Raw genomic sequence first — 55085 nt, forward strand, 5'->3', positions numbered from 1 at the left:
GTTTTTTTTTTATATTACCCCGGTCCCGGGCCCCGGCACGCCCGCCGGGGGGGCCCGGGTATGGGGCCCGCCCGCCCCGGCTACCCCGGCCCCGGCCTCTCCCGGTGGGCGATACTGGGATCGAACCAGTGACCCCTTCGGTGTGAACGAAGTGCTCTCCCGCTGAGCTAATCGCCCGGGAACGCACTGAACAATACAAGAGCCATGGGGTCCGGTTCAAACCGCGTCCGGACCGGCTGCCAGCCGGGCGGCCAGGGCGTGCCGCCCGGACCGCATCATCAGTGCGTGGTTGAGCCGGAACAGGGGTCGCGCGGGCAGCGACAGGCGGCGCAGCAGCGGCCGCCGCACCTCGACCTCCTGCTCGTACAGGACGCGCGTGCCGCCGCCGCCCGGGCGGGGGTGGAGGGTCCACCGCGCCCAGCCCTCGACGTCCCCGTGGAGGGCGGCCTCCAGGATCCGGCGCGCCGGGTCGCGCAACAGTTCGGCGCTCGTGATCCGGATCTCGTACGGGAGGACGGAGCGGATGCGCAGGGCGCTGCTGTGCGCGTCGATCCGCTCGATCCCCCGGACCTGCGGCCACCAGCGCCAGTAGTCGTCGGCCTGCTCCAGTACGGAGTAGACGCGTTCGGGCGGGGCGTCGAGGTCCCACACGCTGCGGAAGCGGTAACGGCTCCACCGGCCACGGCTGCTGCGGTCCATGGTCCCAGTCTGGCCCTGCGGGACGTGACCGGTGGCGTACTCAGCGCGGATCTGAGTACGCACACCCATGTCCTCGGGGGGTGACCGGCGCCACACTCCGAGCATGAACATGCCTCTGCCGCCCGCTGAGGAGCTGGCGCTGATCGACCGTGAACTGGCAGGACTCGATGCCAGGCGCGGGTACTTGCTGGCCCGCAGGGCCTGGTTGCTGCAGTTCGTGGCGGCGTCGGGGACGGCTGCGGGCGGGGCGCCGGGGCTGCAGCCCGTGAGGACGGCGGAGGCCTCGGGGCCGAGTGCGCAGAACGTGCTGCTGACGCTGGGCGCGGTGCTGCTGGCCGTGGCGGCGCTCGCGTTCACCTTGGTCAGCTGGGGTTCGCTGGGGATCGGGGGGCGGTCGGCGGTGCTGGCCGCGGTGACGGCGGCGGCCCTGGTCGCGCCGGCGCTGTTGCTGCGGCGCGGGCTGCGGTCGACGGCCGAGTCGGTGGCTGCGGTCGGGCTGCTGCTGACGGTGCTGGACGCGTACGCGGTGCACGCGGTGGCCCTCCCGGGGACCGGTGGGACGGCGTACGCGGCCGGGGCCTCGGCCGTGCTGGCGGCGGTGTGGGCGGGGTACGGCGCACTGCTGCCGAGGCTGGTGGTCCCGGCTGTGGGGGCGGTGCTCGCGGTGCAGCTCCCGCTGCCGTTGACGGCCCTGGCAGGGGCCGAGGGTCCCGTGGGGCTCGGGTGGGCGCTGCTGGTGACGGCGGCCCTGGACTGCGTCCCGGCGGTGTCCGGGCGCTTCGCGGCGGGGCTGCGGGCGCGGGCGGCTCGGACGGCGCCCGTGGTGTGGGTCCTGGCGGTGGTGTGCGGGGCGGGGGCGCTGCTGTGCGGTGTTCCGGGGCTGGCGGCGGCGCAGTCGGGGGCCGCCGCGGTGGATCCGGCGCTGCTGGTGGCGGGCTGCGCCGTGCTGGGCGTGGCGGTGGCCTGGCGGGTGCCGGCCGCGTCGGGCGCCGCGCTGGCGGGCGGCCTGGCGGCGGTGGCGGCGCTCGCCGGTCCGGTCCGGCCGGATCTGGCTGCGGGCTGGCCGGTGGTGGTGTGCCTGCTGCTCGCGCTGCCGCTGCTGGGGGCGGCTGCGGTGGCCGCGCTGCCGGGGGCGGTGCGGCGCGGCCTGGGTGGGGCGGGGGCCGTGGTGGCGGCTGGGGCCGCGCTGTGGGGGCTGGTTTCGGCCGTGGCGCCGCTCGCGTCGCGGGCCGAGGTGCCGCGGGAGGTGTGGACGTCCGCTTCTCCGGCGGGGGTCGCGGCTTACGGGCAGGGCGCGCCGGCGGTCGCGGTCCTGCTGATCGCGGCGGGGGCCGCGTGGTGGGCGGCCCGTCTGCTTCCGCCGTCGTGGGCGGGCGCGCCGGACTCGGGTGCGGCGGACACGGGCACGGCAGGTGGGGAAGTGCCGGCTGCGGCCGCGGCGGGCACGGGCGTGCCCGGTGCGGGCGTCGCGGCTGGTGCGCGGGGGGTCGCGGTGGTGTGCGGCTGGGCCGCGCTCTTCCCGGCGCCGATGGGCCAGGGACTGCCGGTGGCGGTGGTGCTGGGGGCGCAGCTGGCGGTGACGGTGGCTGCCGCGGCGGTGGCGCTGCGGGCGGCGGCCGGGGACGTGGCCGGTGCGGGCCGGGCGGCCGCGGTGTGTGCGGCGCTCGGGGCCCTGGACGTGTCCCTGGCGGCGCTGGACGGCCGGACCGCCACGTTCGCGGTGTTCGGGCTGCTGGGTGCGGCCTGCGCGATGGTGACGGCACGGCGGACCGCCCCGGCGGCCGTGCGGGCGGGCGCGGCGGTGCTCGCCGTCGGGTACGCGGCGGCCACGGTGGCGGCGCTGTGTGCGCTGGCGGGGCTCGCGGTGGCCTGGTGGGCCCTGCCCCTGCTGGCGGTGGCCGCCGCGCCGGTGGCCGCGGGACCGCGGCTGGGCCGGGTGCGTGCGGCGGCGGAGGCGGCCGGGGCCGGGGTGGGTGCGGTGGCGCTCACGGTGGCGGGCCGCGAGCCGGGGGTGCTGTCCCTGGCGTGCGCGCTCGCCGCGGTGGTCTGCGCGGGCGCGGCCGCCCGCCCGGAGCGGCGTCGGCTGGGCTGGGCGGCCGCGGTGCTGGGGGTCACGGCGGCGTGGCTGCGGCTGTGGGTGTCCGGGGTGACGGTGACGGAGGCGTACACCCTGCCGGTGACGGCGGCGGCCCTCGCGGTGGGCCTGCTGCGCCGCCGCAAGGACCCGCTGTGCTCTTCCTGGGCGGCGTACGGCCCGGGGCTGGCGGCGACGCTGCTGCCCGGCCTGGCGGAGGCCTGGCGGGACCCGCACTGGCTGCGGCCACTGCTGCTGGGCGGGGCGGCGCTGGCGGTGACCCTGGTGGGGGCGCACCGCCGGCTCCAGGCCCCGCTGCTGCTCGGCGGCGGCGTCCTGGCCGCGGTGGCCCTGCACGAGCTGGCTCCGTACGTGGTCCAGGTGGTCGGCGTGCTGCCGCGCTGGCTGCCGCCGGCGCTGGCGGGGCTGCTGCTCCTGGCGGTGGGGGCGACGTACGAGAAGCGGCTGCGGGACGCGCGCCGGCTGCGGGCGGCGCTCGGCCGCTTCCGATGAGGCCGCTGAGGCCGCTTCCGCGGTGAGGCCGGTTCGGGGGGAGGGCCGGCTCCGGGCTGGCCGCGTCGGCGGGCGGGTGCCCACGCAAAACCCCGAGGGCCCGGTGACGTTTTCCGTCTCCGGCCCCTCGGTCCGGGTGGGCGATACTGGGTTCGAACCAGTGACCTCTTCGGTGTGAACGAAGCGCTCTCCCACTGAGCTAATCGCCCGGGCACACGGCAAACATTACCCCATGTCAGCGGTGCCCTTTGACCATCACTGGTCCTTGAGGTCCCACGGCAGGGTGAGGCCGTACTTCCAGAGGTAGAAGCCGATCAGCGCGCCGGCGATCACGAGCCCCACCGTGGTGAGGATGATGTTGCGGCGGCGGACCTTCGGGTCGAGGGCCTTCTGGGCGGCTTCGGTGACCTTGCGCTTCGTCCAGCGCAGGACGAGGTGCGCCCAGGCGAACTCGGTGGCCCAGATGGCCAGGCCCGCGAAGATCGCCACCCACCCGGGACCGGGCAGGACGAGCATCGCGGCGCCCGCGACGATCACGGCGAGGCCGACGACGAAGACGCCGACCTGCCAGCTCAGGTGCAGCGAGCGGCTGCGCTTGATGAACGCCGGTGCCTTCGACACGTGGGGCGCTGCGTCGGTGGTGGTCGCGGCGCTCTCGGCGCCGGCTTCGTTGCCGGTCTGCCCGGCTGCGGACCCGTGGGCCTCGCGGTCACTCCCCGTATTCATAATCCCGAATCTACCGGAGCCGGAAGCACACGGGTACGGCGGTGGGGATCCGCCGTCCGAGGGACCCAGAGGTCCGCAAAACGGTCAGAGGGGTTTACAACGGCACCGTAGGTGGCATGTCGATTTCGCCGACGTGCGAATCCCCGAGCGCACACTGAGCGAAAGGCCCTGGCGCTTATGAACACCACGGTCAGCTGCGAGCTGCACCTGCGCCTCGTTGTGTCGAGCGAGTCCTCACTGCCTGTTCCCGCGGGCCTGCGGTATGACACGGCCGATCCCTACGCCGTGCACGCCACCTTCCACACCGGCGCCGAGGAGACGGTCGAATGGGTGTTCGCCCGCGACCTCCTCGCGGAGGGTCTCCACCGGCCCACCGGAACCGGGGACGTCCGCGTCTGGCCGTCCCGCAGCCACGGTCAGGGCGTCGTCTGCATCGCCCTGAGCTCACCGGAGGGAGAAGCACTGCTCGAAGCACCCGCCCGGGCGCTCGAGTCGTTCCTCAAGCGCACGGACGCCGCGGTCCCGCCCGGGACCGAACACCGGCACTTCGACCTGGACAAGGAGCTCTCGCACATCCTGGCGGAGAGCTGAGCCAGCCCCCGCGGGGAGCGCCCCCGGTAGCAGCCGGGGACCACTGCGCACCGTCCGACTCGGGGCGACGGTGCGGGCTGGGGAAAAACCACATACGGCAGTGCCGGCGCTGTTCTCGCGGAAGCCGCCCGCGAGAGCGGCGCCGGTGCGCTTGTCGGCGCCGGCCGTCCGCGCGGGTGCACCTCCCGGCGGTGGCCGGGGGCGGCTAGAGTCGGCCCCCAGCGGCGGCATCGGCCCGTCGCCGCAGGCCCGGCCACAGGGAGCGAGTTCCGTGCAGATCCCCCACGACACCCGTGGCGCGCTCGACGTCGTCGTCGCGCTGGTGAACACCGCGGCCGAGGCGGACGAGCCCGACGGCCTCGCGGACGTCGGCTCGCTGCGCGAATTCGTCCGCGAGTACAAGATCAGCGATGTCGGTGAGCTGGGGGCCCGTGACCTGGCGGGCGTCCGGGCGGTCCGCAACAAGTTCGCCCAGATCTTCGCGGCACAGGGCACCCGCGCCGCGGCCGGACTGATCAACGAGCTCGTCGCCACGGCCGGCACCACGCCGCAGCTGACCAACCACGACGACTACGACTGGCACGTGCACTACTTCGCCCCGGGCGCCTCACTGGGCGACCACCTCGCGGCGGACGGCGGCATGGCGCTGGCCTTCATCGTGGTGTCGGGCGAGCAGGAGCGCCTGCGCCGCTGCGAGGCCCCCGACTGCCGCCGGGCCTTCGTGGACCTGTCCCGCAACCGCTCGCGCCGCTACTGCGACAGCCGGACCTGCGGGAACCGGCTGCACGTGGCGGCGTACCGGGCGCGGCGCAAGGAAGCCGACGCGGGGCCCTCAGAGCAGGAAGAGATCGTGCACCGCGGCGAGCAGCAGCAGGGTGCCGATCACCCCTAAGAAGATCATCAGGGGTGGCTGGGAGAGCGCGAAGAGGCAGCCTCGGGGCTCCTCGATGACGGGGGCGGGAGCCGCGGCCGGCGCGGGAACCGTCGGCTCACCCTGCGATGTTTCGAGCATGTCGGGGCGATGATGGCGCAGGACAGCCGGCCCGCGCCCCCAACACGCCAGTGTTCGCGCGGGAGTTCACCCCTTCTCGTCATCCGCGCGGCGAACCGGGGGCGGCGGATCAGATTCCGTGCTTCTTCAGGATCGCCTCGATGTCGGAGAAGTCGTCGTCCGCGGCGGGCTTCGGCCGGGCAGCCGACCGGCCGAGGGAGGGTGCGGACGCGGCGGGCGCCACGGCGTCCTGCGCGGCGCTCCCCCGCGCCGCCCTGGGCGCCCTCCCGGCCTTCCCGGCCTTCCCCGCCTTGCCGGACGCGCCGGCCCCGTCGGCCTGACCCGTCCTGCCGATGGCGCGGCGCTCGACCGCGCGGGTGGTGGCGAACAGGACCCAGGCGAGGGCGAGCACGCCGAAGCCCGCCCACACGGTCGGCTTGAAGACGATGTCGGCGGCCCACGCCACCACACCCGTCAGGACGAGCCCGGCCGGCACCAGTGCGTACGCCGCGATCCGCGCGGCGGTGAGGAAGCGCTTGCGGTAGGCGGTCACCGCGGCGATGCCCAGGCCTGCCGCGGCCAGCGCGGAACATATGGTCTCGGCGAGCATGCGGTCCTCCAGGGCAGTGCCGTCGGGGCGGTTTTCCGTTCCTTCCATCCTGCACCGGGCGCCGCCGCCGGGGCCATGTCCTGGAGGGCCCCGCGGCGGATCTCCGGGAGATCTCGGGGTCCGCCTCCTCCTCAGGGGGTGTGCGACGCTGCCGCAGCCCGGGGGCTGGGAGACTGTCCGCATGACCGATTCCGTGATCCTCGACGTCTGGTGCGAGCTCCAGTGCTCGGACTGCCACAGCGCTCTGGACGACGTACGCGCCCTGCGGGCCCGCTACGGCGACCGGCTGGACATCCGGCTGCGCCACTTCCCGCTGGAGAAGCACAAGCACGCCTTCGCTGCGGCCCAGGCCGCGGAGGAGGCGGCGGAGCAGGGCCAGGGCTGGCCCTACGCAGAGGCCGTCCTGGCCCGCACCGCGGAGCTGGGCGAGCGCGGCGAGGCCGTGCTGGTGGAGGTGGCACGGGAACTCGGCCTCGACGCCGAGGAGTTCGACACCGCCCTGATCGACGGCCGGCACATCCTGATCGTCGACGCCGACCACGCCGAGGGCAAGGCGATCGGAGTCACGGGCACGCCGACGTACGTCATCGGCGGCGAGCGCCTGGACGGGGGCAAGAGCCAGGAGGGCCTGCGCGCCCGCATCGAGGAGATCGCGGACCGGCTGCTGGCCGCCGGCACCGACTGAGCGGCCTAGAGCAGGTCCTTCGCGAAGTGGACGTCGGTCGGCCGGTAGCCGAGGGATTCGTACAGCCTCAGGGCCGGGGTGTTGCCGGCGAAGACGTGCAGGCCGAGCACGCGGTGGCCGCCGGCCAGGGCCGTACGCTCGGCCAGCAGCATCAGGTCCCGCCCGTGGCCCCGGCCGCGGTACGGCTCGGCGACCGCCACGTCGTAGACGTACGCGCCCCGCCCGGCGCGCGAGGGCGCCACCCACAGATGGCCGACGGGGACGCCCGTCGCTTCCAGCACGCACAGGCTGACCTCCGGGGTGTCCAGGCCCCGGGGCAGGTCGCGGGCGTGGTCGGCCTCCGACTTGGCCCGCGCCGCCTCCGGCGGCATGCCCCGGCCGGCCCAGTCGGCGGCGTAGCCCTCCAGCGCTTCGGCGAGCCAGACCTCGTACTCGTCCGGCGTCATGGGCCGGCCCGTCACCCCGCCGGAGAGTGCGGGCGGCTCGGCCGGGAGGTCCTTGGCCATGGTGCGGCCGGTTTCGGCGTAGCCGAGGGCGGCGGCCATGCGCAGGCCCGCCTGCGATGTCGTCGGGACCTTTGCGATGACCCGGCGGCATCCCCAGCCGCGCATCACCTCCTCCGCGGCGAGCGCCGCGACGGTGGCGCGGCCTCGCCCCCGGTCGGGCGGGTCGACCGTCAGGTCGCGGATCTCGCCGACCGTCGGGCCGAAGGGACTGTCGCAGGCGATCAGCAGCGCACCCACGCGCCTGCTGTTGACCCGGATCTCGTAAGGGCGCGACCGGGCGCCGCCGGCGCCCTGCTGGAGCGGCCCGCCGGGCCGCAGGGTGGTGGTCATCCTTGTGGTTCTACCCACCCCGCGGCCGCGTGCACAGCGAATTCCTGGCCGCTCGGCCGTGCGCGCGCCCCTACGGGTCGAGGTCGTCGGCAGCGCGCACGTCGAAGATCCTCATGGCCTCGGCGGTGACGGGGCCGGGGGCGGCCGCGGCGAAGGAGCGGCCGTCGATGCGGCGGACGCCCTGCACGTCGCGCAGGGTGGAGGTCAGGAAGACCTCCTCGGCCTGTTCCAGGACCTCGAAGGGCAGGTCGGTCTCCTTGGCGCCGGCCCATTCCACGACGAGGGCGCGGGTGATGCCGGCGAGGCAGCCGGAAGAGAGGGGCGGGGTGTGCAGCTCCCCGTCCATGACGACGAACACGTTGGAGCCGGTGCCCTCGCAGAGCCGCCCGAGGGTGTTGGCGAACAGCGCCTCGGAGGCGGCGGCCTTGTGGGCGGCGGCGAGCGCCACGACGTTCTCGGCGTAGGAGGTGCTCTTCAGCCCGGACACGGCCGACCTCTCGTTGCGCACCCACGGCACGGTGATCACCGACGTGGTGTCCGGCCTGCGGGTGGTCTCACCGACGGCGACGACCAGGGTGGGACCGGAGTCTCCGCGGTCGGAGCCGAGGGGTGACAGCCCGCCGGTGTAGGTGATGCGCAGTCGACCCAGGGGCATGGGATTGGCCCCGAGGACGGCCTCGCAGGCCCGGCGGACCTCGTCCGGATCCGGGTCGGGCAGGCCGAGGCCGCGGGCGGAGCGGGTCAGCCGCTCCACGTGGCGGGTGAGCGCGAAGACGCGGCCCCCTTCCGCCTTCAGCGTCTCGAACACGCCGTCGCCGACGGTCAGCCCGTGGTCGAACACGGACACCCGCGCGCTTTCGGCGTCCCGCAGCGCGCCGTCGAGCCAGATCATCACCGTACGATCCCTCCGCTCAGCCAGGGGTGCCAGTCACCGCATGCTGCCCCGACGCTACCCGCAGCAACCGGGCGGCCTTCAGCTCGGTCTCGGCCCATTCCCGGTCCGGGTCGGAGCCCCAGGTGATGCCGGCGCCGGTGCCGAAGAGCAGGCGCGGGCCGCCGGGGGCCTGCCGGTCGATCCAGAAGGTGCGTATGCCGACGGCGAGCTCGGCGGTGCCGCGGTCGGCGTCGACCCAACCGATGCCGCCGCAGTAGGGGCCGCGCGGGGCGGTCTCCAGGGCCTCGATGATCCGCAGGGCGGAGGACTTGGGCGCGCCGGTGACCGAGCCGGGCGGGAAGGTCGCGGCGAGCAGTTCCGGCCAGCCGGCACCCTCGGCCAGCTCGCCGCTGACGGTGGAGACGAGGTGGACCAGGCCCGGGTGCTCCTCGACGGCGCACAGCTCGGGGACGGTCACGGAGCCGGTGGCGCAGACCCGGCCGAGGTCGTTGCGGACCAGGTCCACGATCATCACGTTTTCGGCGTGGTCCTTGGGCAACAGGTCGGCGGCGGTGCGGCCGGTGCCCTTGATCGGCCCGGACTCGACGTGGTGGCCGGCCCGGCGCAGGAACAGCTCGGGCGAGGCGGTGGCGATCTCGACGCCGTGCGCCGGGAGGCGGATCGTTCCCGCGTACGGGGCCGGGTTGCCACGGGCGAGCAGTGCGGTGAGGGCGTCCACGTCGGCGCGGTCCGGCTCGGGCAGCGGTGCGGACATCACGCGGCAGAGGTTGGCCTGGTAGACCTCGCCGGCGGCTATGTGCTCGCGGATGCGGCGGACGCCGGCCGTGTACGCGGCCCGGTCCAGGGAGGAGGACCACGCGTCGGCGGCGGGGCCGAGCCAGGCGCCGGGGACGGGCTCCGGCACGGACGCGGCACGTACGTCGCCGAACCGGGCGCAGACCAGGCGCCCCTCGAAGTCTGCGGCGACCGCCCAGAAGCCGGAGGAGTCGAGGGCCGCGGGGTCGCTGGTGACGTCGCGGAGATCGGTCGCGAGGAGGCCGCCGAAGCGGGCCAGAGGAAGCAGGTCGTGCACGGCTGCGAGTCTATGACCGGTGGCGCAAAGCCGCCGTAGAGGTGACCGGCGGGTGACCGGTGGTGATCGGGTGGCAGCACGCTGCGGAAACGCGTTTTTGAGCTGGCCCGGGAATCCGCTACAGTTCAACACGTCGCCAGGGAGCGAAGGGGAAGAACCCCGGAGCGAACAGGATGACGGTGCGGACGTAGCTCAGTTGGTAGAGCACCACCTTGCCAAGGTGGATGTCGCGAGTTCGAGTCTCGTCGTCCGCTCTGAGTGGGGGATCTTCCCGAACCCCTGCAACTCCGAGGTGGAGTGGCCGAGAGGCGAGGCAACGGCCTGCAAAGCCGTCTACACGGGTTCAAATCCCGTCTCCACCTCCAAGGACGATTAGCTCAGCGGGAGAGCGCTTCCCTGACACGGAAGAGGTCACTGGTTCAATCCCAGTATCGTCCACTGGATCTTCGGATCCCCCGCGCGATTAGCTCAGCGGGAGAGCGCTTCCCTGACACGGAAGAGGTCACTGGTTCAATCCCAGTATCGCGCACGCAACACCCGGCACCACCTGTTCGACCTGCGGCTTTCGAGCCGTGGATCCCGCGCGATTAGCTCAGCGGGAGAGCGCTTCCCTGACACGGAAGAGGTCACTGGTTCAATCCCAGTATCGCGCACCGCCCGGAAGCCCCGGCCGTCTCCACGGTCGGGGCTTCCGCGTTGTCGATCACGGTGGGACCGGCCTCAGGACGGGGCGCGCGCCGCCAAGTCGGGCGGGAGCGTGGCCATTCGGGCGCAGGACTCCACCATCAGCCGTTCCACGCCGTCGAGTCGGCGGCGGTTCTCGGCCGATCTCGCCAGGGCGAGGGCGGCGGTCTGCACGGTCAGGGCCCGGGCGGCGAGGTCCAGGGCCGGCCAGGGGTCGCGGCCGGGCGGTCCCGCGGCAGGTCCGCCCGCGGCCCGGTAGGCGTCGAGGAACCGCCCCCAGGCGTCGGCGCCGAGGACCCCGGCCGCGTGCCAGGCGGCGGGCCGGGCCAGGTCCCAGGCCGGCGTCCCGACACCGAGGTCGTCGACGTCGATGAGCCGCCAGCCCCCGTCGGCGGCGCTCCCCCGCACCAGCTGGCCCAGGTGCAGGTCGCCGTGGCACAGGACCCCGCCGGGCGGCGCCGGGGCCGCCCCCCGCACCCAGGCGGGTAGGGACCGAGCGGCTTCCCGCACCACCCCGGGGCCGAGGTCCGGCTCGAAGCGGTGGCCGGTGTGCTCCGCGGACGCGGCGCGGGAGAGGCGGCCGAGGGCGCGGGAGAGCTTGAGGGGGCCGCGCATCGGCGGGAGCGGGCCGGGAAGGGCGTCGAGCGGCACCTGGTGCAGAGCGGCCAGCAGCCGCGCGGCCGCCTCCCAGGGGGCGGCGTCGGGCCGCTCGGGGTCGACCGGGACTCCGTACGGCCACAGGGACACCGGGCGGCCCCGCAACAAACCCGCGCCGGGGCGGAGCGGGGGCAGCAGGACGCCCGCCAGGGCCCGGTCGGCGGCGATCCGCATCCGGACGGCGAGGTCGTCGCAGTCGCTGTCGACGGCGTGCGCCTTGACCACGATCCCGCCGCAGCGGACGACCGTCCCGTCCTCCCGGTCGGCGAGGAGCTCGTACGGCGCTGCGGGCTCGCCGGTGGCGTACGCGGCCAGCGCGGCGGGCAGCGGCGCCGCGGGGGCGGGCACGGAGCCCTTCCTCAGGCGCCGGGCGTCGTGCTCCTGGTTCATCGCGGCTCCCGGACTGTCGTCACTCGCCCTCTCGCAAGCAGGTTACGAAAAGGCGGCCGGGCATGACGTGGGCGAGCGCGGGCGAGCACCCGCGGCGGCGGGCGCGCGTGAGCGTGCTGCCCCTGCGACTCCCCAGTCGCACGGGCAGCACCCTTCACCTGCCGTCCGCCGATCCCCCGTCCCCACGGGGTTCGACGGGCCGATGTCCCGGCCCGGGCCGCTCTCCCGGACCGGGGGCGCCGCTCAGCGCCCCAGCATCACGCCCACGGACGACGCCTGTGCCGCCACCTGGTCGAAACCTCCGAAGAGGAAGAGCAGGAGGGCGGCCAGGGGGAGCACCATGGCCGCGGCCACCAGCGGGTGGCGCGTACCGGACTCGTGGGCGTGGAACGCGAAGGCCTTGCGTCCGTGCCGTGCCGTGTCCGCCATGGTCCTCTCCCCTGTCGTCTGGCTGCGGCGGGCCCGGGACCTCGGGGGACGAGAACGCCGCCCGCCGCATGTCCTCAACACTAGGCGGGCGGGGGTGGCGCGGCGTCCTGCCCTCGTACCCATTGGAGGGCCTCCATGAGGATGACGGGGGGCCTCCGGCGTACTCCGCTGGTTGGAGACCCCGCCCCCGGGATGGGGGATGTCCCGGAGGGGACCGGGAAGGCGGGCGAGCTTGCGGGCCATCTCGACCAGTGCCGCCTTCGTCGCGCCGATCGCGGCGTCGGCCGCCTTGCGGGCCATCGTGGTCTTCGCGAGGAACCTCGGTCGGAAGTCCTCCACGGCGAGCTGGTCGACATCGCGCACGACCTGCTTGGCCCACTTGCGGCCGGTGTCGGTCCGCTGCCGGGCGATCTTCCTCGACACCTTCGCCGCCGCCTTGCGGGCTGTGCGGTATCCGGCGGTGTCGGGCCGGTTCTTCGGGGTCCGGCGCCGGGCCGTCATCCGCTGGTAGCGGGCGAGCGCCGGTCCACGCCGATCACCGCGCCGGTCTCCGGCAGGTTCTCGATCACCGTGGCGACGACGAACGACGCGTACCGGTCCCCGAGGCCGTCCCGGTGCACGCGGACGCTCGTCGGGTCGCAAGGCAGGTCACGCGACCATACGACCCGCACCACCATCCGCCCGACAGGTGCAGCAGCCCGCCCTTGAGCGAGAACCCGCGCCGCGTGTAGTTCGCTGCCACGCCGTCGACCGGCGGGACCCGGTCAGCATCCTGTCGAGCTGCGCCGGACCACACGTGATCTTCTCGGCGGTGGTCTTGTCCAAGCGACGGACCTTGCGGGACATCGCCACGCGCCCGTTCCACACCCACCGACAGCGCGCCCACTCGGCTTCGCGCCGGGCCAACGCGATGGACGACACCCGCAGCCGGAACGTGCACCGGGCATGCCCCCGGCCACGCCTTCGGCTATCGGTCGTCACCATGAGCCGAAGCCAACCGCCCCCGCCGACAACGGAAGAGAGTGCAGGTCAGAACAGATGCGAAGAGAACTCCGGCGCTCCGCGCCCACGCGCCGAGGATCCGTTCCTCCCCCGCCCGAAGGCGGGGGCCTCCCGGAAGAAGTCCGGTGAGTTCGCTCACTTCCGTCACTCCCCGCACACGCGTGTCGTCGTAGGGGCACACCTACGGCCGCCCGGCTCGCACGCCCCGCGCACGCGCCCGCCGCCCGCCGGACACCGCCCCCCTCCGGACCCCGGCATCCCCAACGTCCTTCTCCCGTCGGCGGTTTGGCGACCGACCCACCGGTGCTGTTGAGTCCTCGCGCGGGGCTGAGGCACCCTCAAGTGGGCGCCCGTGCACTGACGATCGATTGCCGGGGCGAGGGCGCGGCCTCTGAGCGCTCGTGCCGGATCCTCCGTAAGCTGTGCCACGTCAACAGGGCGACCGGCAGCGGGGTGGACATGGCGATGATGCGGCTCCGGCGCGAGGACCCGCGTGTCGTCGGCTCGTTCAGGCTGCACCGGCGGCTCGGTGCCGGCGGGATGGGTGTGGTCTACCTGGGGTCCGACCGGCGCGGGCAGCGCGTCGCGCTCAAGGTGATCCGGCCGGACCTGGCGGAAGACCAGGAGTTCCGATCCCGGTTCGCACGGGAGGTGTCCGCCGCCCGGCGGATCCGCGGCGGGTGCACGGCGCGCCTGGTGGCCGCGGACCTGGAGGCGGAGCGGCCGTGGTTCGCCACCCAGTACGTGCCCGGACCGTCCCTGCACGACAAGGTGGCGGAGGACGGTCCCCTGACGGCCGCACAGATCGCGGCGATCGGCGCGGCCCTGTCCGAGGGCCTCGTCGCCGTCCACGAAGCCGGCGTAGTGCACCGGGACCTCAAGCCGTCGAACATCCTGCTGTCGCCCAAGGGACCACGGATCATCGACTTCGGCATCGCCTGGGCCACCGGCGCCAGCACCCTCACCCACGTCGGCACCGCCGTGGGATCTCCGGGGTTCCTCGCGCCCGAGCAGGTGCGCGGCGCGGTCGTCACCCCAGCCACCGACGTCTTCGCACTGGGCGCCACCCTGGCCTACGCGGCCACCGCCGACTCGCCCTTCGGGCACGGCAGTTCCGAAGTGATGCTGTACCGGGTGGTGCACGAGGAGCCGCATCTGGTCGGGGTCCCCGACGCACTCGCGCCCCTCGTACGGGCCTGCCTGGCCAAGGATCCGGAGGACCGGCCCACGACGCTCCAACTGTCGATGCGGCTGAAGGAGATCGCGGCCCGCGAGGCGCAGGGCCTGTCCGACGGGCGTCCGCCGGCACAGCGGGGACCGCGGACCGACCGGCCGACGGGCCGGCTGCCGCAGCCGTACCCGGACGACCGCCCGGAGCGGCGGGAGCGGCGCACGGGCGGCACGCCGGCACCGCTGGCGGCGGGCAAGGCCGCCGGCCGGGCTCCGGCGGGTGGCGGCCCGTCCTCGCGACCCTCCTCGCCGCGGAACCCGGGCGGCCCGTCGTCACGGCCGACGGCGGGCCGTACGGGCGGCCGCCCGGCGCCCCGTACGACGGGAGCGGGGCGGCGGCCCTCCCGGCCGGACCCGCGGCTGATGCGGCAGCGGCTGATCGTCTTCGTCGTGGTGACGCTGATCGTGGCCCTGGGGATCGCCGCCGCCCAGAAGCTCTGAGGCGGCTACGCCTCGCGGCCGTGCGGGGGACGGGTCGCGTAGAACGCCACCGCGGAGGCCGCGGCCACGTTGAGGGAGTCGATGCCCTCGGCCATCGGGATCCGGACCCATTCGTCGGCGGCCCGCAGCGCGTGGGTCGACAGGCCGTGCCCCTCCGAGCCCAGCATGATCGCGCAGCGTTCGAAGCGCTCCGGCGGGACCTGGTCCAGGGGGGTGGCCTTGGGGCTCGGCGTCATGGCCAGGATGCGGTAGCCCGCCTCCCGGACCTTCTCCAAGTCGGCGGGCCAGGAGTCGAGGCGGGCGTACGGCACCGAGAACACCGAGCCCATGGACACCTTGATGGCCCGCCGGTACAGCGGGTCGGCGCAGTCCGGGGACAGGAGTATCGCGCTGATGCCGAGGGCGGCCGCGCTGCGGAACGCGGCGCCCAGGTTGGCGTGGTCGACGAAGCCCTCGAAGACCGCGATGCGCTGGCCGGCACCCTCCCCCGCCAGCAGCTCGGAGGCCTCGGGCAGCGGCTTGCGCTGCATCGAGGCGAGGGCGCCCCGGTGCACGTGGTAGCCGGTGACGCGTTCGGCGAGCTCCGGGCTGACGGCGTAGACGGGTGCGGGGAGTTCGTCGATGACGTCGCGCATGACGTCGACCCACTTGGCGGACAGCAGCATCGAGCGCATCTCGAACCCGGCGTCCTTGGCCCGTCTGATGACCTTCTCGCCCTCGGCGATGAACAGGCCCTCCTCGGGTTCGCGGCGGCGCCGCAGCTCCACGTCGGTCAGGCCGGTGTAGTCCCGCAGGCGCGGGTCGTCGGGGTCTTCGACGGTGATGAGATCAGCCACAGGGTGATACTGCCTTGTCCTGGGTGTGGTGCCAACGTCCCTGTCGGGCGCCGGGAGTTCAGTGGGTCGGGGGTGTGGGGGCGGCTTCCGCGACCCGTACGACGTCGCCGATGACGATGACGGCGGGCGGACGGACGTCCTCGGCGCGGACCCGCTCGCCGACGGTGGCGAGGGTGGCGTCGACGCGGCGCTGGGCGGCGGTGGTGCCCTCCTGGACGACGGCGACCGGGGTGTCGGCCGGGCGTCCGTGGCGGACCAGGGCCTCGGCGATCAGGCCGATCTTGTCGACGCCCATCAGGACCACCAGCGTGCCGGTGAGCTTGGCGAGGGAGGCCCAGTCCACGAGCGATCGCGGGTCGTCAGGACCGACGTGCCCGCTGACCACGGTGAACTCGTGGGCCACGCCCCGGTGGGTGACCGGGATGCCGACGGCGGCGGGCACCGAGATGGAACTGGAGATGCCGGGGACCACGGTGCAGGGGATCCCCTCCTCGGCGAGCGCCTGGAGCTCCTCCATCCCCCGTCCGAAGACGTACGGGTCCCCGCCCTTGAGCCGGACGACGGCCTTGCCCGCCTTGGCGTGCTCGACCAGGGCGTTGTTGATGGCCTCCTGGGCCATGTAGCGGCCGTACGGGATCTTCGCGGCGTCGATGACCTCGACGTGCGGCGGGAGTTCGTCGAGCAGGTCGCGGGGGCCCAGCCGGTCGGCGATGACGACGTCGGCCTCGGCGAGCAGGCGGCGGCCGCGGACGGTGATCAGGTCCGGGTCACCGGGGCCGCCGCCGACGAGGGCGACACCGGGCGTGCCCTGGGGACGGCCGCGGTGGGCGGGGGCGGTGAGGGTGCCGTCGCGCAGCCCCTCGACGACGGCGTCGCGGACGGCGGCGGAGCGGCGCGGGTCGTTGCCGGTGAGCACCGCAACGGTCACGCCCTCCACGCGGCCGGTGGCCGGGGTCCAGGCGGTGGCGGCGGAGGCGTCGTCCGCGCGGACGCACCAGACCCGCTCGCGTTCGGCCTCGGCGGAGGCCTGCTCGTTGACCTCGCGGTGCTGGGTGGCGATCAGCGCGTACCAGGCGCCGGCGAGGTCGCCGTCCCGGTAGCGGCGACGCTCCCAGCGGATCTCTCCGGTCTCGGCCATGGCGTCGACGGAGGGGGTGGCGGAGGGAGAGATGAGGAGGACGTCGGCACCGGCCGCGACGAGCGCCGGCAGCCGGCGCTGGGCGACCTGGCCGCCGCCGATGACGACGACGCGCCGGCCGGCGAGGCGGAGTCCTACGGGGTAGGCGGGGTGTGCCGGGATTGCCATGGCGGTTGCGGCTCCTGGTGCGGCGGGTCTGCGGGCCGCTGCTGCGCTGGAGCGGCTTGTCTTGTGGTGCGGTTGAGTCGGGGCGTGACGTGCGCCTTTGCTGTCCGGGTCCACGATAAGGCCCCGGGCCCGCCTGCCGGGCCCGGGGCCCGGTGACGCACGCCGCACCGGTCGGCCGCCCCCGGCCGGCTCCGGGCTCCGCCCGCGCCCGCGCCCCACACACCGCCGATGCCGGACGGCCGTCGGCCCCCAGAAGGCCCGGCCGCCACCGTCAAGCCCCGGGAAACGCTCCCGAGAGCCCCTTCCGCCCGTCCCGCAGAACCCCTGACGGCCGGCTGCTGACCCGCCCCCGTCCCGGGCTCCGCCCGGCCGGCCCGCACGAAAACGCCGCGTGCCGGAACGGGCCCGGCACCTCTGACGGTGCCCTCACCGAAACCGCCCCTCGGCAACCGGCCCCGCATCTCTGACGGGCCCGTGGCGCAATGGGCCCCCTGGCCGTTCCTCCGGGGCTTCCCGGCTGTCTGTTGGCATTCCGGGGCGGGTCGGTAGGTCAAGGGTGGCCGAAGGCCATCGCATCGCGACGCGACGACGAAGGAGGAGCGCCCTTGAGGCCCCGGAAGGACAACGGGCGGCAGGGAAACCCCTGCCACGCACCCGCCCCCGGTCCACCACGCCGGGCCCCTCGGACCGCGGCCGCACAGCGCGGCTCGCCGTTGCCGAGCACAGCGGTTGGACGCCCGCCGGGAGCAGCGAGGCTGAACTCGCCGGGAAACGGCGCCTGGCCCCGCCCGGCGCTCGGGCGGCGTCGGCGGGGCCGGACCGGGCAGGTCGGTCCGACCCGAACCAGGTCAAGCCGGACCAAAACAAGCCGACCCGAGGACACCCGAGGACACCCGAGCCGACCCGACCCGACCCGAGGACACCCGAGCCGACCCGACCCGACCCGAGGACACCCGAGCCGACCCGACCCGACCCGAGGACACCCGAGTCGACCCGGGTTACTTCTCCGTGACGCCGGCCGAGTCGAACGTGGCGACCTCGTGCATCGCCCGGGCCGCGCTCTGGACCAGCGGGAGGGCCAGCAGGGCGCCCGTGCCCTCGCCGAGGCGGAGGTCCAGGTCGACCAGGGGGCGCAGCCCCAGCTTGTTCAGGGCGGCGACGTGCCCCGGCTCCGCGCTCCGGTGGCCGGCGATGCACGCCGAGAGGGCCTCCGGGGCGATGGCCCGGGCCACCAGGGCGGCCGCACCGGCGCTGACGCCGTCGAGGACCACCGGCGTGCGCAGGGAGGCGCCGCCGAGGATCATGCCGACGATCGCCGCGTGCTCCAGGCCGCCGATGGCCGCGAGGACGCCGATCGGGTCGGCCGGGTCGGGCTGGTGGAGTTCCAGGGCGCGCCGGACGACGTCGACCTTGCGGGCGTGTGTCTCGTCGTTGATGCCGGTGCCGCGGCCGGTGACCTCCGACGGGTCGGCGCCCGTGAACACCGAGATGAGGGCCGCGGACACCGTGGTGTTGGCGATGCCCATCTCACCGGTCAGCAGTGCCTTGTTGCCGGCGGCGACGAGGTCGCGGGCGGTCTCGATGCCGACCTCGATGGCCGCGACGGCCTCCTCGCGGGTCATCGCCGGCCCGGCCGTGAGGTCGGCCGTGCCCGGCCGGACCTTGCGGGGCAGGAGGCCGGGGGTGGCGGGGAGCTCGCCGGCGACGCCGACGTCGATCACGCAGACCTCGGCGCCGACCTGGTTGGCGAAGGCGTTGCAGACCGCGCCGCCGCCGAGGAAGTTGGCGACCATCTGCGTGGTGACCTCCTGGGGCCACGGGGTGACGCCCTGGGCGTGCACACCGTGGTCGCCCGCGAAGATAGCGACCGCCGCGGGCTCCGGGATGGGCGGCGGGCAGACCCGGGACAGGCCGGCCAGCTGCGCCGAGATGATCTCCAGCATGCCGAGCGCGCCGGCGGGCTTCGTCATCCGCTTCTGACGCTCCCACGCCTCGCCCAGCGCCTTCGCGTCGAGCGGGCGGATGCTGGCGACGGTCTCGGAGAGCAGGTCGTGCGGCTCCTCCCCGGGCAGCGCGCGGCGCCCGTACGTCTCCTCGTGGACGACCCATGCCAGCGGCCGGCGCTGCGACCAGCCGGCCTGCGCGAGCTCGGGCTCGTCGGGGAACTCGTCGACGTAGCCGACGCACAGGTAGGCGACGACCTCCAGGTGTTCGGGGAGGCCGAGTTCGCGCACCATTTCGCGCTCGTCGAAGAAGCTGACCCAGCCGACGCCGAGGCCTTCGGCGCGCGCGGCGAGCCAGAGGTTCTCGACGGCGAGGGCGGAGGAATAGGGGGCCATCTGCGGCTGGGTGTGCCGGCCGAGGGTGTGGCGGCCGCCGCGCGTGGGGTCGGCGGTGACGACGATGTTGACCGGGGTGTCGAGGATGGCCTCGATCTTCAGTTCCTTGAACTGCTTCGCCCGGCCCTTGGGCAGCGACTTGGCGTAGGCCTCGCGCTGGCGCTGGGCGAGTTCGTGCATCGCCCGGCGGGTCTCGGCGGAGCGGATGACGACGAAGTCCCAGGGCTGGGAGTGGCCGACGCTGGGCGCGTGGTGGGCGGCTTCCAGGACGCGCAGCAGCACCTCGTGCGGGATCGGGTCGGTGCGGAAGCCGTTGCGGATGTCGCGGCGCTCGCGCATGACGCGCAGCACGGCCTCGCGCTCGGCGTCGGCGTAGCCGGGGGCGGGCTCGCCCGGGGACGGCTCCACCGGCGCGTCGGCGGCCGGTTCCTCGTCGGCGGGCTCGTCGGCGGCGGCCTGCTCGGCCGGCACGGCCCCGTCGGCCGGGGCCCCGGCCGCGGCGGCGGGGACCGGCTCGGGCCCTGCCGCGGGGGCTCCGGCGGCAGCGGCCGGCTCCTCGGCCGCTGCGACCACGGCGACGGCCTCATCAGCCGCGGCAGGCTGGACGGCGGCTTCCGCGGGCTGCGGCTGGGGCTCGGGCTGCGCCTCCGGCTCGGCGGCGACGGGGGCGGCGGGATCCGCCACGGCGGCAGCGGCGGCCACGGCTTCGGCGGCCAAGGGCTCCACGGGCTCCGCAGCCTCTGCGGGGGCGGCGTCGGCGGGCTCTGCCGGGGCAGGGGCGACGCCCACGTGCTGCTCGGGGGCTGCAGCGACCGGATCGGGTTGCGGCTGCGGCTCCTGCGGGGTCACCACGCCCTCGGGGGCCTCGGCGGCCACCACCGGGGCCTCGACGGCCTCGGGCGCGGCGGCGGGCTCCTCCGGCACGGCAACGGCCCCGAGCGCGGGCGCGGGCACGGCAACGGCCTCGGGGGCTGCGGCCTGCTCCGGCGCGGCCACGACGTCCGGGGCGGGCGCGGCTTCGGCCTCGGGGGCGGGCTGCGGCTGCTCCGGCTGGGCCGCAGCGGCCTCGGCGGTGGCCGGCTGCTCGGGCCCGACGGCCACGACGGGCTGGACGGCCTCGGCCGGCTGAGCGGCGTCGGCCGGCTGAGCTGCCTGGGCGGGGACGGCCCCACCGGCCTGGGCGGGGACGGGCCCACCGACCTCGGCGGGGACGGCCCCACCGGCCTGGGCGGGAACGGGCCCACCGACCTCGGCGGGCTGACCGGCCTGGGCCGGGACGACGGCCTCGGCCACGGCCACGGCCACGGCCGGAACGACCGTCTCGGCGACAGCCACGGGCTGCTCGGCGGTAGCCACCGGCTGTGCCACCGCGGGGGCCTGCTCCGCCGCCCACGGCGCGCCGGCCTGCGGCGGGAGCTCGCCGAGCTGCGGCCCGGCGGGTACGCCGCCTTCCGCGCGCGGCACGTCGAGGTACTCGGGGCCGATGGTCGGCGGTCCGGCCTGGGCCACCGGCGCCGGGGGCACCGGCGTACCGGCCGGCGGCGTGGCGGTGGCGACCGGCGCGGGGGCGGGGGCCGTCGGCATCGGGGCCGTCGGGGCGGCGGGGGCCGTCGGCGCCATCGGGGCGGCCGGGCCGCGGTCGGCGAGCGAGCGGACGATACCGGCGCCGTTGGTGGCCTCCGGGACGGGCGGGCCCATGTGCAGCGGCCGGCGGGCGGGGCCCCCCGGCGGGACCGGGCCGATCGGGGAGGCCGGGGCGCCCGTGGGCGGCGGCACCACGAGGCCGCCGAGGTCGAGGGCACCGGAGTCGCGGCCGCCGGCCTCGTGCGCGCCGAGGGTGTACGCGGCCTCGCCTGCGGCGGGGTCGGGGAAGGCGGGCGCGGCGTGGCCGGGGTCCGTGTAGCCGGCCTGGGCCTGTGCCATCGCCTGGGCCTGTGCCATGGCCTGCGCCTGGGCGTCGGCGTAGTCGGTGTAGTCGGCGTAGGGCGCGTCGCCGTAGGAGGTCTCGACGGGGAAGACGGGCGCCGGCGGGACGATCTGCGGGTCGCTCCAGGCGCCGCCCTGGCCGTGCCCGCTCGGCATCAACAGCAGTTCTTCGTCCTCCGGCTCGGCCGGGTTGTCCACGAGGTCCTGGAAGGCGTAGCCCCCCGGGACGGGAGCGGGGACGGAGCCCGGATGCGGGACCGGAGCCGGAATGCCCTGCTGATCCACCATGCCCGCGTTGTCCGGGAGCCCCTCGCCCGGTACCTGGCCGGCGTCAGTCATGCGTACCCCTCGCCCATCGTGTTGCCTCTTCGATCGCCCGGCGCCCACATGACCCAACGAGCGGGGTCGCCGTGGGACGCGTGCGTCGTGCCTACGCGTACGTCCCGTGCGACAACCAGTAAGCATTGTCGCGCCCGTTCGCCACCATGGCGGCCAGAACCGCCACGGTCCGCTGTGGACTGCGCCACGTCGCGCGTCTTGTCCTGCCGCCTCCCCCGGGCATACCAGGGCAGTACGACGATCGGCCAGCCTACCGCGGGCTCAGGCCTGGCGGATCACCGGGCGTTCGGCTGCCAGGAGGAACACCACGGAACGGTCCTGTTCCGTCCAGGTGCGGGTGTCCAGGCCGACGGCCTGGAGCAGGGCGCATTCGACGGTGTACCCGCCTTCGGCCAGGGCGCGTCCGATGGCTTCGGCTTCGTCGCGGGTGGAGGCGTGGCTGACGATCCGCTCGGGGCGCCGGTCCGCGACGGCCGCGACGACCGCGGCTCCCCCGCCGCCGACGCGGACGACGTCCGGTTCGGGGAGGTCCTCCAGGACGTGCGGGGCGCGCCCCGGGACGACTTGGAGCTGTACGCCGCGCGCGCGGGCGGCCGTGGCGGCGCGTTCGCAGGCGCGCGGGTCGGCGTCGACGGCGATGACGGCGGCGCCGAAGGCGGCGGCTTCCACGGCGAAGGCCCCGGAGCCGGATCCGATGTCCCAGACGAGGTCGCCGGTGCGCGGGCCGAGCCGGGCGAGCTGGGCGGCGCGCAGCGGGGCCGATTCCCCTTCCGCGCTGTGGGGCAGGGGGTGGGCCCAGCCGCGTTCTCCGGTACGAGCCGGGTTCTGGCCGAGCAGCCAGGGCGGGTCGGCGGCCACGGCCCGACCGCCGATGACGATGACGACGTTGGGGTTGCGCCAGCCGTGGTCGGGGGCCTTGTCGGAGGTGACGACGGTGACCTGCTCGCGCTCGGTGCCGAGTTCCTCGCAGATGACGAAGGTGCGGTGGACCGGGCCCAGCAGCAGGGCGAGTTCGGCGGGGCCGGCGCCGGGCGAGGTGAGGACGGCGACCTTGCCGTGGGCGCGGCAGACGTTGACGGCGCGGCGCAGGGTGCGGGGGGTGGCGACGACGACCTGGGCGTCGTCCCAGGGCATGCCGGCGCGGGCGAAGGCGGCGGCGACCGAGGAGACGGCGGGGACGACTTCGACTTCGAGGCCGTATTCGGGGGCGCGCAGGGTGCGGACGGCGCCGAAGAAGCCGGGGTCGCCGTCGGCGAAGACGACCGCGCTGCCGCGGTGGCCGGCGATGCGGCGGGCGGCGAGGCCGAGGCTGCCGAGGCGGATGCGTTCGGCTGCGGGCGGAACCTCGGGCAGTGCGAGGTGGTGGGCGGCGCCGGCCACGAGGGTGGCGGCCGAGAGCGCGGAACGGGCGGCCGCGGTCAGGGGCGAACCGTCCCAGCCGATCACCGTGACCCGGTCGGCCATCGTCGTCTGTCTCCTGGGGTGGGGGCGGGCGAGGTGTCATGGGGGCCGGGCAGGTCGAGACTACCCGGCCGCCGGTCAGTTCCAGTCGGCGCAGACGCGGTGGCCGCCCGCGTCGGCCCGGTGGACGACGGCGTTTCCGTAGCCTTCATGGCCGCCGTACTCGTCCGCGTCCTCCAGGTCTTCGGGGAGGAGGCTCCAGACGATGAGGTCGGTTCGGGTGTCGGTCCAGGAGCCGTCGGCGCTCTGGGCGCGCGCTATCCATGCGTTGCGCAGGACGCCTTCGCTGATGCAGCCGATCTTCTGGGCGACCTGCTGGGAAGCCGTGTTGTCGGCGGCGGTGCGGACCTCCAGGCGTTCGAAGCGCTGGTCCCGGAAGAGCCATTGGGCGACGGCGAGTACGGATTCACTGGCGTAGCCCTCGCCCCGGGCCCAGGGGGCCGTCACGTAGCCGGCCTCGGTACTGCGGGTGCGCCAGTCGGTGTTCTTGAGGTGCACGGTGCCGACGAGGCGCTGGGTGAGGAACTCGGAGACGGCGAAGACGATGCCGCGGCCCTCGGCGCGTTCCGCGTGGGAGTAGCGGGTGGCCCAGGCGTGGGCGTCGGCGTGCGTGTAGGGGTGCGGCAGGGAGGTCCAGGCGGTGACCTGCTCGTCGTTCATCATGTCGGCGAGCGCGGTGACGTCTTCCAGGTCGAAGGGGCGCAGCACCAGCCGGTCCGTGCTGATGGTGACGTCCGGGAAGGTGGTAGTCATGCGCAGCTCCATGCCTGAGAGGTGGGGCGACCGTGGTGCGGGACCGAGTGTGCGGGGGCGCCGTCGTGCGGGCCGTCCAGCCACAGCATGCAGCATCGCCGGGCTGATGTGCATGGCCGCCCCTGCCCGGAAGCGGGCAGGCCGCGGCCCCGCGCGCCGTCGGTGGCGTGCGGGGCCGTGTGCACTGGTGGCGCGGGGTGCGCCGGGTGCGGTGGGTACCGCGGGTCAGGAGACCGGGGTGGCGGCGGCGGGGACGACCGACCCCTGGTACTTCTCCTCGATGAACTTCTTGACCTCATCGGAGCCGAGGAGCCGGGCGAGCTTCTCGATCCGCGGGTCCTTCTCGTTGCCGGCCTTGACCGCGAGGAAGTTGGCGTACGGGTTGCCCTCGGCCTTCTCCAGGGCCAGGGCTTCCTTGGCGGGCGAGAGCTTGGCCTCCAGGGCGTAGTTGCCGTTGATGACGGCGGCGTCGACGTCGTTGAGGGCGCGCGGCACGGTGGCGGCTTCCAGCTCCTTGAACTCCAGGCCCTTCTTGTCGGTGATGTCGGACAGCTTGGCGCTGGTGCCGACGCCTTCCTTGAGGGTGATCAGGTTGTTCGCGGCGAGGAGCTGGAGGGCGCGGCCCTCGTTGGTGGTGTCGTTGGGGACGGCGATGGTCTGGCCCGGCTTGATGTCGGCGAGGGTCTTGACCTTCTTGGAGTACAGGCCGAGGGGCTCCAGGTGCACGTTCGCGACGGGCACGATGTGGGTGCCGTTCTTCTTGTTGAAGTCGTCGAGGTACGGCTTGTGCTGGAAGTAGTTGGCGCCGACCTGGCCCTGCTCGGTGGCGGTGTTGGGCAGGACGTAGTCCGTGAACTCCTTGACCTCCAGCTTGAGGCCTTCCTTGGCCGCGAGCTCGTCCTTGACGAAGTTCAGGATGTCGGCGTGCGGGCTCGGGGAGGCCGCGACGACGAGGGGCTTGGTCTCGTCGGCCTTGCCGTCGGCCTTCGCGGAGGACGGGTCCGAGGCGCTGCCGCAGGCGGTGAGGCCCAGGGCGAGCGCGGCGGAGGCGGCGGCGATGGCGGTGAGCTTGATGTTCTTACGCACGAAGAGTGCCTTTCATGTGGTGCAAGTGCGCAGGTCGTGCGCGGGACTTGCGGGTGGTGGCCCAAGCACGACAAGTGCGGGCTCTGTGGGGGGTGGGGTTCGTGGGGTGGGGGCTGCGGGGGTGGTGCGCAGGTCCGGGTGGCGGTCAGGCCGTGCGGCCCCGGCGCGCGAGGAGGCGGACCACGCCGTCGCCGATGAGCTGGATGACCGTGACGATGGCGATCAGGATGACCACGGTGGCGATCATGAATCCGGTCTCGAAGCGCTGGAAACCGTAGGTGACGGCCTTGGAGCCGAGGCCTTCGCCGCCGACCGCGCCGGCCATGGCGGAGTAGCCGACGAGGGTGATCAGGGTGGTCGTGACGCCGGCGACCAGCGAGGGCAGGGCCTGCGGGAGCAGCACCTTGCCGACGATGGTGGGGATGCCGCCGCCCATGGACTCGACGGCCTCGACGAGGCCGTGGTCCACCTCGCGGACGGCCGTCTCGACGAGGCGGGCGAAGAAGGGGACGGCGCCGATGGCGAGCGGGACGATCATCGCGGTGGGGCCGATGAAGGTGCCGACGACGGCGGTGGTGACCGGGATCAGGGCGATCAGCAGGATGATGAACGGCAGCGAGCGGCCGATGTTCACGATGACGCCGATGACCTTGTTGAGCGGCCGGTTCTGCAGGAGGCCGCCCTTGTCGGTGAGGACGAGGAGGATCCCGAGGGGCAGTCCGCCGAGGACCGTGACCAGGGTGGACCACAGGACCATGTAGAGGGTGTCGTACGTGCCCTGGGTGAGCAGGGGCTGCATCTCGGACCAGGTCACTGGGCACCATCCTTGACGAGCTGGGCGAGCTCGGCGTCTGCGTCTTCGGCTGCGGCCGCGGCATCGACCGCGGCTGCGGGGGTGTCGGCGTCGTCGACGATCTCGACCTGGAGGCCCTGCTCGCGCAGGAAGCCCACCGGGACGACGTTGTCCTCGTACCGGCCGGGGAGTTCGATGCGCATGCGGCCGATCTGGCGGCCGGCGACGGTGTCCATCGCGGCGCCGAGGATCGAGATGTCGATGTTGTACGTGCGCGACAGCTGGGAGATGACCGGCTGGGTGGCGGATTCGCCGTGGAAGGTGACGTCGACGACGGTGCGGTCGGGGCCGCTGGCGTCCCCGCTGACGGGGAAGAGTTCGGCGGCGAGTTCGGAGCCGGGGGTGGCGAGCAGTCCGGCGACGGTGCCGGTCTCGACGATCCGGCCCTTCCTCATCAGGGCGGCGGAGTCACAGATCGTCTTGACGACGTCCATCTCGTGCGTGATGAGCAGGACGGTCAGGCCGAGCTGGCGGTTGAGGTCGCGCAGCAGCTGGAGGATGGAGCGGGTGGTCTCGGGGTCCAGGGCGCTGGTGGCTTCGTCGGAGAGGAGCACCTTGGGGTCGCCCGCCAGGGCGCGGGCGATGCCGACGCGCTGCTTCTGGCCGCCGGAGAGCTGGCCGGGGTAGGCCCCGGCCTTGTCCGCGAGGCCGACGAGGTCGAGGAGTTCGAGGGCCCTGCGGGAGCGCTCGCGGCCGGGGACGCCGAGGATCTCCAGGGGGAGCTCGATGTTGGCCCGGACGGTCCGCGAGGACAGCAGGTTGAAGTGCTGGAAGACCATGCCGATGCGGCTGCGGGCCTCGCGGAGCTCGCGGCCGGCGCGGCGGCCGCGGCCCGCGAGGGCGGTCAGGTCGACGCCGTCGACGGTCACGGTGCCGGAGGTGGGGCGCTCCAGCAGGTTGACGCAGCGGATGAGGGAGGACTTGCCGGCGCCGCTCTGGCCGATGACTCCGAAGACCTCGCCCTCGCGGACGTGGAGGTCGACGCCGTCCAGGGCGGTGACCTCGCGGCCACGGGACTGGTAGACCTTGGTGAGGCCCGATGTGGTGATCACAGGAATTCCGTCGCTGTCGAGTGCGCGGCACAGACTGGTGCCGGCCGGGCACGGGGCAAACATCTGGGGCGCGATACGGGTCGAACCGGAAGATTTCGGCGGTTTCCACGCATGCGCGGGGCGGGAGCTATCCGTTCCGTTTCCTGCCACTACCGTCGGTGCGGCGGCGGGCCGGACGGGCTCGGCCGGTCTCGCTTCGGGGCGCGAGACGGGTGGAGAGGGGCCCTCAGAAGGCGCACATTCGACACATACAACGAGCACCGGGCGTCATCGTCGCCTCGGTCGCAAGGGTGCGGCTGCTCGTCGTGGTCATGGGCCCCAGTAAAGCAGACCCGCCCCTTGAGCGATCAAAGACGTCCGGATAGCGGACATGGACCGTCTACATACCGGACGTCCTCGGCCTCACCGCGCCCCGTCCCGGGCTCGTTCCACCCACACTGACCTGCACGGACGCCGGCGAGCAGGACGTGCGGGACGAGGCGACGCCGGTACGGCACAGGCGTCCGCTGTGGTCAAGACCACTACCGACGCCTGCAGGGCCGGAACGGGCACGGACGCGGGCCGTGCTGCGGGTGGGCGCGGGGGCGGGCGCGGCGGACGGGGAGGCCCGTAATACGCTCGCTGCATGCTCGACGCCCTGACGGTCGCCCTCGGAGCGGCCGCCCTCGCCCTCGCCGCCTGGTGCGGCTTCGCCGCGCTGCGGGACCAGCCCACCAAGGACTGGCACTTCATCGGCATGGGCGTGGTGAGCCTGCTGGCCCTCGCCCAGCTGGTGGTGGGCGTGGTCATGCTGGCCCGCGGCGGGGAGCCCGACGAGGGCTCGGTGATCTTCGTGGCCTATCTGCTGGGCGCCTTCGCCGCGGTCCCGGCCGCCGGGCTGCTCTCGCTGACCGAGCGGACCAAGTGGGGTTCGGTGACGGTGGCCGCCGGCGCGGTCGTCCTCGCCGTGCTCGAAGTACGGCTCTACGACATCTGGGGGACCCCCGGTGCCTGACACCGACATGACCGCCGAGCCGGTCGGCGGGACCGCTCCCGCGGCGCGCGAGCGGCTGGTCTCCGGGCCCGGGCTGCTGCTGGTCTGGGTGTACGGCGTGATCACGGTCGGCGCGGTCTCGCGCTCCGTCTACCAGATGTCCACCGAGTTCGACCGGGCGCCGCTGCCGTACGCACTGACCGGCCTGGCCGCGCTGGTCTACTGCTTCATCACGTACTCGCTGGTGCGCGGCGGGGAGACCGCCCGCAAGGCGGCGCGGGTGTGCTGCGCCGCCGAGCTCGCCGGTGTGTTGGTCGTGGGGACGTGGACGGTGGTGCGCCCCGAGTCCTTCCCCGACTCCACCGTGTGGTCGCAGTTCGGCATGGGATACCTGTTCATCCCGGTGATCCTGCCGGTCACCGGGATGCTCTGGCTGCGCGTCAGGCGCTGACCGCGAAGTCGGCGGCGCCCGCCTCCTTCTCCAGGACCAGGAGCTTCACGCCGTCGCTGGCGGTGCGTCCGCCGACCTGTACGTAGCCGGCGTTGCGGTACAGGCGCAGGTTGGACTCGCTCTTGTGGCCGGTGTGCAGACGGAATCGGGCGGGCGCGCCGTCGTGGGACGCGAGGGCCTCCTCGACGGCGCGCAGCAGGCGCGAGCCGAGGCCGTGGCCCTGGAGGCGCGGGTGCACGCAGAGCTTGGCGATCCGGCCGGTGCGCTCCTCGTCGACGCTGCCGCGTACGGAGCCGACCACCTCGTCGCCGAGCCGGGCGACGAGCACGGTGTCGGACGCGAGCTCCGCCTTGAGGGAGTCCAGGGTCTGGGTGAGCGGCTGGATGCGGTAGTTCCCGTACAGCTCGGCCTCGCGCTGGAAGGCCAGGTACTGGAGTTTGAGGATCTGCTCGCTGTCCTCGTCGACCGCCGCCGAAATGGTCACGCTCATGCCCATATGCGCACGCCTCCCGCTCACCTGTAGCCCGTTGGTCTACCGCTCCCTTCCCCGAAGGCGAGGAGCCGCAACCTCCGACGCGAGCATTCTGCGCAGACATCCCAGGCAGCGGGAACGGACCGGTCCCAAACTTCCTTGTGAGATACCCAACTCCCCTGCGATTTCACGGTAAGTCAAGTCTCTCGGCGAGAGAAGTGCCTGCATGAGCTCCGGGCAGCGTCCGGGCAATCGGGCGACAGCCGATCGGAGGGCCTGCCCCTCCTCCCGGTGCAGCAGGGCCTCTTCGGGGGCGGCGCCGGCATTACCCGGGCGGCAGCCGTCCACGAAGTGGTGGCGGGAGCCGTACGGGACCTCCCGGCGGGCGCGGCGGCGGGCGACACGGGCCTCGGCGCGCACCGCCCGGCGCAGCCAGCGGGCCGGCTCGGTGGGGGCGGGGCCGTATTCCAGCAGCCTGACCCAGACGGCCTGTTCCAGGTCGGCCGCGTCCACGCCGGTGCCGGGGGCCTCCGCGGCCGCCTCGGCGGAGAGCAGCGGGCCCAGTTGGTTCAGAAGATCGGAGTCCTTCAGCAGGTCCATGCCGGGCGGGACGCGCGGGCCGTGCCGGGCGGTTTCCCCGCCCGGCACAGCTCACCCGAAGGCGTTGTTCCGGTTGTTGGTCGACACCTGCTGGCGGCCCGGCGCGAGCCGGAGCGGCGCGGGCCGGGTCGGCACGGGCCGGGGCACGCCGGGCCTGCGGCTAGCGTCCGCGGCCGGGGCGGAAGGCCTCCGCCGCGAGCAGACCGGTGTCCGGGTGATCGGTGAAGATGCCGTCGATGCCCTGCTCGAAGTACGTCCGGAAGGCGCCGAAGGCGTCGCCGTACGCGGCCGGGTCGGTGCCCTTGCGGTACTCGGCGGGCAGGAAGTTGTTCTCGTTGCGCGCGGTGTAGGGGTGCAGCACGAGGCCCTGCGCGTGGGCGTCCTTGACCAGGGTGGTCGGGGTCCCGAGCCGGCCGGCCGCGTCGCGCGGCACGATCAGGTCCAGGGTGGGGCCGATGCCCTGGGCGAAGCCGGCGATCCACTTCAGCCCCGCGGGCTTGACCAGGTCGGCGACCGTGCGCGGGTCCCCGGCCTGTTCGAAGTCCCAGGGGCGGGTGTTCGCGGCGCCCAGCAGGACCACGCGGGGCGCCGCCACCAGCCGGGCGAGGCGCTGGATGCTGGAGGGCTCGAAGGACTGGAGGAAGACGGGGGCGTTGCGGCCGTCGCGGCCGTAGCGGCGCAGCAGCCGGGCGAGGGGCTCTTCCAGGCCGAGGCCGAGGGAGCGGAAGTAGCTGGGGTGCTTGGTCTCGACGTGCAGCCAGACGCGCTTGCCGCGCCGCTTGCCCTCCCGGTCGGCCCAGCGCAGCACCTCTTCGAAGGTGGGCACCTCCCAGCGGCCGTCGTAGAGGGTGTTGCGCTGGCGGAGGGCGGGGATGCGCTCCTTGGCGCGGAGGGTCTTCAGCTCGGCGAGGGTGAAGTCCTCGGTGAACCAGCCGGTGACGGCGACCCCGTCGACGGTCTTGGTGGTGCGCCGGGAGGCGAACTCGGGGTGATCGGCGACGTCCGTGGTCCCGCCGATCTCGTTCTCGTGCCGGCACACCAGGTGTCCGTCCCGGGTGGGGACGAGATCCTGCTCTACGACGTCCGCGCCCAGGTCGAGGGCGAGTGCGTACGAGCCGAGGGTGTGCTCGGGCCGGTAGCCGCTGGCCCCGCGGTGGCCGATGACCAGCGGGACGGGCAGGTCCTTGTACCCGCCGCCCTGGCGGGCCTGCCCGGACCCGGCCGCCTCCGCCGAACCGGCCGCCTCCGCGGGCTCCGCCGCGTGCGCGGATCCGGCGCCGAGCCCGGCCATGCCGGCGCCCGCCGCCAGGACGGCCGCCCCCAGGACCGTCCGCCGTGCTGCCCCACCCTGCGTCATCAGTGCCACTCCCGTCGTCTGAAGGGCCCGCTGCCCGGCTCGGTCGGCGGGTCCGGCGGCCCGGATCGGCCTGCCGATGGTAGGCAGCGGCCGGTGGCGGGCAGGGGGGTACCGGCCGAACATGGCGCAAACGCGTGTCAACACGAGGTTTCGACCTCGTGAACCCGATGTGCGATCGCACCTGACCCACGAGTATCGTCCTCACCTGCACGGCCGCCGTGTCGTGCGAAGCCGCTTCTCGATGCCGGAGGGCTCACGTTGTTCCGTACCGCGCTCATCAAGGCCACCGTCGGACCGGTCATGCGCACGATGTTCCGCACCCGTGTGGAGGGCATCGAGAACATCCCCGGCTCCGGCCCGGTGATCCTGGCGGGCAACCACCTCACCTTCATCGACTCCATGATCCTGCCGCTGGTGTGCGACCGCACGGTCCACTTCATCGGCAAGGACGAGTACGTCACCGGCAAGGGCGTCAAGGGCCGCGCCATGGCGTGGTTCTTCACCGGCGCCGGCATGATCCCGGTGGACCGGGACGGCGCCAACGGCGGGGTCGCCGCCCTCATGACCGGCCGGCGGATCCTGGAGGAGGGCAAGATCTTCGGCATCTACCCGGAGGGCACCCGCTCCCCCGACGGCCGCCTCTACCGCGGCCGCACCGGCATCGCCCGCCTGACGCTGATGACCGGCGCCCCCGTGGTCCCGTTCGCCATCGTCGGCACCGACAAGCTCCAGCCCGGCGGCAAGGGCATGCCCCGCCCGGGCCGGGTCACCATCCGCTTCGGTGCGCCGATGGAGTTCTCCCGTTACGAGGGCATGGACCGCGACCGCTACGTGCTGCGCGCCGTCACGGACTCGGTGATGGCCGAGGTCATGAGGCTGTCGGGGCAGGAGTACGTGGACATGTACGCCACGAAGGCGAAGGCGGCCTGACCCCGGCCGCCCTACTGCCGCTGCAGTGACCGGCTGACGCCCGCCGCGGTCGTCGTGGCGAGGATCCAGCCGGTCACGATCAGCAGGTACGACAGCCACTGGCCCCAGCCGCGGGGCGCGAACGCCTGCTCCTGGCCGAATCCGATGATCGGCAGCAGCAGGTCGAGGGTGTAGAACACCGGGTTGAACTCCGGCGCCTCGCCCGCCTTCAGCGGCGGGGGCGGCCGGAGCCCGTACGCGAGCGACCCCGTCAGCAGCAGGGCCAGCAGCCAGCCCGCCGCGCGCAGCGGCCGGAACCCGTAGCCGACGGTGGCGTCCTGGAGCACCCCCCACGGACGGGTGTGCCGGGGCAGGGTGCTCCGGTGCCGCCGCAGCTTGGCGAGCTGCACCGTCCGGGCGGCGGCTTCGTCGCCGGCGGTGCGGTAGGCCGCGGCGAGCTGCTCGTAGGAGTACGGCAGGTACCCGAATTCCTCCCGCTCCAAGGCGGGCAGCCGCTCCTCGGGGGGCAGGTGCGGGGAGAGGGTGCGGTAGGTCAGGCCGGCGATGCGGATCCGGTCGGGCCAGGTCCCGGGTTCGACGTACAGCAGGTCGAGGGTGGAGCGGCGCAGGTTCACCGCACCCTGAACCGGCTCGCAGCGGTTCAGCCACAGCTCGCCGATGGTGCAGCTGGAGGCGCGCAGGGCGGTCTCGCCGGGGGCGTGGAAGCGGGCCCGGGTGAAGATGACCTGGCCGGGGATGCGGGATCCGGTCAGGTTGACCATGCCGCGGGCGTCGAGCCGGTGGGCGCGCAGGTCGGTGCCGACGGTGAGGGTCTCCGCGTGCAGGGCGATGCCGCCGGGGGCGTGGAGGCGGGCCTCGTCGAGTTGGACCTGGCCGCCGACGGTGGCGCCGTTGAGGCGCGTCTGGCCGTGGACGGTGAGTTCCATGGCGATGACGTCGGTGGCGATGTCCGCGTGGTTGAGCTGGAGCGCGGGTTCGGCGGCCGCTTCGGCGGTGTCGGGGGTTCCGGTCACGGCCCGGTCGGGGGTCCCGATCACGGCCTGCTCCAGGAAGAGCCCGCCGGATATCCGCGCGCCCTGGAGGCGGACGCGTCCGGTGATGCGGCAGCCGGAGAGCCGGAGGACGAGTTCGACGCGGAGGTTGGCGGCCCTCAGCCCGCGCAGTGCCGAGTCGGACAGGACGAGGGCGCGGAGCTGGGCCCCGTACAGGACGGGTGTGCGTTCGAACCAGCAGGCTTGGAGGCGGATGCCGTGCTCGATGGTCGCGTACGTCCAGTCGATCTTGCCGGTGATGCGGGCGCCCTTGACCGTGAGGCCGGAGACCAGCCCCTCGCCGGTGTTCCTGCCCAGCAGGAGGGCGGTGAGCACCTCGGCCCGCAGGGTCCGCTCGGCGCCCCAGGACGCGCCGTCGGCGGCGTCCTCGTCGGGGTGCTCCCGGAAGTCGACGCCCTCGCCGCGCGGGAAGGCCTCCCAGACGCGGCGTTCGGCGGGGGTCAGGTCGTTGATCTCCATCGCGGGGATGGTGGCGCGCACGCCGACGAAGTGTCAACTTCGTGCGCGACACCACCCTTTGGGATGGGAATCAGTGGTGGGCGGCGACGCCGTCCTGCAGCTTCTGCCCCTTGAGCAGGAACCAGGCGGCCCCGGCCGTGGCCAGCAGGACGAGGGCGCTGACGCCGGAGGCGTAGTGCAGGCCGTCCACGAAGGCCTCCCGGGCGGCGTCCAACAGTGCGTGGGAGGTCTCCGGGTCCAGTGACCCGGCGGCTTCGACGGCGCCGCCGAGGGATTCGTGGGCTGCCCCGGCGAGCGGCCCGGGGACCGTGTCGGGTGCGGTGAAGCCCTGGTAGACGCCGGTGACGATGGACCCGAGGAGGGCGATGCCGAGGGCGGCGCCCAGCTCGTACGCCGTCTCGGAGACGGCGGAGGCGGCGCCGGCCTGCTCCTTGGGGACGCTGGAGAGGATCACGTCGGCGGTGACGGTGAAGGAGAAGCCCGCACCGAGGCCGACGATGAGCAGGGAGGCACCGAGCAACGGGTAGCCGCTGTCCTGCCGGACCAGGGTGAGCGCGCCCAGGGCCAGGCCTATCGCCCCGAGGCCGCCGGCCACGACGGACCGGACGGAGAACCGGCGGGCCCAGTGGCCCGCGACCAGGCCGGTGACGACCGCGCCGATGGCGGCGGGCAGTTCGGCGAGGCCGGCCTCCAGCGGTTCGCGGTCCTGGACGAGCTGGAGGAACTGGGAGAGGAAGAACAGCAGGCCGGAAAGGCCGAAGACGGTGAGGAGGTCGGCGACCACGGCGCCGGAGAACCCGCGGTCCTTGAAGAGCCGCATGTCGAGCAACGGCGCGGGGAGCGTGAACTGGCGGCGGACGAAGGCGTACAGGGCGGCCGCACCGACCGCGGCGGCGAGGCCGGCGTCCCAGGTCGGGCCGTGGGTGGCGGCTTCCTTGACGGAGTAGACGACGCCGATGACGCCGACGAGGGAGAGGGCGACGCTGAGCAGGTCCCAGGGTCCGGCGACGGGGTTCTTGGACTCGGGCAGCAGCTTGATGCCGACGAGGACCAGCACGATCATCACGGGCAGGTTGATGAGGAAGACCGAGCCCCAATAGAAGTGCTGGAGCAGCGCTCCGCCGACGACGGGGCCGACGGCCGCGCCCGCGGAGGCGGTGGCGCCCCAGATGCCGATGGCGAGGCTGCGCTCCCGCGGGTCGGTGAAGATGTTCCGGATCAGCGCGAGGGTGGAGGGCATGAGGGTCGCGCCGGCCACGCCGAGCAGGGCCCGGGCCACGATCATCATCTCGGGGCTGGTGGCGTAGGCGGTGAGGACGGACACGGCGCCGAAGGCGGTGGCTCCCGTCAGGAGGAGCTTCTTGCGGCCGATCCGGTCACCGAGGGAGCCCATGGAGACGAGCAGGCCGGCGATGACGAAGGAGTAGATGTCGCCGATCCAGAGCAGCTGGGTGCCGGACGGCTTGAGGTCCTCGGAGAGGGACGGGGTGGCGAGGCCGAGGACGGTGGCGTCGACGGCGACGAGGAGGACGGCCAGCACCAGCACGGCCAGCGCGAGCCAGCGCCCGCGGCTGCCGCCCCCGCCGGTCTCCGCCCCCGTCCGGGGCTTCAGCTGCTCGGTTGCGGTCATGTCCTATCACTCCGTTGCGCGCCACCGAGCAAAAGCTCGATGATCATGTGTTGGAAGTCCTTGGCGGCCACCCGGCCGTCCATGACGGCCCAGGCGCAGGTGCCGATGAGGCCGTAGAGGGCCTCGGTGAGCCAGGCGGGGCTCAGGTCGATCCGGATGTCACCCTCCGCCTGGCCGCGCCGGAACAGCGCGCTGACGCGGGCGTCGAGCCGGGCCCATCCCTCGTTGACCTGGTCGCCCTCGAACAGCTGGTTCTCGGTGACGAGGAAGGCCAGCAACTGGGCGTTGGACTCGCTCTCGGCGACGAGCCGGCGCAGCGCCTCCACCGCGGTGCCCTCGTCGAGGCGCGCCCGGTCGAAGGCGTCCTCGAACTCGCGGATGCCGAGTTCCTCCAGGGCCCGTACGAGGGCGTCGCGCCCGGCGAAGTGCCGGTGGAGGGTCGCGCGGCCGATGCCGGCGGCGCGGGCGACCTCGTCCATCGTGGCGGTCGACTTGCGGGAGAGCAGGGCTGCGGCGTCGCGGAGCACCTGGTCACGATCCATGGCCATGAGACAACGGTACACCAAATGAGACGCCAGTGTCTCATTTTATTGCGGTGCCCTCCGGCACCGGGAAGGAAAGACTGCTCGGATGAGGACGAAACCCCTGCTCCTGATCGACGTGGACGGCCCGCTGAACCCGTACGCCGCGCAAGCCCAGCGCCGGCCGGACGGGTACACCACCCACCGGATGCGACCGACGGGCTGGACCGGGGCCGAGAGCGCGAAGCCGCTGCGCGTGTGGCTGAACCCCTCCCACGGCGCGGAGCTGCTCGCCCTGGCGGATGCGTACGACCTGGTTTGGGCGACGACCTGGAAGGACGAGGCGAACGACTGGATCGGCCCGCACCTCGGCCTGCCGCGGCTGCCGTACGTCGACTGGCCGCAGATGCACGGAAGGGCGCCCCGCGGAACCTTCTGGAAGACGCAGTACGTCCTGGAGTACGCGGACGGCCGCGAGTTCGCCTGGATCGACGACGACATCACGGACATGGACCGCGAGTACGTGGACCAGCGCCACCCCTTCCGGGCGCTGCTGATGCGCATCGACGAGCGGATCGGGCTGACCCGGCCGGACTTCGACGCCCTGGCGGAGTGGGCGGCGTGAGGCGGGGCGGGTTTTGATCGTGCTCGGCGCGCGCATTTAGCATGCGCATGCCACCCCCTGGTGATCTGCCTCCGACGAAAGCGACCCATGCGCATCCAGCGGATCCTCGCCACCACCGCCGCCCTCAGCTGCCTGGCCACCCTCGCCGCGTGCGAGGAAGGCGGCCGAACGTCCCCACCGGGCGGAGCCACCGCCACCCCCTCCGCGTCCGCCGCCCCCGCAGAAGGGCCCCTCGCCGAGGCGCAGCGCCACATGCGGCAGTTCACCTCCTGCGACGACCTGAGCGCGAAGGCCGACGACCCGCGGATGCCGCGCGGGGACTTCCCCAAGGCCGGCCAGTGGTCGGTGGCGGAGCTCGGCGTGTGCAGCGACAAGGCCGAGAAGGGCGACATCGTCATCGCCGTCCCGAAGGACATGAAGGCGTTCCAGGAGGGCTACAAGCAGTACGTCATGGACCGGATCAAGGGGGGCGACGGTGGCTACGGCCACGAGAGCCGGGTACTGATCGGCAAGGGCTTCGTCGCCTTCCCCACCGCGACCAAGTCGGCCTTGAAGCTGGTCCGCTCCGACCTGCGCGTCCTGGTCTGCAACCCGGGCGGCCGGGTCCCCGAGGGGTACAAGCGCGAGAAGCCGCTGGTGGAGGGCTGCGGGCTCACGGACTTCGTCTCCGCGGAGGACGGCTCGGGCAGCCCGAACTTCGAAATGCCGCAGGACCCGGCCGGCGACGGCTCGAAACTCGGCCAGCCGAAGAACGGCAGCCTCGGCCTCCCGCGCGCCGGCAGCATCGCCGAGCTCCGCAAGCTCGTCGGCAACAGCCTGGACTGCGAGAAGAACTTCTCCACCGATCCCGAGGCGGTGGCCATCGAGTCGATCGACTACCAGCCGGTGGTCAAGGGCAACGCGCTGGACTGGGGCGTGACCGGCCGCGCGCTGTGCGGGCAGCCGGCCGGCGAGCGGCGCGCCCACGACCTGAGCTGGCTGGACACCGTCGGAGACATGAAGAAGCTCCAGACCAAGGCCAAGGCCGCCCAGCAGGCCGACCTGAAGGACGACGGCAAGCTGAAGGCGACCGGGAGCCTGTTGCTCGTCGGCGAGAACATCGCGGTCGAGACCAATGACCCCTCGTCCCGGTTCGGTTTGTACCAGCTGCAGTTCCTGTACCTGAACTGCACCCCCGGCTTCTCCGCCCCGTCGGGGTACCGGCTGGAGAAGTCGCAGGTCGAGGGGTGCGTCCTGACCAACTACGAGCCGGACCACCCGCTGCGCTGAGCGGGCGGACCGGACGGGGCCGGACGCGACGGAGGGGCGGACGGAGCACCTGGCTCCGGCCGCCCCTCCGGGCTCCCCGCGGCGTGCGGACGTACATGCCCCGGGGCCGTGAGGCGTACGGGGGTGCGGGCCGCAGGGCCACGGGCGTACGGGGACGGCAGCGGATGGCTGCCGCGGGCGGGCTACTGCTTGTGCGCGGCCCAGGCGTGCTGGATCACCAGGTCCGCCTTCAGCTCGGTGAGCTGGAGGGCCACCGCCGAGGGGGCCGTACCGCCCCGCCCGCTGCGGGAGGCGAGGGCGCCGGGGACGTTCAGGACGGTGCGGACCTCCGGGGTCAGGTGCTCGGAGATCTTCGCGAACTGTTCGTCGGTGAGCTCGTCGAGCTCGATGCCGAGCGCCTCGCACTCCTTGACGCACTCGCCGGCCACCTCGTGCGCCACCCGGAACGGCACGCCCTGCTTGACCAGCCACTCCGCGATGTCCGTGGCGAGGGAGAAGCCGGCCGGTGCCAGCTCCTCCATGCGCTCCCGGTTGACGGTGAGCGTGGCCATCATGCCGGTGAAGGCGGGGAGCAGGACCTCCAGGGTGTCGCAGGAGTCGAAGACCGGCTCCTTGTCCTCCTGCAGGTCGCGGTTGTAGGCGAGCGGGAGGGCCTTGAGGGTGGCGAGCAGGCCGGTCAGGTTGCCGATCAGCCGGCCGGACTTGCCGCGCGCCAGCTCGGCGATGTCCGGGTTCTTCTTCTGCGGCATGATCGAGGAGCCGGTGGAGAAGGCGTCGTGCAGGGTCACGAAGGAGAACTCCTTCGTGTTCCAGATGATGATCTCCTCGGCGATCCGGGACAGGTTGATCCCGATCATGGCGGTGATGAAGGCGAATTCGGCGACGAAGTCACGGGAGGCCGTGCCGTCGATCGAGTTGCCGACCGAGCCGCGCTCGAAGCCGAGGTCGGCGGCGACCGCCTCCGGGTCCAGACCCAGCGAGGAGCCCGCAAGGGCGCCCGAGCCGTACGGGGAGACCGCGGTCCGGGTGTCCCACTGGCGCAGCCGCTCGGCGTCCCGGGACAGCGACTGGACGTGGGCGAGCACGTGGTGCGCGAAGAGCACCGGCTGGGCGTGCTGGAGGTGGGTGCGGCCGGGCATGGCCACGTCCGGGTGGGTCTCGGCGAGGCCGACGAGGGCGTCCTGGAGGTCGGCGATGAGGCCGCCGATGATCCGGGCGTGGTCGCGCAAGTACATCCGGAAGAGGGTGGCCACCTGGTCGTTGCGGGACCGGCCGGCGCGCAGTTTGCCGCCGAGTTCGGCGCCGAGCCGCTCCAGCAGGCCGCGCTCCAGGGCGGTGTGCACGTCCTCGTCGGCGATGGTGCCGGTGAAGGAGCCGTCGGCGACGTCCGCCTCCAGCCGGTCCAGGCCCGCGATCATGCGGTCGAGCTCGTCGGCGGTGAGCAGCCCGGCCTTGTGGAGCACGCGGGCGTGGGCGCGGGAGCCGGCGATGTCGTACGGGGCGAGGCGCCAGTCGAAGTGGACGGACGCGGAAAGCTTCGCCAGGGCCTCCGCCGGACCGTCGGCGAACCGGCCGCCCCAGAGCCGGACGTCACCACCGTTGTTGCTGCTCACTCTGCTGCTCCTGCTCCTCAAGACTGCTGCATGGCTCGGGTGTGCAACGGCCTCCCCGCCGCGGAGGTAACGGGGAGGCCGTTTCGCTTGCGTACGGCGGGACGGCTCAGCCGCGGTCTGCGTCAGGCTCCGCCTGCCAGATCACGACGCGCGGCGATCTTCGCGGAGAGGGCGAAGATGTCGATGAAGCCCTGGGCCTTGGACTGGTCGAACGTGTCGCCGGTGTCGTAGGTGGCGAGGTTGAAGTCGTAGAGGGACTCCTCCGACTTCCGGCCGGTGACGACGGCGCGGCCGCCGTGCAGGGTCATCCGGATGTCACCGGTGACGTGCTGGTTGGCCTCGTTGATGAAGCCGTCCAGGGCCCGCTTGAGCGGGGAGAACCACAGGCCGTCGTAGACGAGCTCGCCCCAGCGCTGCTCGACCTGCCGCTTGTAGCGGGCCAGCTCGCGCTCGACGGTGACGTTCTCCAGCTCCTGGTGGGCGGTGATCAGTGCGATCGCGCCCGGAGCCTCGTACACCTCGCGGGACTTGATGCCGACGAGGCGGTCCTCGACCATGTCGATCCGGCCGATGCCCTGGGCGCCGGCCCGCTCGTTGAGCTGCTGGATGGCCTGGAGCACGGTGACGGGCTTGCCGTCGATGGCGACCGGGACGCCCTCCTTGAAGGAGATGACGACCTCGTCGGGCTCGCGCGGGGTGGCCGGGTTCGAGGTGTACTCGTAGATGTCCTCGATCGGCGCGTTCCAGATGTCCTCCAGGAAGCCCGTCTCGACGGCGCGACCGAAGACGTTCTGGTCGATGGAGTACGGGGACTTCTTGGTGGTCGCGATCGGGAGGTTCTTCGCCTCGCAGAAGGCGATGGCCTTGTCCCGGGTCATCGCGTAGTCACGGACCGGGGCGATGCACTTCAGGTCGGGGCCGAGGGCCTGGATGCCCGCCTCGAAGCGGACCTGGTCGTTGCCCTTGCCGGTGCAGCCGTGGGCGACGATGCCGGCGCCGTGCTTCTTCGCGGCGGCGACCAGGTGCTTGACGATGGTGGGCCGGGAGAGGGCCGAGACCAGCGGGTAGCGGTCCATGTAGAGGGCGTTCGCCTTGATCGCCGGGAGGCAGTACTCGTCGGCGAACTCGTCCTTGGCATCCGCGACCTCGGCCTCGACGGCACCGCAGGCGAGCGCGCGCTTGCGGATGACGTCCAGGTCCTCGCCGCCCTGGCCCACGTCCACGGCAACGGCGATGACCTCGGCGCCCGTCTCCTCGGCGATCCAACCGATGGCGACGGAGGTGTCCAGGCCGCCCGAGTAGGCGAGTACGACGCGCTCGGTCACGGGTTTCTCCTTACGGTGCGATCCAGCGATGGGCATAACTATGCACTGTTCCGTATGTTTCGTCAATCGGTCGGTGGGTCGTCCGCCTGACCAGGGGAAATATCCACGGCGCCCCTTGCGTCCCCCGACTACGCTCCCCCTGTCGAGCGGCGGACGGCGCTGCCGGGCGGGCCGGGGAGGGCGCATGGGAACGGAACGGCGGCGGGACGCCGAGGCGGGTCGCGCCGCGGCGCAGGAACTGCTGGACGGCGGCCCGGTCCCGGACGGCGGGGTGCTTCCGCACGGCGGCCCGGAGGCCTGGCTGGCCTTCGACGCACACGTACGGGGCGCCCTGGCCGGCCGGGGCGGGCCGGACCGGCCGGGCGGGCCGGGCAGGTCGGGCGGGCCGGGCAGGTCGGGCGGGCCGGGCAGGTCGGCGCGGTCGCGCTTCGCAGTGCTGCGCCGCGCGCCCCGGCCGGTGGAGACGCCGCTGGAGCTGCGCCTGTGCCACCCCGACGGCTGGGAGCGGGAGGTGGCGCTCGGCACGACGCACACGCCGCTGCCGCTGCCGCTCGTGGTGATCCGCTGCACCGACTGGGTTCCACAGGTCCGCGCACGGGCCCGCCGGGCGCTGGTGGAGGCCCTGGCCGCCGACGCCCCGCACACCGTCTTCACCGCGATCCCGCTCGTCCTGCGACTTGCCGGGCGGGAACGCGGAGCCTGGGCGGTGGAGCTGTTCGAAGCCGCCCTGCACGCCCGGAACCCCCGCCTCGGGCAGTGGTGGCGGGTCGGCCTGCTCGCGGGCCCGCCCTCCCGCAAGGAGGCCGACGCGCTGCTGTCCGGGCTGCGGCTCAAGGCGCACCTGCCGACCCGGCGCTTCGCCGCCCGCATCAGCCTCGCCCGCGGCGTCATGGGCCTGCCGGAGCTCGCCCGGCACGCCGGCGCCGAACGCGATCCGGCGACGGCCCGGCAGTGGGCCGACGCCACCCTGGAGGCCCTGGCCTCGGCACACCGCGGGGCGGGCGCCGGCGAGGCCGACGCGGCGATCGACGCGCTGCTCGGCAGCCCCGTCCCCGCGGTGCGCTCGGGCGGGGTCACCGCCCTGCGCGCGGCCGGGCGGTCCGCCGAGGCCGAGCGGTACCTCGCGGACCGCTCCGGGCTGGTACGGGCCTGCGCGCGCCGGCTCGTCGGCCAGGACGGCGGCGACCCGCACGCCCGGTACCGCTGGCTGGTCACCGACCCGGCCGGCCCGTCCCCGTACGCGGTGGCCGGCCTCGCCGAATGCGGCCGCCGCACGGACGTGCCGCTGCTGCGGGAGCTGCTCGGGCACCCCGTCGGCCGGGTGCGTGCCGCCGCGGTGGCCGGGCTGCGGCAGCTCGACGCCACCCTCGACGACGCGGCCCTGCTCGCGCTGCTGGACGACCCGGCCCCGTCCGTGACCCGCGAGGCCTGCCTGTCCCTGCTGCCGGTGGCCGTCCGGCTGGACCCGGGTCCGCTGGCCGCCCGCTGCACCGCGCGCGACGGCCTGCACGTCCGCCGGGCGGCCCTCCGGCTGCTCCGCGCGCGGGGCGGGATCGACGCGTTGCGGGCCGCCGTGACGCTGTCCTCGGACTGGGAACCGAAGGTGCGCGGGCGCGCCCGGGCGACCGTACGCGGCTGGGACTGGCAGCTCAGCCGGTCCACCGGGGAGGCGGACACGGCGGAGCTCGCCGCCCTGCTGCGCAGGTCCGCCCGCCTGTTCAGCGCGCACGAGCTGGCCACCCGGCGCGCCCTCCTGGGCCTCACCGGTCCAAGTACCTCTGGGGAAAAGCAGGTTCAGGACGAATAATGCCCCCATGGGAAAGCTCTACGAACGCATAGACGGTCGGCTGCGCACCTTCATCGAGGAGCAGCCGGTCTTCTTCACCGCGACGGCTCCGCTGGCGGCGGACGGCCACGTCAACCTGTCCCCCAAGGGCCGCAAGGGAACCCTCGTCGTCATCGACGAACTGACGCTCGCCTACCTCGACTTCGGCGGCAGCACCGCCGAGACCATCGCCCACGTGCGGGAGAACGGCCGGATCACCCTGATGTGGTGCGCGTTCCACGGCCGGCCCACCATCGTGCGGGTGCACGGCCGGGCCGAGGCGGTCTTCCGCGACGACCCCCGCTGGGGCGAGCTGATCGGGCGGTTCGCGGACGCGGACGGACCGGCCGCGCGGGCCGTCGTCGTGGTGCACGCGCTGCGGGTCTCCGACTCCTGCGGGTTCGCAGTCCCCTTCATGGAGTACGAGGGCGAGCGCGAGCTCCATGCGGAGTACTTCGCGCGGAAGACGGACGAGGAGTTCGCCGCGTACTGCGAGGGGAAGGAGTACGTCGGGGTGAGTGTCGACGGCCTGCCTGCGCTGCCGCTGCCCCTTCCTCCGCGTACCGTCTGACATGTGCTGCGTACTGCTCTCGTCACCGGCTCACTGATCGTCACCACCCTCCTCCCCCACGGCCATCAGCCGCTGCCTGACCAGCTCGCCGACACCGGCGGCGGCAGCCAGCTCATCACCGCCGTCGCGCCCGCCCCCGGGTCCACGACCGGACGGGTGGTCTGGTGGGAGCGGTGGGCGGGGCGCTGGTTCGAGAAGGGCAGTGCCGAGGCCCGGTTCGGGGCGAAGGGCCTGACGGACGGGGCGACCCGTGTCCAGGGCACCAACACCACCCCGACCGGCCTGTACGCCCTCCCGTACGCCTTCGGGATCCGCCGGGCCCCCGCCGGGACGCAGTACCCCTACCGACGGGTGACGGACGCCTCCTGGTGGTGCCAGGACAATGCGTCGAGCAGCTACAACCGCTGGGTGGAGCCGCTGCCGGCGGACTGCGCGCCCGGCGAGTCCGAGCACCTCGTGACGTACGCACGGCAGTACGCGCACGGGATGGTCATCGCCTTCAACTACGACCGCCCGGTCCACGGCCGGGGAGCGGGCATCTTCCTCCACGTCAACGGCAAGGGCGCGACGGCGGGTTGTGTGTCGGTCCCGCAGGAGGCGATGCGCGCGATCCTGCGCTGGGCCGATCCCCGGCGCCGCCCGCACATCGCGATCGGCACGCAGACGGGCGACCTGGCGATCACCCGGTACTGACGACGGCCACGGAGGACGGCCCGCGGAACCGGCAGGTCCCGCGGGCCGGAGTCCGTCAGCTCTCCTTCTGGGCCAGGCGCAGCAGGTGGTCGGCGAGGGCCTGGCCGCCCGCCGGGTCGCGGCTGATGAGCATCAGCGTGTCGTCGCCGGCGATGGTGCCGAGGACGGCGTGCAGTTCGGCCTGGTCGATCGCCGAGGCCAGGAACTGCGCGGCACCCGGCGGAGTGCGCAGGACGACGAGGTTCGCGGAGGCCTCCGCCGAGATCAGCAGTTCACCGGAGAGGCGCCGCATGCGCTCCTCCTTCGCCGACTCGCCGAGCGGGGCCTGCGGGGTGCGGAAGCCGCCCTCGCTGGGCACCGCGTAGATCAGCTCGCCGCCGGTGTTGCGGATCTTCACCGCCCCCAGCTCGTCGAGGTCCCGCGAGAGCGTCGCCTGGGTGACGCTCAGCCCGTCGTCCGCGAGCAGCTTGGCCAGCTGGCTCTGGGAGCGGACCGCCTGCCGGTTCAGGATGTCCACGATCCGGCGGTGGCGGGCGGTGCGGGTCTGGGGAACGGAAGGACCTCCCCCGTTCTCCGTATTGGGGGACCCCGACTGCTCGTTGTCCTGCGCCTGGCTCATCGTCGTCTCATTCCCCGGTTCGTCCGTCCCCGTTGGCTGCATCGAGAATGCCGGGCAGGGCCTGCACGAACGCGTCCGCCTCTGCCTCGGTGAGCACGTACGGCGGCATGAGCCGTACGACGTCGGGGGCGGGCGCGTTGACCAGGAAGCCGGCGTCCTGGGCCGCCTGCTGCACCTGCGGTGCGTACGGCCCGGTCAGCACGATACCCAGGAGAAGGCCCTCGCCACGGACATGGGAGACCAGCGGGTGGCCACTGCCGCCGCCGAGGCCCTCGATTCCGGAGCGGAGCCGCTCGCCGCGGGCCTTGACCCGGTCGAGGAGTCCGTCGGCGGCGATGGTGTCGAGGACGGCGAGGCCGGCGGCGCAGGCGATGGGGTTCCCGCCGAAGGTGGTGCCGTGCTGGCCTGGCTGCAGGAGGTCGGCGGCCGGGCCGAACGCGGCGACGGCGCCGATCGGCAGGCCGCCGCCCAGGCCCTTCGCGAGTGTGACGAGGTCGGGGTCGACGCCCTCGTGGGCCTGGTGCTCGAACCAGTGGCCGCACCGCCCGATGCCGGTCTGCACCTCGTCGAGGACGAGGAGGGTGCCGGTGGCGCGGGTGATCTCCCGCGCGGCCTTGAGGTAGCCGGCGGGGGGTACGACGACGCCGTTCTCGCCCTGGATCGGCTCGATGACGACGAGTGCGGTCTCCTCGGTGACGGCGGCCCGCAGGGCGTCGGCGTCGCCGTACGGGACGTGCGTGACGTCGCCGGGCAGCGGCAGGAACGGCCCCTGCTTCGCGGGCTGGCCGGTGAGCGCGAGGGCGCCCATGGTCCGACCGTGGAAGCCGCCGGCGGTGGCGACCATGTGGGTCCGCCCGGTCAGCCGGCCGATCTTGAAGGCGGCCTCGACGGCCTCGGCTCCGGAGTTGCAGAAGAAAATCCGGCCGGGGCGTCCGAAGAGCTGGAGCAGCCGCTCGCCGAGCGCGAGGACGGGCTCGGAGGCGTAGAGGTTGGAGACGTGGCCGAGGGTGGAGACCTGGGCGGTCACGGCGGCGACGATCGCGGGGTGGGCGTGGCCGAGGGCGTTGACGGCGATGCCGCCGACGAAGTCGGTGTACTGCTTGCCGTCGGCGTCCCAGACCTGGGCGCCCTCGCCGCGTACGAGGGCCACGGCGGGCGTGCCGTAGTTGTTGGTCAGCGCGCCCTGCCAGCGGGCCGCGTACTCCTGGTTGGCGGTCACGACTGCTTCCCTCCCGGTGTCCTGCCGTCCTGCGGGCCCTGCACGTCCGGTACGACCATCGTGCCGATGCCCTCGTCGGTGAAGATCTCCAGCAGGATCGAGTGCTGGACCCGCCCGTCGATCACGCGGGCGGTGCGCACCCCGTTGCGCACGGCGTGCAGGCAGCCCTCCATCTTGGGCACCATTCCGCTGGACAGCTCGGGCAGCAGCTTCTCCAGCTGGCTGACGGTGAGCCTGCTGATCACCTCGTCGCTGTGGGGCCAGTCGGCGTACAGGCCCTCGACGTCGGTGAGGACCATCAGCGTCTCGGCCCCGAGCGCGGCGGCGAGCGCGGCGGCGGCGGTGTCGGCGTTGACGTTGTAGACGTGCCCGTCGTCGGCGGCGCGCGCGATGGACGAGATCACCGGGATCCGTCCGTCGGCGAGCAGGGCCTCGATGGCGCCGGTGTCGATGGCGGTGATCTCACCGACCCGGCCGATGTCCACCTGCTCCCCGTCGATCTCGGGCAGGTGCCGGACCGCGGAGATGGTCTGGGCGTCCTCGCCGGTCATGCCGACGGCGAACGGACCGTGCTGGTTGAGCAGGCCCACCAGCTCGCGCTGGACCCGGCCGGCGAGCACCATCCGAACGACGTCCATGGCCTCCGGGGTGGTCACGCGCAGGCCCGCCTTGAACTCGCTGACCAGGCCTTCCTTGTCGAGCTGGGCGTTGATCTGGGGGCCGCCGCCGTGCACGACGACGGGGCGGAGCCCGGCGTGCCGCAGGAAGACCACGTCCTGTGCGAACGCGGCCTTGAGCTCGTCGTTCACCATGGCGTTGCCGCCGAACTTGATGACGACGGTCTTGCCGTGGTGGCGGGTCAGCCAGGGCAGCGCTTCGATGAGGATCTGCGCCTTCGGGAGAGCGGTGTGCTTCCGCGCGGTGCCGGTCATGAGCTGTAGGCGCTGTTCTCGTGGACGTACTCGGCGGTCAGGTCATTGGCCCAGATCACGGCGGACTCGCTGCCGCTGGACAGGTCGGCGGTGATGCGCACCTCGCGGTCCTTCATGGAGACCAGGTCGCGGTCCTCGCCGACGGAGCCGTTCTTGCAGACCCACACGCCGTTGATGGCGACGTTGAGGCGGTCGGGGTCGAAGGCGGCCCTGGTGGTGCCGATGGCCGAGAGGACCCGGCCCCAGTTGGGGTCCTCGCCGTGGATGGCGCACTTGAGGAGGTTGTTGCGGGCGATGGACCGGCCGACCTCGACGGCGTCGTCCTCGCTGGCCGCGCCGACGACCTCGATGCGGATGTCCTTGCTCGCGCCCTCGGCGTCGCCGATCAGCTGGCGGGCGAGGTCGTCGCAGACGGTCCGCACGGCCTCCGCGAAGTCCTCGTACGCCGGTGCCCGGCCGGACGCGCCGGAGGCGAGCAGCAGCACGGTGTCGTTGGTGGACATGCAGCCGTCGGAGTCGACCCGGTCGAAGGTGGTACGGGTCGCGGAGCGCAGTGCCCGGTCGAGGGTGGCGCTGTCCAGGTCGGCGTCGGTGGTGAGGACGACGAGCATGGTGGCCAGGCCGGGGGCGAGCATGCCGGCGCCCTTGGCCATGCCGCCGACGGTCCAGCCCTCCCGCGTGACCGCGGCGGTCTTGTGGACGGTGTCGGTCGTCTTGATGGCGATGGCGGCGGCCTCGCCGCCGTCCGCGGAGAGGGCGGCGACTGCGGTCTCCACGCCGGGCAGCAGCTTGTCCATCGGGAGGAGGACGCCGATCAGGCCGGTGGAGGCGACGGCCACCTCGCCGGCGTTGTGCTCGCCCCCGAGCGCCTCGGCGACCTTCTCGGCGGTGGCGTGGGTGTCCTGGAAGCCCTTGGGGCCGGTGCAGGCGTTGGCGCCGCCGGAGTTGAGGACGACCGCGCTGACGGCGCCGCCGCGCAGGACCTGCTCGGACCACTGGACGGGGGCGGCCTTGACCCGGTTGGAGGTGAAGACGCCGGCCGCGGCCAGGCGAGGCCCGTTGTTGACCACGAGGGCCAGGTCCGGGTTGCCGTTCTCCTTGATCCCCGCGGCGATGCCCGCCGCGGTGAATCCCTGTGCTGCCGTGACCGTCACTGCGTCTCCTCGCTCGCTTGTTCCGTCGTCGTCCGCAGCCCGGCGGCTGCGGTGGTGGCGCTCGGTACGGCGCTCACGGTGCCACTCCGATCGTGGACAGCCCCAGGCTCTCGGGGAACCCGAGGGCGATGTTCATGCTCTGGACCGCGCCGCCGGCGGTGCCCTTGGTGAGGTTGTCGATGGCGCTGATCGCGATGATCCGCTGCGCGGCCTCGTCGTGGGCGACCTGGACCTGAACGGCGTTGGAACCGTAGACGGATGCCGTCGCCGGCCACTGGCCCTCGGGCAGCAGGTGGACGAAGGGCTCGTCCGCGTAGGCCTTCTCGTACGCGGCGCGCACCGCGGCGGCGGTGGTGCCGGGGAGGGCCTTGGCGGAGCAGGTGGCGAGGATGCCCCGGGACATGGGCGCGAGGGTGGGCGTGAAGGAGACCGAGACGCGCTGCCCGGCGATCGCGGACAGGTTCTGCACCATCTCGGGGGTGTGCCGGTGGACGCCGCCCACGCCGTACGGGCTCACCGACCCCATGACCTCGGAGCCCAGCAGGTGCGGCTTGAGGGCCTTGCCGGCGCCGGAGGTGCCGGAGGCGGCGACGATCACCGCCTCCGGCTCGGCGAGCCGGTCGGCGTAGGCCGGGAAGAGGGCGAGGGACACGGCGGTGGGGAAGCACCCGGGGACCGCGATGCGCTTGGACCCCTCCAGCGCTGCGCGGCCTCCGGGCAGCTCGGGCAGCCCGTAGGGCCAGGTGCCGGCGTGGGGGGCGCCGTAGAACCGGTCCCAGTCGGCGGAGTCCTTCAGCCGGTGGTCGGCGCCCATGTCGACGACGAGCACGTCGGGACCCAGCTCGGCCGCGACGGCGGCGGACTGCCCGTGGGGCAGCGCCAGGAAGACGACGTCATGCCGCCGGCCCTGGCCGGCGAGGACCTCGGGGGTGGTCGGCTCCAGTACGCGGCCGGCGAGCGGGACGAGGTGCGGCTGCAGGGAGCCGAAGGGCTGACCGGCGTTGGAGTGGCCGGTGAGCGCGCCGATCTCCACCTCGGGGTGCGCCAGGAGCAGGCGCAGGAGCTCACCGCCCGCGTATCCGCTCGCTCCGGCCACTGCTACACGTACCACCATCGGACCCTCCTCTTCGATGGCATGACTATACGGATCGCCGCACTTTTATGCAATGAGACCGGGTCCCCCCACCCCGGGCTTGCTGGACGGGCGGCGCGCGGAGCACGTCAGGATCCGGTGACGGCACGGCGAATCGCGTCGAGCGAGCGGTCCACGTCGGCGTCGGTGGTCGACCAGTTGCTCACGGAGATCCGCATGACGCGGCGGCCGTGCCAGGTGGAGCCGCTGATCCAGGTGTCCCCCTCGTCGAGCAGCCGGGTGAGGACCCGGTCGGTGCGGTCATCGCTGCCGAACTCGGCGCAGACCTGGGTGAACACCACCTCGTTGAGGACGGTCGCGCCGTCGATCGCGGCGATGCCGTCGGCGAAGGCGCGGGCGTGCCGGCACAGCCGGTCGACGAGGTCGGCGACCCCCGACCGGCCGAGGGACCTGAGGACGGCCCACACGGGGAAGGCCCTGCCGCGCCGGGAGAGCTCGGGGACCTTGTCGACGGGGTCGCCCTGCTCGTCGTGGATGAGGTAGTCGCCGCGCTGGCCCATCGCCGCCCGGAGGGCGGACGGGTCGCACACGATGGCGAGGCCGCAGTCGTAGGGGACGTTCAGGGTCTTGTGGGCGTCCGTCGCCCAGGAGTCGGCGGACGCGCAGCCGGCGGTCAGGGGCGCGTGCGCCGGGGAGGCCGCCGCCCACAGGCCGAATGCCCCGTCGACGTGTACCCAGGCGCCCGCCTCGCGGGCGGCGCGGACCGCCGCGGGGAAGGGGTCGAAGGCGCCGGAGTGGATGTCCCCGGCCTGGAGGACCACGATCGTCGGGCCCGGCCCGCCGGAGGCCAGGGCGTGGCGCAGGGCCTCGGGGTCGATGCGCCCCTGGTCGTCGGCCCGCACGGTTCCGGGTGCGCCGAGCCCCAGGTAGCGCAGCGCCATGTCGACGGCGATGTGGCGGTCGGCGCCGGCGACGACGCGGACCGCCGGGCCCCCGGCGAGCCCGTCGCGGGCCGCGTTCCAGCCGGCGCCCCTCAGCACCGCGTCGCGGCCGGCGGCGAGGCAGGTGAAGTTCGCGGTGGTCGCGCCGGTGGTGAAGCCGACGGCGCTGCGAGCCGGCAGGCCGAGCAGGTCGAGCAGCCACGTGCTCGCGATGTCCTCGGCCGCCGCGTAGGCGGGCGAGGCGGCGCGCATCACGCAGTTCTGGTCCCAGGCGCTGACCAGCCAGTCCGCGGCCAGCGCAGCCGGCTCGGTGCCGCCGACCACGAAACCGTGGAAGCGGCCGCTGGGGAAGGCGGTCAGGCCCGGCTCGCAGGCCTCGGCCATCAGGTCGACGACCTCGGCGGGCACACCGGGGCCTTCCGGCAGCTCGGTACCGAGCGCCCGTACGACCTCGTCGACCGAAGCACGGGCGGGCACCCGCCGCTCGGACAGGCTCGCCAGCCAGCGCACGGCATGGCCGTGTGCCCGTCGGAGCGCGGCCTCGCGCGCGTCCATACCTCGGACTATGGGACGGCCGCGGCCGGCCTGCAAGCCGCGGCCCGGAGGCGGCCTTGCGGTCAGCCGTCAGCCCTCGGGCCGGGCGCCGTGCCGGGCAGCCATCAGGTCAGGGAGTGGCGGACCCAGACGTTCGGTTCGACGTACGCCGCGTAGCCCTGGACCGGGTCGCAGTGGACCGGGGTGAGGGCCCCGGGGACGTGGACCGGGCCGGCCGTGTCGAAGGGCAGCCCCGTCCAGGCGCGCCACTCGTCCAAGGAGCCGGTGACCGTCATCGACAGCGGCGCGATCGAGTCGATCACCGCGCCGGCGCGGACGTGGACCCGCAGCCACGGGTCGTGGGGCAGCCCGTCCTCGCGGGTCCGGTACGCGTACTCGTGGATCGGGGTGTCGGGCTCGGCCGGCTTGCCGCTGGGCCGGACCGGGGCCACCACTTCGGCGAAGCCGCGCGCACGCGCGTTGTCCCGCATCGCGGCCAGCATCCGCCCGGACAGGCCCTCGCCCTGCCGGCCTGTGTCGATGCTGATCTCGACGGCGCTCACCGTGTCGGGCTCGATGCCGCGCCGCAGGTCGGAGAAGGCCCACATGACGACCTGGTCCCAGCCGCGGGCCGGTAGGACCCCGTCCCGGCCCGGCGCGTGCAGCGCGAACGGCACGCTGAACCCGCGGGCGACCACCGATTCGCCCTCCGTCGCGATCAGCACGTACTCGGGCAGCTCCGACACCATCCGCGGGTAGAGCAGCCAGGCGAGCGAGTCGTTGCCCGAGAACTCGGGCCATGAGTCGTCCATGTCGTAGAGCCGCTCGGCGAGTTCGGGGCGCTCCGCAATCGTGGTGATCTCGATTCCGTCCATGTGCGCAGGCTAAGGGCGATGCGGCGGCACCTCCACCGGATTACCCGGGGGCCTGCAGCGACAGGTGCCAGTGCCCCGACCAGCCGGTCAGGGTGATGGTGGACAGCGGGCGGACGTCCACGTTCCAGTACGTCTGGGGGGCGGCCCGCAGCGCGTACACGAGGGCCGCCCGCACCACCGAGGGCTCTGCGACGGCGACGATCGCGCCCCCGTCGTCGGCGGGCCTGGTGTCGAGCCAGCCCCCGATGCGGGAGATGAAGGCGAGGAGGGATTCGCCACCGTGCGGGGCGGCGAGCGGGTCGGCGAGCCAGAGTTCCACCGCGCCGGGTTCGCGGGCGGCGACCTCGGCCAGGGTCAGGCCCCGCCAGCGGCCCATGTCGCACTCGCGCAGTGCGGGCTGGGCGAGCGGTGCGTACCCGAGGGCCCGGCCGGTGGCCCGGCTGCGCGGGCCGGGCGAGCAGTAGCGCAGTCCGGCGGCGCCCAGGGGGACCAGCCCGGCCGCGGCGGCCGCGAGGGTGCGCCAGCCCTCGTCGTCCAGGGGGCGGTCGTCGTCGAAGCGCTCGGCGAGCAGCGAGGAGCCGCGGGCTGCTGCGACGAGCGAAACCCGAACGTTCATGCGGCGATGGTGGGCCGCGGGCCGCACCGGGTCAAGCGTCCGGCACACGTCCGACGTCCAGCACACGTCCGACGTCCGACGTCCGACACGCGTCCGACGTCAGGCGTCCGGACCGGCGGCGCCGGCCTGCTCCTGCCCCAGTCCGGTGCGCAGCCGCTGGACGGCCTCGCCGAGTTCCGCCGCGCCCGATACCCCGGCGAAGCTCAGCCGTACGTACGGACCGGGCGGTTCCGCGCAGAAGTAGGGACGGCCGGGCATGACCGCGACACCGGCCCGCAGGGCGGCGGCCGCGAAGGCGACGTCGTCGCCCTCCCCGCCGGGCCGGGCCCACAACTGGAAACCGCCGGACGGCAGGTGGGGCAGCCGCAGTCCGGGCAGTCCGCGGCGCAGCGCACCCGCGAGCACGTCGCGCCGGTGCCGCAGCTCGGCGGAGAGGGAGCGCAGGTGGCGCGGCCAGGCGGGGGCTCCGACGAGTTCGAGGGCGGCCTCCTGGAGCGGGCGCGGCACGAAGAAGCTGTCCACGACCTGGATGGCCCGCAGCCGGTCCAGGACGGGGCCGCGGGCGGCGAGCGCGCCCACCCGGAGGCTCGGCGAGGCCACCTTGGTCAGCGACCGGACGTGCAGCACCACCCCGTCGCGGTCCTCGGCGGCCAGGGTCGGGGGCAGCGGCCCGGCGTCCTCGTGGGCGAGGGCCCGGGCGTAGTCGTCCTCCACGACGAACGCCCCGGCCTCCCGTGCGATCCGCAGCACTTCGGTACGCCGTTCGGGGGCCAGCACCGCCCCGGTGGGGTTCTGGAAGAGCGGCTGGCACACGAAGACCCGGGCTCCGGTGGCTTCGAAGGCGGCGGCCAGCAGCTCCGGCCGGACCCCGTCGGCGTCGGCGGGAACGGGCACGGGCCGGCATCCGGAAGCCCGGGCGATCGACAGCAGGCCGGGGTAGGTGGGCGACTCGACCAGGATCGGCGCCCCCGGCGGGGTCAGCGCGCGTACGGCGGTGGTCAGCGCGCTCTGCCCGCCCGCTGTGATCAGCACATCGGCAGCGGCGACGGAACCGCCGATCTCGCGGGCGAACCAGTCGCGGAGCTCGGGCAGGCCCTCCACGGGGGGCCTCCCCCAGGCGCCGGGGCGCCGGCCGGCCCGCGCCAGGGCGGCGGCCATGGCCCGCTCCGGCTGGAGCGAGGGGTGCAGGTAGCCGCCGCTGAGCTCGATGACCCCGGCCGGCGGGGTCGCGAGGGAGTTGATGACCCCGGAGGCGTCCACGGACCGGGGGACCACCTCCCCGACGCCCTCCGCGCTGAGGGCCACCTCCTGCCAGGAGGTGTCGCCGGGCGCGGGATCGGGCGTACGCGGCAGGGCCCGGTAGGCGCCGGCGCCGGGCCGGGTGACGACGAGGCCTTCGGCGGAGAGCTGGGCGAGGGCGCGGGAGACGGTGACGGGGCTGACCCGGTAGCGCTCCACCAAGACCCGGCTCGACGGCAGCTTTCCACCCACCGAGTAGCGGTTCAGGTCGGAGCGCAGGGCATCCGCCAACTCCTGCACACTGCTACGCTCGTACATGAGAGCACAGAATAGCGCTACCCCCGCCACTCCGATAGCAGTCGGGATCCTGGACGGCACACCGGACTGCACCGCCCACGCCACACCGGCCGACGCACGGGCTCGTTCGGGGACCGGAACCGCAGGCAACGCCAGGACCGGAACCGCGGCCGGCACCGCGCTCGCCTCGCTCGGCGTCCTCGCCTTCTCCCTGACCTTCCCCGCCACCGCCTGGGGCCTGGAGGGCTTCGGCCCCTGGAGCTTCGTCTCGGTGCGCAGCGTGCTGGCCGCCCTGATCGCGGGGGGCTTCCTGCTGGCCGGGCGGGTCCCGCTGCCGGCCCGCGAACACTGGGCGGGGCTGGCGGTGGTGGTCGCGGGTGTGGTCGTCGGCTTCCCGCTGCTCACCACCCTGGCGCTGACCACCTCCACCACCTCGCACGCCGCCGTGGTGGTCGGGCTGCTCCCGCTCACCACGGCGGCGCTGTCGGCCCTGCGCACCGGTGTGCGGCCCTCGCGCCGGTTCTGGGCCGCGGCGGTCGCCGGGGCCGTCGTCGTCCTCGCCTTCACCCTGGCCGAGAGCGGCGGCTCGCTCTCGGCCGGCGACGGGTTCCTGTTCGGGGCCCTGCTGGCCTGCGCCGCCGGTTACACCGAGGGCGGTCGGCTGGCCCGCGCGATGCCGGGGTGGCAGGTCATCGGGTGGGCGCTGGTGCTGTCCCTCCCGCTCACGCTGGCCGGTTCCGCGCTGGGGCTGGCGTACGAGCCGGTGCGGCTGACCGCCCACGGGCTGGCCGGGCTGGTGTGGGCGGCCGCGGGCTCCACCTTCCTGGGCCTGTACGTCTGGTACCGGGGCATGGCGGAGATCGGCGCCCCTCGGGCCAGCCAGCTCCAGTTGGCCCAGCCACTGCTGACATTGGTGTGGTCGGTGGCCCTGCTGGGTGAGCGGCTGTCGCCCGCGGCTCCGGCGGCCGCCTGCGCGGTCTTGGTCTGCATCGCCCTCACCCAGCGGGCTTAAGTCGGACAAATCGCCGTACACTGCTGTCACCGGATCCAGACCGCCTCCGAGGAGGTCAGCTTATGCGCGCGACCGAAGGCGACCAGCTGGTGCAGCACGGCAGAGTCGTGGGGCAGCACGACAAGGTCGGTGAGATCACTCAGGTACTGGGCGAAAACGGCAGCCCGCCCTACCGGGTCCGTTTCCCCGACGGCCACGAAGCCCTCATGTCCCCGGGCCCCGACTGCGTGGTGAAGCACCCGGAGGAACCCCGGCACTGATGCGGCGGCCCGGCGGCCCGGCACCTCAGCGGGGCGGAACCGCCGTCGGGTAGTGGTCGGCGACGACCCTGGCCATCGCTCCATTGGGGTCCGCGGCCACCTGCTTCGCAGAGAAGTAGGCATGGCCGCGGACCTCGGCGTACCGGCGCGCGAAGGCCAGGTGCCGGGACAGCTCGGCCGGGTCGCGCCAGGCGGCCGTCGCACTGTCGGGGTCGCAGCGGTACAGCGCCTCCCCGATGTACAGGTCGACGTCCGTTCCGGCGACGGTCTGCGCCCACCACGGGACGAGCTTGGCGTAGTCGGCCGCCGGATGGCCGATGTGCCAGTACACCTGCGGCACGACGTAGTCGATCCAGCCCTCCCGCACCCACGTGCGGGTGTCCGCGTACAGGTCGTCGTACGTGGCGAGGGACCGGGTGTCCGAGCCGAGCGGGTCCCGGTCCCGGTTGCGCCAGACGGCGAACGGGCTGATGCCGAACCGGGCCGAGGGTCGCACCGACCGCACCCGTTCGGACATTTCCCGGACCAGGGCGTCGATGTTGGAGCGGCGCCAGTCGGCGCGCGTGGCGAAGCCGGCGCCGTGGCGCGCGTAGGCGTCGTCGTCGTCGAAGTGCTCCCCCTCGACGGGGTACGGGTAGAAGTAGTCGTCCCAGTGCACCCCGTCCACGGCGTAGCGGGAGACGGCGTCGAGCATGGCCTCCTGGACGAAGGCGCGCACCTCGGGCAGCCCCGGGTTGTAGTAGAGCTTGCCGCCGTACGGGACCGTCCAGCCGGGGTTGCGGCGCGCCGGGTGCGAGGACGCGAGGCGCGCGGGATCGGCGTGGCCGTTGGCCACCCGGTACGGGTTGAACCAGGCGTGCAGTTCGAGCCCCCGGGCATGGGCTTCGGCGACGGCGGCGCCGAGCGGGTCCCAGCCGGGGTCGGTGCCCTGCCGGCCCGTCAGCCACTGCGACCAGGGTTCCCGGGCGGCGGGCCACATGGCATCGGCGGTGGGCCGGACCTGGAGGAACACCGCGTTGAGGCGCCGTTCGACGGCGGCGTCGAAGAGGGCGGTCAGCTCGTCGCGCTGCTCCCCGGCGTCCAGGCCGGTCCCGGAGGGCCAGTCCACGTTCTCCACGGAGGCGATCCACATCCCGCGGAACTCCGCGGCGGCCTTCCGTCGGGAGCCCGGCGGGCCCGCCTCCCCCGGAGCCGCCCCGACGCCCTCCGCGTGTGCGGGCGTACGCGCCGCCGGCGGGCCGCCCCGTACCGCTTCCGCCGCCCCGGCCGGGCCCGCTGATGCGGCTGCGAACGCTCCTGCGGCCCCCGCCAACAGGCCCCGCCGTCCGATGTACTCCATGTGACGACTCCGTTCCGTTGCGTGACTCCACCTGTCTGCGCTCAGCATGCCCGCCCCGGCCCGCCACCACCGGCAAGATCGGGGGTAACGTCGGGGGGCGTGGCGGGCGCCGG

General features: G+C 73.8%; 50 protein-coding genes, 7 tRNA genes and 1 pseudogene. 20 read left to right on the plus strand and 38 right to left on the minus strand.

The window, feature by feature from the left end; all coding sequences use genetic code 11:
* Positions 1-105 precede the first annotated feature (105 nt).
* Positions 106-177, minus strand: a tRNA-Val gene (locus tag ACFV7Q_RS07065).
* Positions 178-216: 39 nt separating this feature from the next.
* The gene (locus tag ACFV7Q_RS07070) at positions 217-699 is read right to left on the minus strand and encodes an SRPBCC family protein (RefSeq protein WP_385424599.1); all 483 of its coding nucleotides are present in this window, start codon (positions 697-699) and stop codon (positions 217-219) included.
* A 103-nt stretch (positions 700-802) separates the two neighbouring features.
* Between ACFV7Q_RS07070 and ACFV7Q_RS07075 the strand changes: the two genes are divergently transcribed.
* Positions 803-3286, plus strand: a complete 2484-nt coding sequence (locus ACFV7Q_RS07075) for an SCO7613 C-terminal domain-containing membrane protein (RefSeq protein ID WP_385424601.1) — start codon at positions 803-805, stop codon at positions 3284-3286.
* Positions 3287-3423: 137 nt separating this feature from the next.
* On the opposite strand, the gene ACFV7Q_RS07080 is transcribed toward ACFV7Q_RS07075, so the two are convergent.
* Positions 3424-3495: transfer RNA gene (locus tag ACFV7Q_RS07080), tRNA-Val, on the minus strand.
* A gap of 46 nt (positions 3496-3541) precedes the next feature.
* Positions 3542-4012: a TIGR02611 family protein gene (locus tag ACFV7Q_RS07085; RefSeq protein WP_385424604.1), complete on the minus strand. Its 471-nt coding sequence runs from the start codon at positions 4010-4012 to the stop codon at positions 3542-3544.
* Positions 4013-4189: 177 nt separating this feature from the next.
* On the opposite strand from ACFV7Q_RS07085, the gene ACFV7Q_RS07090 reads away from it, so the two are divergent.
* Both ACFV7Q_RS07090 and ACFV7Q_RS07095 read left to right on the plus strand, forming a co-directional pair.
* Entirely contained in the window at positions 4190-4603 is a 414-nt protein-coding gene (locus ACFV7Q_RS07090) for an SsgA family sporulation/cell division regulator (RefSeq protein WP_030011909.1), read from the plus strand.
* A gap of 271 nt (positions 4604-4874) precedes the next feature.
* Positions 4875-5495, plus strand: a complete 621-nt coding sequence (locus tag ACFV7Q_RS07095) for a CGNR zinc finger domain-containing protein (RefSeq protein ID WP_385424607.1) — start codon at positions 4875-4877, stop codon at positions 5493-5495.
* On the opposite strand, the gene ACFV7Q_RS07100 is transcribed toward ACFV7Q_RS07095, so the two are convergent.
* Positions 5436-5615: a hypothetical protein gene (locus tag ACFV7Q_RS07100; RefSeq protein ID WP_385424610.1), complete on the minus strand. Its 180-nt coding sequence runs from the start codon at positions 5613-5615 to the stop codon at positions 5436-5438. The genes ACFV7Q_RS07095 and ACFV7Q_RS07100 overlap by 60 nt on opposite strands.
* Positions 5616-5724: 109 nt before the next feature.
* Positions 5725-6204, minus strand: coding sequence for a hypothetical protein (locus ACFV7Q_RS07105; protein WP_385424755.1), 480 nt, complete (start codon positions 6202-6204; stop codon positions 5725-5727).
* A gap of 181 nt (positions 6205-6385) precedes the next feature.
* Between ACFV7Q_RS07105 and ACFV7Q_RS07110 the strand changes: the two genes are divergently transcribed.
* On the plus strand, positions 6386-6889 hold the full coding sequence (locus tag ACFV7Q_RS07110; protein ID WP_385424612.1) for a DsbA family protein: 504 nt from the start codon (positions 6386-6388) through the stop codon (positions 6887-6889).
* A 5-nt stretch (positions 6890-6894) separates the two neighbouring features.
* Here the strand turns inward: ACFV7Q_RS07110 and ACFV7Q_RS07115 are convergent, their stop codons facing one another.
* From ACFV7Q_RS07115 to ACFV7Q_RS07125, 3 genes are all read right to left on the minus strand, one after another.
* Positions 6895-7725, minus strand: a complete 831-nt coding sequence (locus ACFV7Q_RS07115; RefSeq protein WP_385424615.1) for a GNAT family N-acetyltransferase — start codon at positions 7723-7725, stop codon at positions 6895-6897.
* A gap of 70 nt (positions 7726-7795) precedes the next feature.
* Positions 7796-8620: an aminotransferase class IV gene (locus ACFV7Q_RS07120; RefSeq protein ID WP_385424618.1), complete on the minus strand. Its 825-nt coding sequence runs from the start codon at positions 8618-8620 to the stop codon at positions 7796-7798.
* A gap of 16 nt (positions 8621-8636) precedes the next feature.
* Positions 8637-9692, minus strand: coding sequence for a chorismate-binding protein (locus ACFV7Q_RS07125; RefSeq protein WP_385424621.1), 1056 nt, complete (start codon positions 9690-9692; stop codon positions 8637-8639).
* 181 nt (positions 9693-9873) lie between these two features.
* Between ACFV7Q_RS07125 and ACFV7Q_RS07130 the strand changes: the two genes are divergently transcribed.
* The 5 genes from ACFV7Q_RS07130 (at position 9874) to ACFV7Q_RS07150 (ending at position 10345) form a co-directional block, all read left to right on the plus strand.
* A tRNA-Gly gene (locus ACFV7Q_RS07130) sits at positions 9874-9946 on the plus strand.
* A gap of 37 nt (positions 9947-9983) precedes the next feature.
* Positions 9984-10057: transfer RNA gene (locus ACFV7Q_RS07135), tRNA-Cys, on the plus strand.
* Position 10058: 1 nt separating this feature from the next.
* A tRNA-Val gene (locus ACFV7Q_RS07140) sits at positions 10059-10130 on the plus strand.
* Positions 10131-10149: 19 nt separating this feature from the next.
* Positions 10150-10221: transfer RNA gene (locus ACFV7Q_RS07145), tRNA-Val, on the plus strand.
* A gap of 52 nt (positions 10222-10273) precedes the next feature.
* Positions 10274-10345: transfer RNA gene (locus tag ACFV7Q_RS07150), tRNA-Val, on the plus strand.
* Between the two features lie 67 nt (positions 10346-10412).
* On the opposite strand, the gene ACFV7Q_RS07155 is transcribed toward ACFV7Q_RS07150, so the two are convergent.
* From ACFV7Q_RS07155 to ACFV7Q_RS07165, 3 genes and pseudogenes are all read right to left on the minus strand, one after another.
* The gene (locus ACFV7Q_RS07155) at positions 10413-11423 is read right to left on the minus strand and encodes a phosphotransferase family protein (RefSeq protein WP_385424624.1); all 1011 of its coding nucleotides are present in this window, start codon (positions 11421-11423) and stop codon (positions 10413-10415) included.
* 243 nt (positions 11424-11666) lie between these two features.
* Positions 11667-11852, minus strand: coding sequence for a hypothetical protein (locus ACFV7Q_RS07160; protein WP_385424758.1), 186 nt, complete (start codon positions 11850-11852; stop codon positions 11667-11669).
* 222 nt (positions 11853-12074) lie between these two features.
* Positions 12075-12836 (minus strand): annotated as a pseudogene (locus ACFV7Q_RS07165) (RNA-guided endonuclease TnpB family protein); the annotation flags it as partial.
* A 477-nt stretch (positions 12837-13313) separates the two neighbouring features.
* Between ACFV7Q_RS07165 and ACFV7Q_RS07170 the strand changes: the two are divergent.
* The gene (locus tag ACFV7Q_RS07170) at positions 13314-14525 is read left to right on the plus strand and encodes a serine/threonine-protein kinase (protein WP_385424625.1); all 1212 of its coding nucleotides are present in this window, start codon (positions 13314-13316) and stop codon (positions 14523-14525) included.
* 5 nt (positions 14526-14530) lie between these two features.
* Here the strand turns inward: ACFV7Q_RS07170 and ACFV7Q_RS07175 are convergent, their stop codons facing one another.
* The 8 genes from ACFV7Q_RS07175 to ACFV7Q_RS07210 form a co-directional block, all read right to left on the minus strand.
* On the minus strand, positions 14531-15361 hold the full coding sequence (locus tag ACFV7Q_RS07175) for a TrmH family RNA methyltransferase (RefSeq protein WP_385424629.1): 831 nt from the start codon (positions 15359-15361) through the stop codon (positions 14531-14533).
* Between the two features lie 58 nt (positions 15362-15419).
* Positions 15420-16667 (minus strand): uroporphyrinogen-III C-methyltransferase, encoded by a 1248-nt coding sequence (gene cobA, locus ACFV7Q_RS07180; RefSeq protein WP_385424632.1) that lies wholly within the window; start codon positions 16665-16667, stop codon positions 15420-15422.
* Between the two features lie 998 nt (positions 16668-17665).
* Positions 17666-21271 (minus strand): nicotinate-nucleotide--dimethylbenzimidazole phosphoribosyltransferase, encoded by a 3606-nt coding sequence (gene cobT / locus ACFV7Q_RS07185; RefSeq protein WP_385424635.1) that lies wholly within the window; start codon positions 21269-21271, stop codon positions 17666-17668.
* Between the two features lie 261 nt (positions 21272-21532).
* A complete protein-coding gene (cbiE, locus tag ACFV7Q_RS07190) occupies positions 21533-22735 on the minus strand; it encodes a precorrin-6y C5,15-methyltransferase (decarboxylating) subunit CbiE (RefSeq protein WP_385424638.1) in 1203 nt (400 codons plus the stop codon).
* Positions 22736-22810: 75 nt separating this feature from the next.
* Positions 22811-23485 carry a GNAT family N-acetyltransferase gene (locus ACFV7Q_RS07195; protein ID WP_385424641.1) on the minus strand — a complete coding sequence of 225 codons (675 nt, stop codon included), beginning with the start codon at positions 23483-23485 and terminating at the stop codon, positions 22811-22813.
* A 225-nt stretch (positions 23486-23710) separates the two neighbouring features.
* Positions 23711-24571 (minus strand): MetQ/NlpA family ABC transporter substrate-binding protein, encoded by an 861-nt coding sequence (locus ACFV7Q_RS07200; RefSeq protein ID WP_385424644.1) that lies wholly within the window; start codon positions 24569-24571, stop codon positions 23711-23713.
* A 145-nt stretch (positions 24572-24716) separates the two neighbouring features.
* Positions 24717-25385 (minus strand): methionine ABC transporter permease, encoded by a 669-nt coding sequence (locus ACFV7Q_RS07205; protein WP_385424647.1) that lies wholly within the window; start codon positions 25383-25385, stop codon positions 24717-24719.
* Complete coding sequence (locus tag ACFV7Q_RS07210; protein ID WP_385424650.1) at positions 25382-26476, minus strand: methionine ABC transporter ATP-binding protein; 1095 nt, start codon at positions 26474-26476, stop codon at positions 25382-25384. Before ACFV7Q_RS07210 ends, ACFV7Q_RS07205 begins: the two co-directional genes overlap by 4 nt.
* A 625-nt stretch (positions 26477-27101) precedes the next feature.
* On the opposite strand from ACFV7Q_RS07210, the gene ACFV7Q_RS07215 reads away from it, so the two are divergent.
* Together ACFV7Q_RS07215 and ACFV7Q_RS07220 are read left to right on the plus strand one after the other, a co-directional pair.
* The gene (locus tag ACFV7Q_RS07215) at positions 27102-27470 is read left to right on the plus strand and encodes a hypothetical protein (protein ID WP_385424653.1); all 369 of its coding nucleotides are present in this window, start codon (positions 27102-27104) and stop codon (positions 27468-27470) included.
* A gap of 7 nt (positions 27471-27477) precedes the next feature.
* A complete protein-coding gene (locus ACFV7Q_RS07220; protein ID WP_385424760.1) occupies positions 27478-27900 on the plus strand; it encodes a hypothetical protein in 423 nt (140 codons plus the stop codon).
* On the opposite strand, the gene ACFV7Q_RS07225 is transcribed toward ACFV7Q_RS07220, so the two are convergent.
* From ACFV7Q_RS07225 to ACFV7Q_RS07235, 3 genes are all read right to left on the minus strand, one after another.
* Positions 27890-28396, minus strand: a complete 507-nt coding sequence (locus tag ACFV7Q_RS07225) for a GNAT family N-acetyltransferase (RefSeq protein ID WP_385424655.1) — start codon at positions 28394-28396, stop codon at positions 27890-27892. The genes ACFV7Q_RS07220 and ACFV7Q_RS07225 overlap by 11 nt on opposite strands.
* Positions 28397-28432: 36 nt before the next feature.
* Entirely contained in the window at positions 28433-28972 is a 540-nt protein-coding gene (locus ACFV7Q_RS07230; RefSeq protein WP_385424658.1) for a sigma-70 family RNA polymerase sigma factor, read from the minus strand.
* Positions 28973-29132: 160 nt separating this feature from the next.
* Positions 29133-30329, minus strand: coding sequence for a glycerophosphodiester phosphodiesterase (locus tag ACFV7Q_RS07235; RefSeq protein WP_385424661.1), 1197 nt, complete (start codon positions 30327-30329; stop codon positions 29133-29135).
* A 300-nt stretch (positions 30330-30629) separates the two neighbouring features.
* On the opposite strand from ACFV7Q_RS07235, the gene ACFV7Q_RS07240 reads away from it, so the two are divergent.
* Positions 30630-31259 (plus strand): lysophospholipid acyltransferase family protein, encoded by a 630-nt coding sequence (locus ACFV7Q_RS07240; protein WP_385424763.1) that lies wholly within the window; start codon positions 30630-30632, stop codon positions 31257-31259.
* A gap of 11 nt (positions 31260-31270) precedes the next feature.
* Here ACFV7Q_RS07240 and ACFV7Q_RS07245 read toward each other — a convergent pair whose 3' ends face one another.
* The 3 genes from ACFV7Q_RS07245 to ACFV7Q_RS07255 form a co-directional block, all read right to left on the minus strand.
* Positions 31271-32770 (minus strand): membrane-associated oxidoreductase, encoded by a 1500-nt coding sequence (locus ACFV7Q_RS07245; protein WP_385424766.1) that lies wholly within the window; start codon positions 32768-32770, stop codon positions 31271-31273.
* Positions 32771-32840: 70 nt separating this feature from the next.
* Complete coding sequence (locus ACFV7Q_RS07250; protein WP_385424663.1) at positions 32841-34400, minus strand: MFS transporter; 1560 nt, start codon at positions 34398-34400, stop codon at positions 32841-32843.
* Entirely contained in the window at positions 34397-34948 is a 552-nt protein-coding gene (locus ACFV7Q_RS07255; RefSeq protein ID WP_385424666.1) for a TetR/AcrR family transcriptional regulator, read from the minus strand. The genes ACFV7Q_RS07250 and ACFV7Q_RS07255 overlap by 4 nt, the downstream gene beginning before the upstream one ends.
* A gap of 82 nt (positions 34949-35030) precedes the next feature.
* Between ACFV7Q_RS07255 and ACFV7Q_RS07260 the strand changes: the two genes are divergently transcribed.
* On the plus strand, positions 35031-35546 hold the full coding sequence (locus ACFV7Q_RS07260; RefSeq protein ID WP_385424668.1) for an HAD domain-containing protein: 516 nt from the start codon (positions 35031-35033) through the stop codon (positions 35544-35546).
* Between the two features lie 87 nt (positions 35547-35633).
* A complete protein-coding gene (locus ACFV7Q_RS07265; protein WP_385424671.1) occupies positions 35634-36815 on the plus strand; it encodes a hypothetical protein in 1182 nt (393 codons plus the stop codon).
* 182 nt (positions 36816-36997) lie between these two features.
* Here ACFV7Q_RS07265 and argH read toward each other — a convergent pair whose 3' ends face one another.
* Complete coding sequence (gene argH / locus ACFV7Q_RS07270) at positions 36998-38428, minus strand: argininosuccinate lyase (RefSeq protein WP_385424674.1); 1431 nt, start codon at positions 38426-38428, stop codon at positions 36998-37000.
* 122 nt (positions 38429-38550) lie between these two features.
* A complete protein-coding gene (locus tag ACFV7Q_RS07275; protein WP_385424676.1) occupies positions 38551-39753 on the minus strand; it encodes an argininosuccinate synthase in 1203 nt (400 codons plus the stop codon).
* A gap of 184 nt (positions 39754-39937) precedes the next feature.
* Between ACFV7Q_RS07275 and ACFV7Q_RS07280 the strand changes: the two genes are divergently transcribed.
* From ACFV7Q_RS07280 to ACFV7Q_RS07290, 3 genes are read left to right on the plus strand one after another with little or no spacing between them, the layout of a single operon-like run.
* A complete protein-coding gene (locus tag ACFV7Q_RS07280; protein WP_385424678.1) occupies positions 39938-41560 on the plus strand; it encodes a HEAT repeat domain-containing protein in 1623 nt (540 codons plus the stop codon).
* Positions 41561-41567: 7 nt separating this feature from the next.
* Positions 41568-42149, plus strand: coding sequence for a pyridoxamine 5'-phosphate oxidase family protein (locus ACFV7Q_RS07285; RefSeq protein ID WP_385424680.1), 582 nt, complete (start codon positions 41568-41570; stop codon positions 42147-42149).
* A 6-nt stretch (positions 42150-42155) separates the two neighbouring features.
* Entirely contained in the window at positions 42156-42842 is a 687-nt protein-coding gene (locus tag ACFV7Q_RS07290) for a L,D-transpeptidase (protein WP_385424769.1), read from the plus strand.
* 55 nt (positions 42843-42897) lie between these two features.
* On the opposite strand, the gene ACFV7Q_RS07295 is transcribed toward ACFV7Q_RS07290, so the two are convergent.
* The 9 genes from ACFV7Q_RS07295 to ACFV7Q_RS07335 all read right to left on the minus strand — a co-directional run bounded on the left by ACFV7Q_RS07295 (position 42898) and on the right by ACFV7Q_RS07335 (position 52382).
* Positions 42898-43461 carry an arginine repressor gene (locus ACFV7Q_RS07295; protein WP_385424683.1) on the minus strand — a complete coding sequence of 188 codons (564 nt, stop codon included), beginning with the start codon at positions 43459-43461 and terminating at the stop codon, positions 42898-42900.
* A 7-nt stretch (positions 43462-43468) separates the two neighbouring features.
* Positions 43469-44680: an acetylornithine transaminase gene (locus tag ACFV7Q_RS07300; protein ID WP_385424686.1), complete on the minus strand. Its 1212-nt coding sequence runs from the start codon at positions 44678-44680 to the stop codon at positions 43469-43471.
* Positions 44677-45612 carry an acetylglutamate kinase gene (gene argB, locus ACFV7Q_RS07305; RefSeq protein ID WP_385424689.1) on the minus strand — a complete coding sequence of 312 codons (936 nt, stop codon included), beginning with the start codon at positions 45610-45612 and terminating at the stop codon, positions 44677-44679. Before argB ends, ACFV7Q_RS07300 begins: the two co-directional genes overlap by 4 nt.
* Entirely contained in the window at positions 45609-46766 is a 1158-nt protein-coding gene (gene argJ / locus ACFV7Q_RS07310; protein WP_385424692.1) for a bifunctional glutamate N-acetyltransferase/amino-acid acetyltransferase ArgJ, read from the minus strand. Before argJ ends, argB begins: the two co-directional genes overlap by 4 nt.
* 73 nt (positions 46767-46839) lie before the next feature.
* Positions 46840-47880 (minus strand): N-acetyl-gamma-glutamyl-phosphate reductase, encoded by a 1041-nt coding sequence (gene argC, locus ACFV7Q_RS07315; RefSeq protein WP_385424695.1) that lies wholly within the window; start codon positions 47878-47880, stop codon positions 46840-46842.
* Positions 47881-47987: 107 nt separating this feature from the next.
* Positions 47988-49355, minus strand: a complete 1368-nt coding sequence (locus ACFV7Q_RS07320) for a pyridoxal phosphate-dependent decarboxylase family protein (protein WP_385424697.1) — start codon at positions 49353-49355, stop codon at positions 47988-47990.
* A gap of 104 nt (positions 49356-49459) precedes the next feature.
* Positions 49460-50209, minus strand: coding sequence for an N-acetyltransferase (locus ACFV7Q_RS07325; protein ID WP_385424699.1), 750 nt, complete (start codon positions 50207-50209; stop codon positions 49460-49462).
* A gap of 40 nt (positions 50210-50249) precedes the next feature.
* Positions 50250-50825, minus strand: a complete 576-nt coding sequence (locus ACFV7Q_RS07330) for a histidine phosphatase family protein (RefSeq protein ID WP_385424701.1) — start codon at positions 50823-50825, stop codon at positions 50250-50252.
* Between the two features lie 99 nt (positions 50826-50924).
* Positions 50925-52382 (minus strand): PLP-dependent aminotransferase family protein, encoded by a 1458-nt coding sequence (locus ACFV7Q_RS07335; protein ID WP_385424704.1) that lies wholly within the window; start codon positions 52380-52382, stop codon positions 50925-50927.
* Between ACFV7Q_RS07335 and ACFV7Q_RS07340 the strand changes: the two genes are divergently transcribed.
* A complete protein-coding gene (locus ACFV7Q_RS07340; RefSeq protein WP_385424706.1) occupies positions 52381-53373 on the plus strand; it encodes a DMT family transporter in 993 nt (330 codons plus the stop codon). The genes ACFV7Q_RS07335 and ACFV7Q_RS07340 overlap by 2 nt on opposite strands.
* A gap of 62 nt (positions 53374-53435) precedes the next feature.
* Positions 53436-53633, plus strand: coding sequence for a DUF1918 domain-containing protein (locus ACFV7Q_RS07345; RefSeq protein WP_385424709.1), 198 nt, complete (start codon positions 53436-53438; stop codon positions 53631-53633).
* 25 nt (positions 53634-53658) lie between these two features.
* On the opposite strand, the gene ACFV7Q_RS07350 is transcribed toward ACFV7Q_RS07345, so the two are convergent.
* Positions 53659-54972, minus strand: coding sequence for a glycoside hydrolase family 10 protein (locus tag ACFV7Q_RS07350; protein WP_385424711.1), 1314 nt, complete (start codon positions 54970-54972; stop codon positions 53659-53661).
* Positions 54973-55085: the final 113 nt, after the last annotated feature.

The organism is Streptomyces sp. NPDC059851 (assembly GCF_042732005.1).
Taxonomy (GTDB): Bacteria; Actinomycetota; Actinomycetes; order Streptomycetales; family Streptomycetaceae; genus Streptomyces.

Coding starts and splice junctions, on each gene's coding strand:
- ACFV7Q_RS07070 (WP_385424599.1), bottom strand. CDS start 699: ATGGACCGCAGCAGCCGTGGCCGGTGGAGCCGTTACCGCTTCCGCAGC.
- ACFV7Q_RS07075 (WP_385424601.1), top strand. CDS start 803: ATGAACATGCCTCTGCCGCCCGCTGAGGAGCTGGCGCTGATCGACCGT.
- ACFV7Q_RS07085 (WP_385424604.1), bottom strand. CDS start 4,012: ATGAATACGGGGAGTGACCGCGAGGCCCACGGGTCCGCAGCCGGGCAG.
- ACFV7Q_RS07090 (WP_030011909.1), top strand. CDS start 4,190: ATGAACACCACGGTCAGCTGCGAGCTGCACCTGCGCCTCGTTGTGTCG.
- ACFV7Q_RS07100 (WP_385424610.1), bottom strand. CDS start 5,615: ATGCTCGAAACATCGCAGGGTGAGCCGACGGTTCCCGCGCCGGCCGCG.
- ACFV7Q_RS07105 (WP_385424755.1), bottom strand. CDS start 6,204: ATGCTCGCCGAGACCATATGTTCCGCGCTGGCCGCGGCAGGCCTGGGC.
- ACFV7Q_RS07110 (WP_385424612.1), top strand. CDS start 6,386: ATGACCGATTCCGTGATCCTCGACGTCTGGTGCGAGCTCCAGTGCTCG.
- ACFV7Q_RS07115 (WP_385424615.1), bottom strand. CDS start 7,725: ATGACCACCACCCTGCGGCCCGGCGGGCCGCTCCAGCAGGGCGCCGGC.
- ACFV7Q_RS07155 (WP_385424624.1), bottom strand. CDS start 11,423: ATGAACCAGGAGCACGACGCCCGGCGCCTGAGGAAGGGCTCCGTGCCC.
- ACFV7Q_RS07160 (WP_385424758.1), bottom strand. CDS start 11,852: ATGGCGGACACGGCACGGCACGGACGCAAGGCCTTCGCGTTCCACGCC.
- ACFV7Q_RS07170 (WP_385424625.1), top strand. CDS start 13,314: ATGGCGATGATGCGGCTCCGGCGCGAGGACCCGCGTGTCGTCGGCTCG.
- cobA (WP_385424632.1), bottom strand. CDS start 16,667: ATGGCAATCCCGGCACACCCCGCCTACCCCGTAGGACTCCGCCTCGCC.
- cobT (WP_385424635.1), bottom strand. CDS start 21,271: ATGACTGACGCCGGCCAGGTACCGGGCGAGGGGCTCCCGGACAACGCG.
- cbiE (WP_385424638.1), bottom strand. CDS start 22,735: ATGGCCGACCGGGTCACGGTGATCGGCTGGGACGGTTCGCCCCTGACC.
- ACFV7Q_RS07195 (WP_385424641.1), bottom strand. CDS start 23,485: ATGACTACCACCTTCCCGGACGTCACCATCAGCACGGACCGGCTGGTG.
- ACFV7Q_RS07215 (WP_385424653.1), top strand. CDS start 27,102: ATGCTCGACGCCCTGACGGTCGCCCTCGGAGCGGCCGCCCTCGCCCTC.
- ACFV7Q_RS07220 (WP_385424760.1), top strand. CDS start 27,478: ATGACCGCCGAGCCGGTCGGCGGGACCGCTCCCGCGGCGCGCGAGCGG.
- ACFV7Q_RS07225 (WP_385424655.1), bottom strand. CDS start 28,396: ATGGGCATGAGCGTGACCATTTCGGCGGCGGTCGACGAGGACAGCGAG.
- ACFV7Q_RS07230 (WP_385424658.1), bottom strand. CDS start 28,972: ATGGACCTGCTGAAGGACTCCGATCTTCTGAACCAACTGGGCCCGCTG.
- ACFV7Q_RS07235 (WP_385424661.1), bottom strand. CDS start 30,329: ATGACGCAGGGTGGGGCAGCACGGCGGACGGTCCTGGGGGCGGCCGTC.
- ACFV7Q_RS07240 (WP_385424763.1), top strand. CDS start 30,630: ATGCGCACGATGTTCCGCACCCGTGTGGAGGGCATCGAGAACATCCCC.
- ACFV7Q_RS07245 (WP_385424766.1), bottom strand. CDS start 32,770: ATGGAGATCAACGACCTGACCCCCGCCGAACGCCGCGTCTGGGAGGCC.
- ACFV7Q_RS07250 (WP_385424663.1), bottom strand. CDS start 34,400: ATGACCGCAACCGAGCAGCTGAAGCCCCGGACGGGGGCGGAGACCGGC.
- ACFV7Q_RS07255 (WP_385424666.1), bottom strand. CDS start 34,948: ATGGCCATGGATCGTGACCAGGTGCTCCGCGACGCCGCAGCCCTGCTC.
- ACFV7Q_RS07260 (WP_385424668.1), top strand. CDS start 35,031: ATGAGGACGAAACCCCTGCTCCTGATCGACGTGGACGGCCCGCTGAAC.
- ACFV7Q_RS07265 (WP_385424671.1), top strand. CDS start 35,634: ATGCGCATCCAGCGGATCCTCGCCACCACCGCCGCCCTCAGCTGCCTG.
- ACFV7Q_RS07280 (WP_385424678.1), top strand. CDS start 39,938: ATGGGAACGGAACGGCGGCGGGACGCCGAGGCGGGTCGCGCCGCGGCG.
- ACFV7Q_RS07285 (WP_385424680.1), top strand. CDS start 41,568: ATGGGAAAGCTCTACGAACGCATAGACGGTCGGCTGCGCACCTTCATC.
- ACFV7Q_RS07295 (WP_385424683.1), bottom strand. CDS start 43,461: ATGAGCCAGGCGCAGGACAACGAGCAGTCGGGGTCCCCCAATACGGAG.
- argB (WP_385424689.1), bottom strand. CDS start 45,612: ATGACCGGCACCGCGCGGAAGCACACCGCTCTCCCGAAGGCGCAGATC.
- argC (WP_385424695.1), bottom strand. CDS start 47,880: ATGGTGGTACGTGTAGCAGTGGCCGGAGCGAGCGGATACGCGGGCGGT.
- ACFV7Q_RS07320 (WP_385424697.1), bottom strand. CDS start 49,355: ATGGACGCGCGCGAGGCCGCGCTCCGACGGGCACACGGCCATGCCGTG.
- ACFV7Q_RS07325 (WP_385424699.1), bottom strand. CDS start 50,209: ATGGACGGAATCGAGATCACCACGATTGCGGAGCGCCCCGAACTCGCC.
- ACFV7Q_RS07330 (WP_385424701.1), bottom strand. CDS start 50,825: ATGAACGTTCGGGTTTCGCTCGTCGCAGCAGCCCGCGGCTCCTCGCTG.
- ACFV7Q_RS07340 (WP_385424706.1), top strand. CDS start 52,381: ATGAGAGCACAGAATAGCGCTACCCCCGCCACTCCGATAGCAGTCGGG.
- ACFV7Q_RS07335 (WP_385424704.1), bottom strand. CDS start 52,382: ATGTACGAGCGTAGCAGTGTGCAGGAGTTGGCGGATGCCCTGCGCTCC.
- ACFV7Q_RS07345 (WP_385424709.1), top strand. CDS start 53,436: ATGCGCGCGACCGAAGGCGACCAGCTGGTGCAGCACGGCAGAGTCGTG.
- ACFV7Q_RS07350 (WP_385424711.1), bottom strand. CDS start 54,972: ATGGAGTACATCGGACGGCGGGGCCTGTTGGCGGGGGCCGCAGGAGCG.